General features: G+C 69.0%; 56 protein-coding genes, 1 tRNA gene and 1 riboswitch (2 of these 58 running past the window's edge). Of the genes, 22 read left to right on the forward strand and 35 right to left on the reverse strand.

Translation table 11 applies throughout. The annotated features are described in order from the left end of the window. Positions 1–442: the 5' portion of a hypothetical protein gene (locus ACN20J_RS19300; protein WP_419666407.1), read on the reverse strand. Its footprint begins 380 nt before the window's first position; the window shows 442 of its 822 coding nt (coding positions 1–442); it begins with the start codon at positions 440–442; its stop codon lies off the left edge, out of view. Positions 443–607: 165 nt separating this feature from the next. Here ACN20J_RS19300 and ACN20J_RS19305 point away from each other — a divergent pair, with 165 nt between their 5' ends. Next, on the forward strand, positions 608–2,365 hold the full coding sequence (locus tag ACN20J_RS19305; RefSeq protein ID WP_419666408.1) for a DUF262 domain-containing protein: 1,758 nt from the start codon (positions 608–610) through the stop codon (positions 2,363–2,365). 382 nt (positions 2,366–2,747) lie between these two features. On the opposite strand, the gene ACN20J_RS19310 is transcribed toward ACN20J_RS19305, so the two are convergent. Next, a complete protein-coding gene (locus tag ACN20J_RS19310) occupies positions 2,748–3,407 on the reverse strand; it encodes an ATP-binding protein (RefSeq protein ID WP_419666409.1) in 660 nt (219 codons plus the stop codon). Between the two features lie 203 nt (positions 3,408–3,610). Between ACN20J_RS19310 and ACN20J_RS19315 the strand changes: the two genes are divergently transcribed. From ACN20J_RS19315 to ACN20J_RS19325, 3 genes are all read left to right on the forward strand, one after another. Further along, on the forward strand, positions 3,611–4,456 hold the full coding sequence (locus ACN20J_RS19315; protein ID WP_419666410.1) for a helix-turn-helix domain-containing protein: 846 nt from the start codon (positions 3,611–3,613) through the stop codon (positions 4,454–4,456). Further along, positions 4,456–4,656, forward strand: coding sequence for a DUF397 domain-containing protein (locus ACN20J_RS19320; RefSeq protein WP_419666411.1), 201 nt, complete (start codon positions 4,456–4,458; stop codon positions 4,654–4,656). The genes ACN20J_RS19315 and ACN20J_RS19320 overlap by 1 nt, the downstream gene beginning before the upstream one ends. Before the next feature lie 772 nt (positions 4,657–5,428). Next, positions 5,429–6,790: a DUF222 domain-containing protein gene (locus ACN20J_RS19325; protein ID WP_419666412.1), complete on the forward strand. Its 1,362-nt coding sequence runs from the start codon at positions 5,429–5,431 to the stop codon at positions 6,788–6,790. 54 nt (positions 6,791–6,844) lie between these two features. Here ACN20J_RS19325 and ACN20J_RS19330 read toward each other — a convergent pair whose 3' ends face one another. Then, positions 6,845–7,117: a DUF1876 domain-containing protein gene (locus tag ACN20J_RS19330; RefSeq protein ID WP_189843526.1), complete on the reverse strand. Its 273-nt coding sequence runs from the start codon at positions 7,115–7,117 to the stop codon at positions 6,845–6,847. 144 nt (positions 7,118–7,261) lie between these two features. Continuing rightward, positions 7,262–7,993: a maleylpyruvate isomerase family mycothiol-dependent enzyme gene (locus tag ACN20J_RS19335; RefSeq protein ID WP_419666413.1), complete on the reverse strand. Its 732-nt coding sequence runs from the start codon at positions 7,991–7,993 to the stop codon at positions 7,262–7,264. A 267-nt stretch (positions 7,994–8,260) separates the two neighbouring features. Between ACN20J_RS19335 and ACN20J_RS19340 the strand changes: the two genes are divergently transcribed. Next, positions 8,261–8,977, forward strand: coding sequence for a hypothetical protein (locus tag ACN20J_RS19340; protein ID WP_189843410.1), 717 nt, complete (start codon positions 8,261–8,263; stop codon positions 8,975–8,977). A gap of 28 nt (positions 8,978–9,005) precedes the next feature. Here ACN20J_RS19340 and ACN20J_RS19345 read toward each other — a convergent pair whose 3' ends face one another. Next, on the reverse strand, positions 9,006–9,902 hold the full coding sequence (locus ACN20J_RS19345) for an alpha/beta fold hydrolase (protein WP_419666414.1): 897 nt from the start codon (positions 9,900–9,902) through the stop codon (positions 9,006–9,008). 133 nt (positions 9,903–10,035) lie between these two features. Between ACN20J_RS19345 and ACN20J_RS19350 the strand changes: the two genes are divergently transcribed. Together ACN20J_RS19350 and ACN20J_RS19355 are read left to right on the forward strand one after the other, a co-directional pair. Beyond that, on the forward strand, positions 10,036–10,872 hold the full coding sequence (locus ACN20J_RS19350) for a rhamnogalacturonan acetylesterase (RefSeq protein WP_419666415.1): 837 nt from the start codon (positions 10,036–10,038) through the stop codon (positions 10,870–10,872). Between the two features lie 64 nt (positions 10,873–10,936). Then, complete coding sequence (locus tag ACN20J_RS19355) at positions 10,937–11,239, forward strand: hypothetical protein (protein ID WP_189843413.1); 303 nt, start codon at positions 10,937–10,939, stop codon at positions 11,237–11,239. A 75-nt stretch (positions 11,240–11,314) separates the two neighbouring features. Here ACN20J_RS19355 and ACN20J_RS19360 read toward each other — a convergent pair whose 3' ends face one another. Continuing rightward, positions 11,315–12,268 carry a GlxA family transcriptional regulator gene (locus ACN20J_RS19360; protein WP_189843414.1) on the reverse strand — a complete coding sequence of 318 codons (954 nt, stop codon included), beginning with the start codon at positions 12,266–12,268 and terminating at the stop codon, positions 11,315–11,317. Between the two features lie 162 nt (positions 12,269–12,430). Between ACN20J_RS19360 and ACN20J_RS19365 the strand changes: the two genes are divergently transcribed. Continuing rightward, on the forward strand, positions 12,431–12,982 hold the full coding sequence (locus ACN20J_RS19365; RefSeq protein ID WP_419666416.1) for a protease: 552 nt from the start codon (positions 12,431–12,433) through the stop codon (positions 12,980–12,982). On the opposite strand, the gene ACN20J_RS19370 is transcribed toward ACN20J_RS19365, so the two are convergent. Beyond that, positions 12,945–13,502, reverse strand: coding sequence for a hypothetical protein (locus ACN20J_RS19370; protein WP_361887549.1), 558 nt, complete (start codon positions 13,500–13,502; stop codon positions 12,945–12,947). The two genes, ACN20J_RS19365 and ACN20J_RS19370, sit on opposite strands and share 38 nt — an antisense overlap. Before the next feature lie 156 nt (positions 13,503–13,658). Here ACN20J_RS19370 and ACN20J_RS19375 point away from each other — a divergent pair, with 156 nt between their 5' ends. Then, a complete protein-coding gene (locus ACN20J_RS19375; RefSeq protein ID WP_419666417.1) occupies positions 13,659–14,747 on the forward strand; it encodes a helix-turn-helix domain-containing protein in 1,089 nt (362 codons plus the stop codon). Between the two features lie 173 nt (positions 14,748–14,920). Here the strand turns inward: ACN20J_RS19375 and ACN20J_RS19380 are convergent, their stop codons facing one another. The 3 genes from ACN20J_RS19380 to ACN20J_RS19390 form a co-directional block, all read right to left on the reverse strand. Then, entirely contained in the window at positions 14,921–15,871 is a 951-nt protein-coding gene (locus ACN20J_RS19380) for an alpha/beta hydrolase (RefSeq protein ID WP_419666418.1), read from the reverse strand. 247 nt (positions 15,872–16,118) lie between these two features. Further along, positions 16,119–17,639, reverse strand: coding sequence for an MFS transporter (locus ACN20J_RS19385; protein ID WP_419666419.1), 1,521 nt, complete (start codon positions 17,637–17,639; stop codon positions 16,119–16,121). A gap of 149 nt (positions 17,640–17,788) precedes the next feature. Beyond that, the gene (locus ACN20J_RS19390; protein WP_419666420.1) at positions 17,789–19,150 is read right to left on the reverse strand and encodes a DUF445 domain-containing protein; all 1,362 of its coding nucleotides are present in this window, start codon (positions 19,148–19,150) and stop codon (positions 17,789–17,791) included. 221 nt (positions 19,151–19,371) lie between these two features. On the opposite strand from ACN20J_RS19390, the gene ACN20J_RS19395 reads away from it, so the two are divergent. Then, positions 19,372–20,688: an SGNH/GDSL hydrolase family protein gene (locus tag ACN20J_RS19395; RefSeq protein ID WP_419666421.1), complete on the forward strand. Its 1,317-nt coding sequence runs from the start codon at positions 19,372–19,374 to the stop codon at positions 20,686–20,688. A 97-nt stretch (positions 20,689–20,785) separates the two neighbouring features. Here ACN20J_RS19395 and ACN20J_RS19400 read toward each other — a convergent pair whose 3' ends face one another. The 4 genes from ACN20J_RS19400 to ACN20J_RS19415 are packed head-to-tail and all read right to left on the reverse strand — an operon-like array spanning position 20,786 to position 24,387. Then, positions 20,786–21,700, reverse strand: coding sequence for a DUF1707 SHOCT-like domain-containing protein (locus ACN20J_RS19400; RefSeq protein WP_419666422.1), 915 nt, complete (start codon positions 21,698–21,700; stop codon positions 20,786–20,788). Positions 21,701–21,710: 10 nt separating this feature from the next. Next, positions 21,711–22,712 carry an ABC transporter ATP-binding protein gene (locus ACN20J_RS19405; RefSeq protein ID WP_419666423.1) on the reverse strand — a complete coding sequence of 334 codons (1,002 nt, stop codon included), beginning with the start codon at positions 22,710–22,712 and terminating at the stop codon, positions 21,711–21,713. A gap of 6 nt (positions 22,713–22,718) precedes the next feature. Then, positions 22,719–23,585: an ABC transporter permease gene (locus tag ACN20J_RS19410; protein WP_419666424.1), complete on the reverse strand. Its 867-nt coding sequence runs from the start codon at positions 23,583–23,585 to the stop codon at positions 22,719–22,721. Beyond that, the gene (locus ACN20J_RS19415; RefSeq protein ID WP_419666425.1) at positions 23,578–24,387 is read right to left on the reverse strand and encodes an ABC transporter permease; all 810 of its coding nucleotides are present in this window, start codon (positions 24,385–24,387) and stop codon (positions 23,578–23,580) included. Before ACN20J_RS19415 ends, ACN20J_RS19410 begins: the two co-directional genes overlap by 8 nt. A gap of 199 nt (positions 24,388–24,586) precedes the next feature. On the opposite strand from ACN20J_RS19415, the gene ACN20J_RS19420 reads away from it, so the two are divergent. Then, positions 24,587–27,010, forward strand: a complete 2,424-nt coding sequence (locus ACN20J_RS19420; RefSeq protein ID WP_419666426.1) for a transglycosylase domain-containing protein — start codon at positions 24,587–24,589, stop codon at positions 27,008–27,010. Positions 27,011–27,063: 53 nt separating this feature from the next. Here ACN20J_RS19420 and sugE read toward each other — a convergent pair whose 3' ends face one another. The 3 genes from sugE to ACN20J_RS19435 form a co-directional block, all read right to left on the reverse strand. After that, entirely contained in the window at positions 27,064–27,384 is a 321-nt protein-coding gene (gene sugE / locus ACN20J_RS19425; protein ID WP_055611831.1) for a quaternary ammonium compound efflux SMR transporter SugE, read from the reverse strand. Between the two features lie 42 nt (positions 27,385–27,426). Continuing rightward, positions 27,427–27,496, reverse strand: a riboswitch (guanidine-III (ykkC-III) riboswitch). Between the two features lie 90 nt (positions 27,497–27,586). Next, on the reverse strand, positions 27,587–27,889 hold the full coding sequence (locus ACN20J_RS19430) for a GroES family chaperonin (RefSeq protein WP_055611843.1): 303 nt from the start codon (positions 27,887–27,889) through the stop codon (positions 27,587–27,589). A gap of 128 nt (positions 27,890–28,017) precedes the next feature. Then, positions 28,018–28,356 (reverse strand): DUF3618 domain-containing protein, encoded by a 339-nt coding sequence (locus ACN20J_RS19435; protein WP_055611832.1) that lies wholly within the window; start codon positions 28,354–28,356, stop codon positions 28,018–28,020. A gap of 156 nt (positions 28,357–28,512) precedes the next feature. Between ACN20J_RS19435 and bcp the strand changes: the two genes are divergently transcribed. Beyond that, entirely contained in the window at positions 28,513–28,980 is a 468-nt protein-coding gene (gene bcp / locus ACN20J_RS19440; RefSeq protein WP_189843426.1) for a thioredoxin-dependent thiol peroxidase, read from the forward strand. A gap of 225 nt (positions 28,981–29,205) precedes the next feature. Then, positions 29,206–29,290, forward strand: a tRNA-Leu gene (locus ACN20J_RS19445). Positions 29,291–29,370: 80 nt separating this feature from the next. Here ACN20J_RS19445 and ACN20J_RS19450 read toward each other — a convergent pair. After that, positions 29,371–30,024, reverse strand: a complete 654-nt coding sequence (locus tag ACN20J_RS19450; protein ID WP_419666427.1) for an ArsR/SmtB family transcription factor — start codon at positions 30,022–30,024, stop codon at positions 29,371–29,373. 105 nt (positions 30,025–30,129) lie between these two features. Here ACN20J_RS19450 and ACN20J_RS19455 point away from each other — a divergent pair, with 105 nt between their 5' ends. Continuing rightward, positions 30,130–30,930, forward strand: a complete 801-nt coding sequence (locus ACN20J_RS19455) for a hypothetical protein (protein WP_419666428.1) — start codon at positions 30,130–30,132, stop codon at positions 30,928–30,930. A 17-nt stretch (positions 30,931–30,947) separates the two neighbouring features. On the opposite strand, the gene rdgB is transcribed toward ACN20J_RS19455, so the two are convergent. The 4 genes from rdgB to ACN20J_RS19475 all read right to left on the reverse strand — a co-directional run bounded on the left by rdgB (position 30,948) and on the right by ACN20J_RS19475 (position 33,469). Further along, positions 30,948–31,550, reverse strand: coding sequence for an RdgB/HAM1 family non-canonical purine NTP pyrophosphatase (gene rdgB, locus ACN20J_RS19460; protein WP_189843427.1), 603 nt, complete (start codon positions 31,548–31,550; stop codon positions 30,948–30,950). A 268-nt stretch (positions 31,551–31,818) separates the two neighbouring features. Continuing rightward, entirely contained in the window at positions 31,819–32,223 is a 405-nt protein-coding gene (locus ACN20J_RS19465) for a hypothetical protein (protein ID WP_055611835.1), read from the reverse strand. Between the two features lie 168 nt (positions 32,224–32,391). After that, a complete protein-coding gene (rph, locus tag ACN20J_RS19470) occupies positions 32,392–33,129 on the reverse strand; it encodes a ribonuclease PH (RefSeq protein WP_189843429.1) in 738 nt (245 codons plus the stop codon). A 106-nt stretch (positions 33,130–33,235) separates the two neighbouring features. Continuing rightward, positions 33,236–33,469, reverse strand: a complete 234-nt coding sequence (locus ACN20J_RS19475) for a glucose PTS transporter subunit EIIB (protein ID WP_018517946.1) — start codon at positions 33,467–33,469, stop codon at positions 33,236–33,238. 228 nt (positions 33,470–33,697) lie between these two features. Between ACN20J_RS19475 and ACN20J_RS19480 the strand changes: the two genes are divergently transcribed. Continuing rightward, positions 33,698–34,984 carry a PTS transporter subunit EIIC gene (locus ACN20J_RS19480; RefSeq protein ID WP_190227726.1) on the forward strand — a complete coding sequence of 429 codons (1,287 nt, stop codon included), beginning with the start codon at positions 33,698–33,700 and terminating at the stop codon, positions 34,982–34,984. A 286-nt stretch (positions 34,985–35,270) separates the two neighbouring features. Beyond that, positions 35,271–36,521: a PTS transporter subunit EIIC gene (locus ACN20J_RS19485; RefSeq protein ID WP_189843431.1), complete on the forward strand. Its 1,251-nt coding sequence runs from the start codon at positions 35,271–35,273 to the stop codon at positions 36,519–36,521. 179 nt (positions 36,522–36,700) lie between these two features. Here the strand turns inward: ACN20J_RS19485 and ACN20J_RS19490 are convergent, their stop codons facing one another. Next, a complete protein-coding gene (locus ACN20J_RS19490; RefSeq protein WP_189843432.1) occupies positions 36,701–37,453 on the reverse strand; it encodes an MBL fold metallo-hydrolase in 753 nt (250 codons plus the stop codon). A gap of 187 nt (positions 37,454–37,640) precedes the next feature. Between ACN20J_RS19490 and ACN20J_RS19495 the strand changes: the two genes are divergently transcribed. Continuing rightward, positions 37,641–38,123, forward strand: coding sequence for a type II toxin-antitoxin system PemK/MazF family toxin (locus ACN20J_RS19495; protein WP_189843433.1), 483 nt, complete (start codon positions 37,641–37,643; stop codon positions 38,121–38,123). Positions 38,124–38,348: 225 nt separating this feature from the next. Here ACN20J_RS19495 and ACN20J_RS19500 read toward each other — a convergent pair whose 3' ends face one another. The 7 genes from ACN20J_RS19500 to clpS all read right to left on the reverse strand — a co-directional run bounded on the left by ACN20J_RS19500 (position 38,349) and on the right by clpS (position 43,241). Continuing rightward, entirely contained in the window at positions 38,349–39,299 is a 951-nt protein-coding gene (locus ACN20J_RS19500) for a PLP-dependent cysteine synthase family protein (protein ID WP_189843434.1), read from the reverse strand. Positions 39,300–39,321: 22 nt separating this feature from the next. Continuing rightward, positions 39,322–39,600, reverse strand: coding sequence for a MoaD/ThiS family protein (locus tag ACN20J_RS19505; RefSeq protein ID WP_143632625.1), 279 nt, complete (start codon positions 39,598–39,600; stop codon positions 39,322–39,324). A gap of 104 nt (positions 39,601–39,704) precedes the next feature. Beyond that, a complete protein-coding gene (locus ACN20J_RS19510; RefSeq protein ID WP_313904860.1) occupies positions 39,705–39,806 on the reverse strand; it encodes a putative leader peptide in 102 nt (33 codons plus the stop codon). A 93-nt stretch (positions 39,807–39,899) separates the two neighbouring features. Beyond that, positions 39,900–40,322, reverse strand: a complete 423-nt coding sequence (locus ACN20J_RS19515) for a Mov34/MPN/PAD-1 family protein (protein WP_055617035.1) — start codon at positions 40,320–40,322, stop codon at positions 39,900–39,902. A gap of 99 nt (positions 40,323–40,421) precedes the next feature. Then, a complete protein-coding gene (locus ACN20J_RS19520) occupies positions 40,422–41,900 on the reverse strand; it encodes an amino acid permease (RefSeq protein ID WP_189843436.1) in 1,479 nt (492 codons plus the stop codon). A 333-nt stretch (positions 41,901–42,233) separates the two neighbouring features. Further along, on the reverse strand, positions 42,234–42,839 hold the full coding sequence (locus tag ACN20J_RS19525) for a DUF2017 domain-containing protein (RefSeq protein ID WP_055617034.1): 606 nt from the start codon (positions 42,837–42,839) through the stop codon (positions 42,234–42,236). Positions 42,840–42,923: 84 nt separating this feature from the next. Then, on the reverse strand, positions 42,924–43,241 hold the full coding sequence (gene clpS / locus ACN20J_RS19530) for an ATP-dependent Clp protease adapter ClpS (protein ID WP_189843437.1): 318 nt from the start codon (positions 43,239–43,241) through the stop codon (positions 42,924–42,926). A 79-nt stretch (positions 43,242–43,320) separates the two neighbouring features. Between clpS and ACN20J_RS19535 the strand changes: the two genes are divergently transcribed. Then, complete coding sequence (locus ACN20J_RS19535) at positions 43,321–44,649, forward strand: nicotinate phosphoribosyltransferase (RefSeq protein WP_189843438.1); 1,329 nt, start codon at positions 43,321–43,323, stop codon at positions 44,647–44,649. Between the two features lie 178 nt (positions 44,650–44,827). Beyond that, positions 44,828–45,412, forward strand: a complete 585-nt coding sequence (locus ACN20J_RS19540; RefSeq protein ID WP_055617031.1) for a nicotinamidase — start codon at positions 44,828–44,830, stop codon at positions 45,410–45,412. Between the two features lie 70 nt (positions 45,413–45,482). On the opposite strand, the gene ACN20J_RS19545 is transcribed toward ACN20J_RS19540, so the two are convergent. Further along, complete coding sequence (locus ACN20J_RS19545; RefSeq protein WP_189843439.1) at positions 45,483–45,818, reverse strand: hypothetical protein; 336 nt, start codon at positions 45,816–45,818, stop codon at positions 45,483–45,485. Positions 45,819–45,939: 121 nt separating this feature from the next. Further along, entirely contained in the window at positions 45,940–48,306 is a 2,367-nt protein-coding gene (locus tag ACN20J_RS19550) for an immune inhibitor A domain-containing protein (protein ID WP_189843440.1), read from the reverse strand. Between the two features lie 472 nt (positions 48,307–48,778). On the opposite strand from ACN20J_RS19550, the gene ACN20J_RS19555 reads away from it, so the two are divergent. Further along, the gene (locus tag ACN20J_RS19555) at positions 48,779–49,075 is read left to right on the forward strand and encodes a hypothetical protein (RefSeq protein ID WP_189843441.1); all 297 of its coding nucleotides are present in this window, start codon (positions 48,779–48,781) and stop codon (positions 49,073–49,075) included. 101 nt (positions 49,076–49,176) lie between these two features. Here ACN20J_RS19555 and ACN20J_RS19560 read toward each other — a convergent pair whose 3' ends face one another. Further along, positions 49,177–49,887 (reverse strand): RDD family protein, encoded by a 711-nt coding sequence (locus ACN20J_RS19560; RefSeq protein ID WP_190227724.1) that lies wholly within the window; start codon positions 49,885–49,887, stop codon positions 49,177–49,179. A gap of 61 nt (positions 49,888–49,948) precedes the next feature. Then, positions 49,949–51,565 carry an RDD family protein gene (locus ACN20J_RS19565; RefSeq protein ID WP_419666429.1) on the reverse strand — a complete coding sequence of 539 codons (1,617 nt, stop codon included), beginning with the start codon at positions 51,563–51,565 and terminating at the stop codon, positions 49,949–49,951. Between the two features lie 335 nt (positions 51,566–51,900). Between ACN20J_RS19565 and ACN20J_RS19570 the strand changes: the two genes are divergently transcribed. Then, positions 51,901–52,374, forward strand: a complete 474-nt coding sequence (locus ACN20J_RS19570) for an SsgA family sporulation/cell division regulator (protein WP_189843444.1) — start codon at positions 51,901–51,903, stop codon at positions 52,372–52,374. 32 nt (positions 52,375–52,406) lie between these two features. Here the strand turns inward: ACN20J_RS19570 and ACN20J_RS19575 are convergent, their stop codons facing one another. After that, positions 52,407–53,822, reverse strand: coding sequence for an FAD-binding oxidoreductase (locus ACN20J_RS19575; RefSeq protein WP_189843445.1), 1,416 nt, complete (start codon positions 53,820–53,822; stop codon positions 52,407–52,409). Positions 53,823–53,937: 115 nt separating this feature from the next. On the opposite strand from ACN20J_RS19575, the gene ACN20J_RS19580 reads away from it, so the two are divergent. Further along, on the forward strand, positions 53,938–54,382 hold the 5' portion of the coding sequence (locus tag ACN20J_RS19580; RefSeq protein WP_419666430.1) for a tetratricopeptide repeat protein. Its footprint extends 1,001 nt past the window's final position; only the first 445 of its 1,446 coding nucleotides appear in the window; the start codon lies at positions 53,938–53,940; its stop codon lies off the right edge, out of view.

Below are 54,382 nucleotides of genomic sequence, written 5' to 3' on the forward strand. Positions count from 1 at the left end.
TCTCATCGAGATCAGCGCTTCGCGGCGCCGCGCCGGATCCCACAAGATTACCCGAGATTAGTTCCGCAGTGGATTCCAGGTGGTCAAGCTTATCTTCGTCAATAATTCCATGGGCAGGTCGAGCCGTATCCGACCAATTGATAATTGGCTGCATTACCGCCGTCCACCATGCGCCCACGTACCGCTCACATCTCAGACGAGACCTCTCAGGCAAGGCGTCCAATTGCCGAATCGTCATCTGCAGGAGTGCCACGACCTCGGAGTGGCGTCGCGCAAATTCAATGTTGCCCCAATCAACACCAAGCACACTGCACCAGCCCGCCACATGATTATCCTCCCCGGAATCACGAACTCCCTGCAGGATCATGTAGAGGTGATGCGCTGCCGTATTCTCATTCGAAAAACTCATATCCCCCACCAGTTCTGGCAGCCGCTGAAGCATCGGTATGTGATCGTCAAATGTACCAGCGGGCTGCTGGATCGCGACTCGCTCTCAGGAAAAGAAGCGGGCGACGGTGGAGATCCTTCGCAAATCATCCCTCGCAACCACACTGCCCGGGCCTGAGCGGTACGCTCAACTTTCACGAATCGAGCAGGAGGTCCAGACGTGGCCATCATCAAGCAGGCAGCACGCCAAACCCTCGGTCAGCTCATAGGTGCTAACAACCCAGTGGTCACTGTCCCTGACGATAGCCAACGTCAGTACGCATGGACAAAAAAGGAGGTAGATGTCTTCTGGGCAGACATCGAGAAATTCAAAGAGGCTCGAGAAAGCGGCCGAGAGTCGGCATCTGAGTACTTCATAGGCCCCGTAGTGACTATAACCGCAGACTCAGTCCAGGGGCGCTCGCTTCTCGATGGCCAGCAGCGATTGACAACCTCAACCATCCTGATCTCCGTAATCAGAGACATCCTTTGGGGAATGAAATCCCCGGAGGGCATGTCCAGCGCGAATAACATCCAACGAGACTACATTGCCCGCAAGTCAGGCCGAAAAGAGCCCATGGAATATTTCCTGGTGCTGTCATTGTTCGACCGAGATTTCTTCCGCGACAACATTCAGGATTGGAGTGAGATTACCGGAGAGTGCCCGAGAGTTGAGAACCCCACTCGGCCTTCTCATAAGCTGATCCTGGACGCCTACACCAACTTCCGATCAAAGATCACAAGCCGCCTACAGGTACACGCCGATAACGAGGCACGCTTGGACTATTTGGACTCCTTGCGCGAGTGCCTGATTAACGGCCTAGTTTTTGTGGAAATTCAAACACCCTCCTCCAGTGACGCAAACGAGGTATTCGAGACAATAAATTCGCGAGGCAAGGATCTTTCCACTGTAGACCTCGTTCGAAACTTCCTGATGGAAAAGAGTAGGAGTGACTATGAGAAGTCTCGCGTGAACGATGCGTGGAGGTCTCTCCTTGACGGGTTTGATCGACGAGAAGAGATTGAGAAATTCCTGCGACACTTCTGGGTGTCAAAGCACGGCGATGTGAAATCGCACAGCCTGTATGCAACTATCCGAAAGGACCTCAGCGGGCACTTCGATAAGCGCCCGCAAGAATATGGTGTCGCCGCATTCTCTGCCGAACTCGAAGGAGCGGCCGTTCGGTATGCTGAACTCATAACCGCGGACACCGGAGACGCGAATTTCGACACGTCTCTTGGTGAAATAAAGGCGATGAGCGCAGACGCCCTCTATCCACTTCTGCTGTCCGCGTCCGGAAACTACGCATATTCCGATCTGCAAACTCTAGTAGATGCATCAATTAGCTACTACGTGCGCTGGACAGTAGTAGGCCGAAGGGAGTCGACGCTTCTGGAGGAGAACATATTCGGTGCCGCCAAGGAGCTTTCGAGAGGGACCTCCCTGGATACAGTAATTCAGAAACTTCTTGGCTGGATACCGGATGATGAGACCTTTGCGTCAGACTTCCGGGACGCGTCCATTCCAAAGCCTTCTCAATCCCGATACCTTCTGGCTAAGATCGAGCAGAGCTTGCGTATCCAGAATGATGTACGCGAAGAGGTGGTCCTGGGTGACGGTAAAGTACACGTGGAGAATGTATATCCACAGAAACCTGCAGATCACTTGCGGCTAGAGGATCACGACTCCTGGGTCAGCCGTTTGGGAAACTTGACTCTCCTGGCGGGGAAGCGGAATCAAGCTCTCTCCATGGTCTCTTTCCCAGAAAAGGCGCATCTCTATTCGGGATCGGCACTGCTGGTCTCCTCTCAAACAAACATCGAGGAACTATGGGACAAGCAGGGTAGTAAATGGCGAGTGGCGGGAATCGAGGCGCGGCAGACCGCGCTCGCAGAAATTGCCCTCGAGGTGTGGCCTAGCGGGATCCGTATACCGTAGGGCGGATGAACGATTCCGCGAAAGGCCAAGATGCAGAGCAGTGGATGTCGGCTTGGCGTGCGCCAGCTGATCCGGAGCCGGTTGAAGTCGTCGAGCGCGGCAGAGCCCCACTCGACGACCGAGCAGTAGCCGCCCAAGCCGTGCAGCGTCAGGCGGAGGCAGGCCCGACACTGCCGTCAAAGATTTAGTCCCGGCCAAGGTGATGGTCAAAGCCACGGTCAGCGAATGCCGAACCTGGCTCACGCTAGGGATGGCGGGCGCGGCCTGTACCGGCGGGATGGCACTGACCGGCCGCGGCAACTGAGCGACGTCGTTGCGTTGTGAGGTTCAACGAACTCCGTCGCAGCCATCGGTGATCAGGTGGCGTTCTGGGCTTCACGTGTTAGTTCCGATTGGCGATCTCTGCTTCGAAGTGGGTCTGTGCGCGATCGAGCGCATCATCCGCGTCGCATCCGTGCGCTCTGAGCCAGTGGAGAACGTCGGCGATCACGTCAATCGCCGCTTCCTCAGCGATGGCCACACTCAGGATGCGTGAGCTTGCCGCGTGCGTCAGCGCACCTACGCTCTTCCTGTGCAACCGGAGCATCATCTCGACCCGAGTAACGCGACCCCCTCCGCAGTGTCCATTCGTGGAATCCAGCCCGGTCCCCAGCTCACACCAAGTCACCTTCCGGTCGGGGGAGAGTTGGACACCCCATCGGTCGGCGACGGCATCGATGATCGCTACTCCTCGTCCGGCCTCGGCTTCGGAGCCTGCGTCGAGGAGGGTGGGGAGGGCTCGCGTGTCGGGGTCGTGGACTTCGATGCGCAGGTACGTGCCGTTCATTGAGACGGCGAGCGTCGTCGGCGTGCCGAGGCCGACGTGCCTGATGACGTTGGACACGAGCTCGCTGACACAGAGTTGGGCTGCGTCGGTGACCTCGTGCAACCCCCAAAGCTCCAGGTGCAACCTGAGGATGCGACGGAGCCCCGAGACTTCCTCGGGCTCGGCCACGAAGGGCAGATCCCACGGCTTCCTCAGCAAACCGGCGGTGCAGTCCATCGTTCAACTCCTCTGACATCATGTCGCGTTGCTGTACGCAATCGACTACACACTGAGAGTTGCATTGGAACTCTCAAAATGGAACTCTCACCTTGTGTTTGCGGGAGCGCGACCGTGATCCGCGCGCCCCCGGCGCGTGCCCTCTTGCCGGTGCGGTTGAGCAACCTCGACGATCTGACAGATCAACATGAAGGGCCTTGGACATGGCAGCCGGACCTACCACTCGTAGGCGCCAGTTGGGCGCCGACTTGCGTCGCCTCCGCGAGCTCAAGGGCCTGACCCTTGAAGATGCAGGCGGGCTCGTCGGCATCTCGAAGGCGACACTGAGCCGCTACGAGACCAAGGAAGGCTCGGTCAAGTGGCCGGCCGTGGACGCCCTTTGTCGCGAGTACGGCGCCTCCGACGAAGAGCGTCTCGCTCTGGTCGATCTGGCGAAGGGCGCCAAGATTCGGGGCTGGTGGCGGTCGCTCGCCGACCCCATCCCCGAGTCGATGAACCTCATGCTCACGCTAGAAGACGAGGTGGTACGGGAGGACCACTACGCCTGCATGTACATCCCAGGGCTCCTCCAGACGCGCGCCTACGCCGAGGCCGTTCACCGCGCCTCGGAAATGCGGTGCGCTGAAAGGGAGGTACAGCACATGGTGGACATCCGCATGAAGCGACAGGAACTCCTCCAGCGCGAGGAACCGCCGCACATCTGGTGCGTCATCGACGAGGCCGCGATCCGGCGCAGCGTTGGCGGGCGGACGGTGATGCACGAGCAACTGCGGCACCTTCTCACCACGTCCGAACTCCCGCACGTGACCATCCAAGTCCTCCCGTTCTCAACAGGAGCTCACGCAGCGGCAGTTGGGAGCTTCGCCGTCTTGGGAGGTCAGACTCCCGAGCTGGACGTGGTGTACGTGGACATCCTCGGCGGCGGGCTCTTCATGGAGAAGCCGGAGGAACTGGAGCGCTATAGGTTGGCGTTCCAATACCTTCGCGCACAGGCCCTCGACCTTGAGGCTTCTGCGGCGCTGATCCAACGCATAAGCGAGGAGTCCTGATGGCCGTACGGTCCGAGCCCCGCTGGTTCAAGTCCTCGTACAGCGGCGGTAGTGGCACTGAGTGTGTCGAGTGTGCCCACGCTGACGGTCGCTTGCACGTGCGCGACTCCAAGTGTGTCGACGGCCCGGTTGTGGCCGTCCGGGCGCATGCTTGGCGGGCATTCATACGGGCTCTGGAGAGCGACTCTCTGGTGGGATGAGCTGGTACATCACTTACTTTCGCCGCCCCGTTGACTCCGCTCTCGTCACGTCCAGGCTCTATGCGCCGTTGGACGCGGCACGTGCGCATGAGACGGCCGCGGTGGGTGAGGTGCGGGCCAGGCGAAGGACCGGTATCGGCGCCACGCCCGCGGGCCCGCGGGCGGCGGAGGCAGCCACCGTCGGTCCGGCGAGCCGCGCGTTCTGGAGGCGTGCGGCGGCGCGGGAATGGGTGAATGAATTCCAAGTCGGCGATTGGCCTGCCACGTGATGCCCTTGGGCGGTTGGCCTCGGTGGACCTGAACTTCGAAGGTGCCGTGGGGCCGCCCGCTTCTTTTTCAGTGTCGTGATTCCGTGGGCCGTGTAAAGGGCGGCCTTCGGCCGTCGCCTGCGGCGATTTCGCTTCGCTTCACCCTTGACTCGGCCCACGGAATCACGAGGTAGAAGCGAGCGGGCGGCTCGGAAAAGTGGGGTCCCCGGGTTGGGGGGGCGCGCCGGTCGGTTTGGGGGTGGGCCGGGACCTTCGGGCGCCACTGCTTCTCGCCAGCACGCCGGGTGGCATTGCGGCTATCGGATAGTGGGGAGTTCTGGACCTGCCGGGGCGGCGGCTCCGGGGGTTCCCTGCCGGGTGTCCTTTCTTTCACCCTTTCGATTACGTTACTGACCTGGCCATATAACGCTGGGTGAGGAATCATTGAAGGAGTCAACTCGCCTGGTGAGGAGGGTGAGTTGGTGTGGTCTCGGGGCTCGGTGGGGGGGGTGAGTGCGTTGACTATGGGCGAAGTCGTTCCGGACGGAGTGCCCGTCTCCGTTGGGGTGGTCTCGGAGTCGTTGGATGCCTGGGCCGCCCTCCTGCGCGAGCAGGCTCCCAGTGCTGAAACCGCTGCCTCTCTTGATGATTTGAAAGGTGAGTGGCTTTCTCCTCGGGGGCGGATTGATGCGCTTGCCGTTGTGGAGCGGCACCTGGGTTGGTTGCAGGCCAAGCAGGTTGAGTTGTTGGCCGCTATTTCCGATCACGCCGAGGGGACACCGCCGTTGGCCGATGGTCCGGCTGTTGGTGCGGATATGGATGCCGTTTTTCTGGGTGAGTGGGACTGTGCCGTTGAAGAAGTTGCCTGTGCCCTGAAATTGGCCAATTCCACTGCTGCTCAGCGGTTGGAGACTGCTCGGCTTCTGACCGGGCGGCATCCGGCGACCCTGGGGCTGCTCGCCGACGGGGAGATCTCTTATCAGCAGGCCAGGGTCGTGGCCGAGCAGTGTGCTGTGTTGGCGGTGGACTTGGCTGGGGAGGTCGAGAGAGCGCTTGTCGAGCGGATGCCTCAGCAGGCCGCTGGGCAGACTCGGGCTGCTGTGCGGCGGCAGGTTCAGCGCGTTGATCCCGCTGGGGCCGAAGCCCGGCATCAAGAGCGGGTGCGGGAGCGGAAGTTGTTGTCCTATCCGCAGGAGGACGGGATGGCGTTGTTCGGGGCCGTGTTGCCCGCCCAGCGCGCCGCCGTGATGGAGCAGGTCGTGGAGGCGTACGCCGTTGGGTACGGGGATGACGGGCGCACGCTTGATCAGAAGCGGGCCGATGCGTTGTACGACCTGGTGGTCGAGCCGCGGGCTGGAGCGGCGCTTGAGGTCCCCTCCAGGGCCGTCACCGCCGTTGTTCACGTCACCGTGCCGCTTGATGTGCTCATGGGCGTTGATGATGGGCCGGGGGAGCTCAAGGGGTACGGGCCCGTCACCGCCGAGCAGGTTCGGGAGATTGCCTTCGCCGGCGGGACCGTATGGCGGCGGCTTCTTGTTCAGCCTGTGAGTGGGCTGCTCGTGAAGACCGATCCCCTTACCTACAAGCCGACCGCGGAGACTGCGCGGCATGTGGTTGCTCGGGATCAGTACTGTGCGTTTCCCAGTTGTCGGATGCCTGCCTCGCGGTGCGATCTCGATCATGTGCGGCCTTTTGACCATGCTCGTCCTGAGCGGGGCGGGCCCACCACTCCCGAGAATCTTCAGCCGCTGTGTCGGCGGCATCATCGGCTCAAGACTCATCATCCGGGGTGGAGCGTCGGCAGAGATGCCCGTACCGGGGGCGCCGTCTGGACCGCTCCGACCGGGCATACGTATATCAACACCCCGCCCCTCTATCGGGAGTGAGCGAGTGGGGTGCCTGTGGCCTGCCCGTGGTCCTGCCGGTCAGGTGGGGTCAGGTCACGTCAGCGGGTATGACGTGCGGCCCGAGGCCTCGTCTATTTCGTCGTGGGCCTTGGTCAGGAGTTTCATCGCCAGTTCGTTGAGGGCCCTGGCGCCGGCGACCTCCTCGCCCACCCTCGGCTGGTTGGAGTCGGAGGGGTGGCGGCTCGCGTAGCCGTGAGCCCGTACCTCGCTTCCGTCGGGGAGGCGTACGAGGGCGGCTGCGCGGGTGCGGTTGTCGTCCTCGTCGAATTCCAGCTCTATGTGCCATCCGACAGCGGTCTTCATCATCATCACAATCACCTCCGGAGCCGCTGTTTCCAGCTGCCTCCAGCTGTCTTCAGCCGCTTCCACCTTCCGCTTTCCACCTTCCTCCAGAGTGCGCCTGCTCGGCCGCGATTGCACGGCGTACCCAATGACAGAAGCTCCCTCGCGTCACGCCGTATCGCAGCGGTCCCGGAGGAGGTCCACTCCGTCGCCCTCCAGGTCGTCGCAGTACGTCGCACGTCCTGTCATCGCCATCACCAGAGCCAGGGTGGTGCCGGAGACCAGCGGGCCGACGCCTGTCGTGAAAGGGCCGTCCGTCGCGGTGAGGCTCAGGCCGTCGATGCGTCCCTTGGCCAGGACCACCAGGTCCGAGCCCTGGTAGTACTCCGCCACCTGCGTGACCGTCTCGATCGGGTGGTCCCGGACGATGCCCAGCGGGCGTCGGATGTCCTCTCCGTGCACGATCGTCTCGCCCAGCATGGCCAGGGCCGGGAGAGGGGGCTTGGTCGTGCTGGGGACCACTCGTCGGAATCTCTCCAGGGTTTCGGACGGAGTGGCGCCCAGTTGTTCGGCCAGCCTCATGGCCACCTGTTTGTCGAAGTCGAACCGGCAGCGGATCACGCCCGCCAGCCAGCGTACGGAGTTGAGGCTCGCTCCCGCGGTGAGGTGCGCCAGCACCTCGCGCACCGTCAGCCCGGTGCACAGCGAGGGCGTCGCCCACTGTTCGTCGGTCAGGTCCGCGAGATCGGCCGCCAGGGCCGTTCGCTCGGCGCGGATCAGGGGCCAGGCTCCGGTCGTTCCTCGGGGCGCCTCGCCGGTCGGCCCTCCGGTTGTCCCTCGGGTCGGCCTTCCGGTCGGCCCTCGGTTGCTGTGGGCTGCTCTCGGTTCCGGATCAGTCATACGGGGGCGTCTCCTGTCAGGGGGCGTCGGGTGTGGGCGTACGCGTAGGCATGGTCTCCTGCTGCCCGTTCCGCCTGTGACCCAGGTCTCATCATCGTCGTGCAGCAGAAAACACAGGCTCCTCGTCGAGGGGGTGACAGGAATGGAGGGAGGGAGGGAGGAGCGTATGGATCTGTAACCGATCCGAAGGCCCTGTTCGCGCCCCGATTCTCCCGGTACCGGTGCCCGGAGGAGCGGGGCGCGGCGCGCTCAGGGATGATCTGTCCCATGGGGCATGGGAAAGGGCACGGGGCGGACATGGACGACGCCCGGGCGTGGGACAAGCGGCTGGCATGGGCGTACGGCCTGATCGCGAACGACCCGGCCGAACGGGCCGCGGCGCTCGACCACTTGGCCTCCGCGCGGAGGAGGACCGAGGAGGCTCAGCATCGGTTCAACGAGACGTTGCGGGAGCTGCAGGGGCAGGGGGTGATGTATCCGTACCAGGATCCGGCCCTGCGGTCGGCCAACGAGGAGTACCTGTGGGCCCGGAGCCATTCGCTGCCCAGTGGCATGTGGGACAGAGGGCACGGTGAGGATCTCTCCGAATGGCCCGGGCTGCCCTACGCGCTCCTCTTCCTGGAGTGGGAGGCCCGGTATCCCGAGGAGTGGACCCGGCATGCCAAGGCGTGGGGCACCAAGGAAGGGCTCATCCGGGACCTCGCCACCGACGCCGTCGGGCAGGATCCGGTCGCCCGGACCAAGCTGATCGACCTGGTGGAGATCGTCGTACGGCGTGCCTACCGCTGCAAGGACCGCGAGTACGTACGCATCGCCCGGGTCGTCGACGGCGACCCGCTGCGCGTACGGCTGGAGGGCGCCCGGCGCTCGGAGAACCCCTGGGCCCAGCTGCACGCCGGGTACGTACTGTGGATTCTGGACCGCCCCGAAGTACCCAACAGCCGCCATGTCTGGCGCACTTGGCTGGCGGACGCGCGTCAGTAGGCCCGGCCCTGCGGGGACCGGGGCCCGGTCAGGGGGTGTTCCTCGCCGCGAGGAACGTCCGTACCGCCGCGTGCAAGCGGCGCGGTTGGTCCAGGTGTACGTCGTGGCCCGCGTCCTCGATGACCGCGGTCCGGGTCTGGGGCTGGGGCGGGGACTGGGACTGGAGTGGGCGGCCGGTCCGTATCTGTGCCCTCCGCGCCATCTCCGCCATCTCCGCCATCTCCGCCTCCCGCATCGTGCCCCTCGCGCCGCGTACTACGAGGGTGGGGCAGGCGACTCGGGCCCACTCGGGCCAGTACGCGCGGGCGGCCAGGTCGGCGACGGCCGCGAGCATCTCTTCGCGGTCCCAGCGGGGGTGGTGGCCGTCCTCCCGTTCCTCCAGGCCTCTCGCCCAGGCCTCGTGGCCGAGGAAAGCGGCGGCGGAGGAGAAGGACTCGAAGGGCGTGGGCCAGCTGTCCAGCCAGGCGGCGATCTCGGCGGGGAGGTCCGGGCTCGGGCCGGCCGGGCCCGCCTCGACCAGGATCAGGGAGTCGACCAGGTGCGGGTGGGCCGCCGCGGTGAGGAACGCCGTGTGGCCGCCCAGGGACTGGCCGAGGAGGGTCACCGGGGTGGGGAGGGACAGTTCCTCGATGAGGGTGGTCACGTCCCGTACCGCCGACGCCCGCGTCATGTCCGGCGGGCGACGCGTGCTCGCGCCATGGCCTCTGGCGTCGTACGTGATCACGCGGTGGCCGTCCGCCAGGAGGAGCGGGAGCATGTCGTCCCACTCCCCCATGTGACCCGCCAGGCCGTGCAGGAGTAGCAGCGAGGGGTGTCGGGAGTCGGGGGTGGTCTCCGCGTCGGGGTCGGGGGCGGGTGCGTGGTGGTCCCGGTAGGCGAGGCGGATGCCGTCAGGGGTGGTGGCGTTGCCTGTTTGGGTGTCCAACTGGGGTGTCGCTCCTTGTCGTCGGGCTGGAGTTTCTCAGGCTGACGGCGCTGTGGGGCACCCCGGCAACCTTTCCCCTCCCAGCTGCCACTCCTCCCTGACAGTTCCTCAACTCCTCTGCAGGGATGGTCGGATGAGCCGCAATGTCAGTGTGAGCAGTCGTAGACGGTTTCTTGTCGGGGCCGTGGGTGCGGTCGGGGGTGGGGGGCTCGGGGTGCTGGGGCTGCCCGGGGCCGCTGTTGCCGCCGCAGCGGCGGCCACCGGGACCGTGTACATCGCCAGTGACTCCACCGCCCAGACGTACAACTCCCGTTACTACCCCCAGGCCGGCTGGGGGCAGAAGCTGTCCTCGTTCCTGAGCTCGAACATCACCGTCGCCAACCATGCGATCGGCGGGCGGAGTTCGCGGTCCTTCATCGAGCAGGGGCGGCTGGCCGCGATCCATCAGGTGATCAAGGCCGGTGACTACCTCTTCGTGCAGTTCGGGCACAACGACGCGACCGTGAGCAATCCGGAGCGGTACACCTCGCCCGCCGACTACAAGGAGTACCTGCGCAACGACTACATCCGGGCGACCCGGGCGCGGGGCGCGACGCCGGTCGTCGTGACGCCGGTGTCGCGGCGTTCGTACAACGCTTCGACGGGGAAGTTCAACGTCTCCTTCCCGGCGTACGTGGATGCCGCGAAGGCGGTCGCGCGGGAGGAGGGCGCCCCGCTGGTCGACCTCGCGGCGGCCAGCCGGGTCTACCTCGACGGGGTCGGGATCGAGGGGTCCAAGGGGATCTTCCTGTGGCTGACCGCGGGGCAGTACCCGAACTTCCCGAACGGGGTCCAGGACAACACCCACTTCCAGGAACGGGGCGCGGTCGAGATGGCCCGGCTGGTCGCCCGGGCCGTGGCGGGGCTGGGGCTGCCCATCTCGGGAGAGGTGGTGCCGGGCGCCCGGCGGGGGCCGGTTAGCCTCGGTTGACCGGACAGGATTCCGGCCGGGATCCGGACTGGATTCCGGCCGGAAGCAGCACCAGGAGGCAGTGATGGCGAAGGTACCGGCCGCGGCGGTGGCCGCGGGTGGGCTCATCGGTGGGTACGGGGTCGCCCGCTGGACCGGGAAGCGGCAGCTCGGCGGGGCCGTACTCGCCGTCGCCGGGGCCACGGCCGCGCAGCAGTGGCGGCGGCAGGCCGGTGGGCGGGCGGCGGGTGCGCTGACCGTCGCGTACGTCGCCGGGTTCGCCGGATCGCATCCGCTCGCCAAGAAGGTGGGGGCGTGGCCCGCGGTGTTCGGGGTGGCCGGGGCCGTGGCGCTGGCGTCCTGGGCTGTGGCCGACCGACGCGGCTGAGGGCGTACGCCTTCCTATTCCTTCTATTCCTTCTATTCCTTCGTTTTCGGGGCATCCCCGGAGTGGGCCGGACCCCTACCCCACCGGCGCTCCCCGGAACGCCCTCCGGTAGGCCTGCGGGCTCGTTCCCACCACCCGCTTGAAGCGGTCGCGGAAGGCCGTCGGTGAGCCGAACCCCGTCTGGACCGCGATCCGTTCGACCGGGTGGGTCGTGGTCTCCAGGAGGTGCTGGGCGCGGCGCACCCGCGCCAGGTGCAGCCACTGGAGGGGCGTGGTGCCGGTCTGTTCGCGGAACCGGCGGTTGAGCGTACGGGCGCTCGTGCCCGCCCGGGCCGCGATGTCGTCCAGGGTCAGGTCGCGGTCGGAGTGCTCCTCCAGCCAGCTCAGCAGGGGTTCCATCGTCGTACCGGCGGGGGCCGGGGGCTGGGCGTGGACGATGAACTGGGCCTGCCCGCCCTCCCGTTCGAGCGGCATCACGGACATCCGGGCCGCGTGCGCGGCGACGGCCGAGCCGTAGTCCAGGCGGATCATGTGCAGGCACATGTCCATCGCCGCGGCGGCGCCGGCCGAGGTGAGGAACTGGCCGTTGTCGACGTAGAGGACGTTCGGGTCGACCGTCACCTTCGGGTACATCGCCGCCAGGTCCGCCGCCGCGATCCAGTGCGTCGTCGCCCGCTGTCCGTCCAGCAGACCGGTGGCGGCGAAGATGAACGCGCCGACGCAGATCGACGCGATGCGTGTCCCGTTCGCCGCCGCCGCGCACAGTGCCTCGGCGACGCCCGGCGGCAGCGGCACGGTCGGGTCGGCGGTGCCCGGCACGACGATCGTGTCGGCCTCGGCCAGCGCCTCAAGCCCGTACGGCGCCCGTACGGAGAACGGGCCCGCGCTCACCTCCTCCGCCACCGAGCAGACCTTGACCCGGTAGGGCGCGCGGCCGTCCGGCAGCCGGGCCCAGTTGAACGTGTCGATCGGCGCGGAGAGGTCGAACGGGATGACCTGGTCCAGTACCAGTACGGCCACTGTGTGCATGGCGAAAGGGTAGGGGTGGCGCGGGTTCTGGCCAACAGGGGTGTCGGCCTGGTGCACGGGAGTCACGGCAATGGGGGCTGGCGGTGGGGCTGGCGAGAATCCGTTGAACCCTGGCAATAGCGCCACTTCCACAAGATCCGGTACGCCGCCTACCGTCCCCTCGTGACCAAGTTCTTCCTCGTTCTCCATGTCCTGGCCGCGATCGTCGCCGTCGGGCCCGTCACCGTGGCGGCCAGCATGTTCCCGCCCGGCGCGCGGCGCGCCCTCGCCGATCCGGGTGACCAGCGGGCGGCGGAGACGCTACGGCTGCTGCACCGGATCTGCCGGGTGTACGCGGGCCTCGGCATCGCCGTTCCCGTACTCGGTTTCGCCACGGCCATGAGCATGGGCGTCCTCAGCGACGCCTGGCTGATCGCCTCGATGGCCCTGACCGGGATCGCGGCGGCGGTCCTGCTGGCGCTGGTGCTGCCGCGTCAGGAGGAACTCCTCGAAGCGGTGGAGGCGGGGGCCGGGACGGACGCGACCACCGAGGTCGCCGCCACCACCGACACCATCGGAACCACCGGCACCACTGGCGCTGCGGCCACCACCGGCATCGCCGCGAACCCCCGCGCCACCGTCCGGCTCGCCATGTTCACGGGCATCTTCAATCTGCTCTGGGCCACGGTCACGATCCTCATGATCGTGCGCCCGGGTTCAACGACGGGCGCCTGACGGCCGAGGAACCGCCGCCCGTTCCCGAGGACGCTCCCGACGAGGAGTGGGAGGAGTGGGCGAACACCAGCCCGTCCGTCGAGTCTCCCGTGTCCTCCCTGAACTGCCGGGCGACGGATGTGGCGACAAGTACCCCCGCCGCCATCACGAGCGTGGAGAACGCCCAGGTCAGAGGCCACAGGGACGCGTCCGGCGGCTCGGGGTTCGTGCGGAACGAGAGGTACATGAGGGTCGCCGGGGGCGCCGCCACCAGCAGCAGTGGCCAGGCGAGGGCGTCGCGGTGGCCGAAGTACAGGGCCAGGAGGAGCAGGGTCACGGCCAGGGCCGCGACGCCGAGGACGGACACCGGGGTCGTCTCGGTCGTCGAACCGGGTGACTCGGGGCGGTTGCGCAGATCCCAGGGCAGGCAGAGAAGGTACGCCGCCGAGGACAGAGCGGCACCCAGCAGGCGGGTCAGCCAGCGTTCCGTCCAGGGGCGCTTCGACAGCAGGCCCAGCAGCTTCTCGGTCATGGGGGTCATGGGAACGAGAGTTCCTCAGACGCACACGGGGCCGACAGAGTACGCGTACTCAGATCGCCGGGGCCTTCCTCCGAGCCGACCGCACAGCCGTACAGCTGTGGACCGGGGGCGCACGACCGGCCCGTACGCCCCGCCCGCGGCCTAGACTCCCAGGTCATGAAGGGACTGCTGCTACGGCTGTCGGCCCTCGACGCGGACGCTGCGGCGGCGCTGCGGGTCATCGCGCACTTCGAGGCGCTGCTCGGGGCCGGGCGGCTCGACACCGAGTCGCTCGTACGGTCCACGGCGGGGCTGGCCGAATGTCCGGCGGGCCTTGAGGTGGGCGGGCGTGTGGTGCGGTTCGGGCCGGCCGGGACCGTACCGGCGGGGCCTGTCGGCACGGTCTCCGGGAGCGCCGAGTTCACGCCGGGCGGCCGGGTGTGGCTGGAGCGGGCGGGGGCGCCGGGGCCCTTCGACGAGCTGGTGCTGGAGTGGATGGCCATCGCCGCGGGCGTCGTACACGGCAGCCGTGAGCAGGACAGCGCGCCCCATCAGGTGGCGGACCCGGCGCTGGTCGAGCGGGTGCTGTCGGAGCGCGAGGCCGTCGAGGACCGGGCGCGGGCACTGCGCCTGCTGGGTCTGGTGCCCGAGCAGCCGCTGCGGGTGATCGCCGTCGCCGGGGCCTCCTCGGTGGCTGTGCTCGGGCGGCGCGAACTGCGTCCGGGTGTGCGGGTCGCCGCGGTCGGTCCGCTCGCCGTGGCGCTGGTGCCGGGTGCCGCGTCGGCCGCCGACGAGTTGCGGGCGTTCCTGCGTGAGCAGGGCACCGAGGGCGGCGTACGGATCGGGGTCGGCGGCAGTGCTCCCGCCCTGGACGCCGGGGTCTCCTGGGCGCAGGCCCGGCTCGCGCTGCGGTTCGCCGTCGATGTGGCGGGGCTGCCCGACGAGGCCGTCGTGGACCACGACACCCTCGGGCCGGTGGCGTTGCTCGCCGACATCCCCGTGGACCGGCTGCGGGCCCAGCCCGACGTACGCGCCCTGGCCGAACTGGCGGAGGGCAAGGGCGGCCCCGCGGCGCTGGCCGCCCTGACCGCCTTCCTCCGCACCGGCTCCCTCCGCCACGCCGCCACCGACCTCCACCTCCACCACAGCTCGGTCGCCGCCCGCCTGGCAGGCGTGGAAACCGCACTCGGCTACCGCCTGAGCGACCCACAGGACCGCTTCAGAGCCCAACTGGCGTTGTACGCGCTGCGATTGGCGCCCCTTTAGGGGCGGGAAACTGCGCAAGAGCCACGGCGCCACCAGCGCTTTTTTTGGGGGCGCGGGAAACTGCGCAAGAGCCACGGCGAAACCGGCGCTTTTCAGGGGCGCGGGGAACTGCGCGGCCAGCCACAACCCACCCGCACCCGGCAACCAACAAGTCCCCCGGCGCTTCGGACGGGCTACCGCAACGCCTTCCGCAGCACAGCAACCGCCTCCGCCGCATCCCTCTGGGAGACCTCCGCATGCGTGACCAGAGCCGAGCCATGGAACGTCCCCGGGAACAGATGCAACTCCACACTCACCCCGGCCGCGAGCAACGCACGCGCATAGTCGATGCCCTCGTCCCGCAGCGGATCGAACTCCATCACCGAGATGTAGGCGGGCGGCAGCCCCGCGAGCTGCTCTGCGGTGGCCCGGGCGGGAGCCGCGTATATCGGGACGTCGGGGCCACCCGGCACCCCGCTGCCGAGGTAGGCGTCCCAACTGACGATCGCGTTGGGCCTGTTCCACAGAGGCGTGTCGGTGAAGTCCCGCATGCTGGGCGTGTCGAGGCGGTCGTCGAGTTCGGGTATGCCGAGGTACTGGAAGACGATCGCGGGCCCGCCCCGGTCACGGGCGAGCAGCGCCAGACCGGCCGCGAGACCGCCGCCAGCGCTGACGCCGAAGAGGGCGATCCTGGTGGGGTCGACACCGAGTTCGGCGGCGTTCTTGGCGACGTGGACGAGTCCTGCGTACGCGTCTTCGAGGCCGGCCGGGTACGGGTTCTCGGGGGCGAGCCGGTACTCCACGGAGAAGACGGCGACGCCCAACTCTCGGGCGAGCGCCACGTTGACGCCGTGGTCGAATTCGACGCTGCCCAGCATGAAGCCGCCGCCGTGGATGTCGTAGATCACCGGGAGCGGGCCCTCGACGCCCTGTGGGCGGTAGCCGCGCAGGAGGACGTCCGGGGCGCCCTCCGGCCCGGGCGCCACCACGTCGAAGACGTCCACGCCGGTGGCGTCCACTTCCTCCAGGGCCGCGGTGATGGCGACGAGCATCTCGGCCCGGGCGCCTTCGAGGTCCGAGGTGTCGGCCCTGGGCAGCATGGGCAGGACCGCGGCAAGCTCCGGGTCCAGCGGATAGGTCGTCATCTCGTCCTCCGATTCGACGCGCGTTCCCGTCGTCGTCGCGGCTCTGCGTCGTCACGTCGCTGCGTCGTTCCGGAAACGGTGACACGGCGTATCCTCGCAGGTCACCCGACGGGCGTCGGGGAATCGGGGAGGGCTGCCCGACAGCCGTACGGGCGTCGGGGAATCCGGCAGGACGACCCGACAGCCGTACGGGCCGGAAGCTCGCGAACCCGGAGGGGGCCCAGGTCGTCGTCGCCCCGGAGGGTGCCTACGCCGTCGCCCCGGAAGCAGCCGGACCGGAAGTCCCCGGCCCGGAAGGCTTCGCCCCCGGAGACCGTGAAGCCGCCTCCGACAACGGCCTGGCAATGTCCTCCAGCGACCGCCGTTCCGCCCGTACCGCGAGTGCCGCCGCGACCAGCCCCGCCGCGCACATGAGCCCGGCGCCGATCTGGAAGGCGAGCACCGTGTCGCCGACCACGCCCGTGCTGGTCAGGTCGGCGAAGAGCAGCGGTCCGCTGATGCCGCCGGCCGCGGTGCCGATGGCGTAGAAGAAGGCGATGGCCATCGCGCGGGTCTCCATGGGGAAGATCTCGGAGACCGTGAGGTACGCGCTGCTGGCGCCCGCGGAGGCGAAGAACAGGACCACGCACCAGCAGGCGGTCATCGTCGTCGCGCTCAGCGAGCCCCGGTCGAAGAGCCAGGCGGTGGCGAAGAGCAGGATGCCGGAGAGCAGGTAGGTGGACGAGATCATGATCCGGCGGCCCACGGTGTCGAAGAGCTTGCCGAGCAGCAGCGGGCCGAGGAAGTTGCCGGCCGCGATGACGGCGAAGTAGTAGCCGGTCGAGGCGGTCGGCACGTCGAAGAACGTGGTGAGGATCGCGCCAAAGCCGAAGGTGATCGCGTTGTAGAGGAACGCCTGCCCGATGAAGAGGGAGAGGCCGAGCACGGCGCGTTTGCGGTACGTGGAGAAGACCGTGCGCCCGATGGTGAGGAACCCGATGCTCTTGCGCTGGTGGATGGTGATCTCGCCCGCGGGCGGCGGGAGTTCGCGTCCGGTCTCCTCCTCGATCTGCCGCTCCACGGAGGCGACGAGGCGCTCGGCCTCCTCTCCCCTGCCGTGGATGAACAGCCACCTGGGACTCTCGGGGACGCTGCGGCGTACGAGCAGGATCACCAGGCCGAGGACGACGCCGAGGAGGAAGGTGAGCCGCCAGCCGACGTTGATCGCGAACAGGTCGGTGTTCAGCGCGACGATCGACAGGAGCGAGCCGCCGATCGCGCCGAGCCAGAAGCTGCCGTTGATGATCAGGTCGACGCGGCCTCGGTAGTGGGAGGGGATCAGCTCGTCGATCGCCGAGTTGATGGCCGCGTACTCGCCGCCGATGCCGAAGCCAGTGAGGAAGCGGAAGAGGAAGAACCACCAGGTGGAGAAGGAGAACGCCGTCATGGCGGTGGCCGCGAGATAGACGGCGAGGGTGATCATGAACAGCTTTTTACGGCCGAAGATGTCCGTGAGACGGCCGAAGAACAGCGCTCCCGCGCAGGCCCCGGCCACATAGAGCGCTGCCGCGATCCCGGTGACCTGGGCGGCCGAGATGGGCAGCCCGCTGCCGGACTCGGAGAGCCGGCCGGCGATGTTGCCGACGACGGTGACCTCGAGACCGTCGAGGATCCACACCGTGCCGAGCCCGATGACGATGGTCCAGTGCCAGCGCGACCAGGGCAGCCGGTCCAGCCGGGCAGGGACGGCTGTGGTGACAGTGCCGGTATCGGCCTCGGTGACGGCCATGGCTCGCCTCCTCCGCCCCCGGGCACGTGCGGCTCCGGGGCACATCCCCGAGTCCCCAGATCCGCGGCCCTCTCACACCGCCCGACGCGTGGCGCCCCTTGAGGGGCGCGGGGAACCGCGCGAGCGCCCACTCCCCCCGGAGGGGAAGGTCACGCTCCCAGCGCCCGAGACACCGCATAGATCAGAAGCCCCGCCAGCGAGCCGACCACCGTGCCGTTGATCCGGATGAACTGCAGGTCACGGCCGATGTGCGCCTCGATCTTCTTCGAGGTGTGCTCGGCGTCCCAGCCCGCGACCGTGTCCGTGATGAGCGAGGTGATCTCGTCGCGGTAGGTCGTCACGACGTACACCGCGGCCCCCTCGACCCAGCCGTCGACCTTGGCCTGGAGCTTCGCGTCGGTGGCCATGCGCGCGCCGAGCGAGAGCAGCGAGGCACGAACACGCAGCCGCAGTTCACTCCGCTCGTCCTCCGCCGCGGACACGATCATCTGCCGTACGGAGGACCAGGCGGACGCGATCAGGTCCTGGACCTCGCCGCGGCCGAGGACCTCCCGCTTGAGGTTCTCCACCCGGGCGCGGGTGTCGGTGTCGGACTGGAGGTCGGAGGCGAAGTCGGTGAGGAAGCGGTCGAGGGCGCCGCGCGCCGGGTGGGCGGGCATGTCGCGCATCTCGGTGATGAAGCGCAGCAGTTCCTTGTAGACGCGCTCGCCGACCCGCTTGTCGACGAACCGCGGGGTCCAACCGGGGGCGCCGCCCTGTACGGCGTCCATCACCTGGTCGTTGTGGAGGACCAGCCAGTCGTGGGCGCGTACGCAGATCAGGTCGACGACCCGCCGGTGGCCGCCGTCCGCGACGACCTTCTCCAGCATCTTTCCTATGCCGGGGGCGATCTCCTGGGCGTCGGCCCGCCGGTTGATGGCCTCGCCGACGACGGCCTGCACGTCCGAGTCGCGCAGCACGGCGAGGGCGCCGCGCAGGGCGGTGGCCAGCTCCGCGGTCACCCGGTCGGCGTGGTCCGGATCGGCCAGCCAGGTGCCGAGGCGGCTGCCGATGCCGACGGCGCGCAGCCGCTGCCGTACGACGTCCCGCGAGAGGAAGTTCTCCCCGACGAACTCGCCCAGGGAGACGCCGAGCTGGTCCTTCTTGGTGGGGATGATCGCGGTGTGCGGGATGGGGATCCCGAGGGGGTGCCGGAACAGCGCGGTGACGGCGAACCAGTCGGCGAGCGCGCCGACCATGCCGGCCTCGGCGGCAGCCGCGACATAGCCCGTCCAGGCGCCCGCGCCGGAGTTCCCGGCCCACTTGGCCAGTACGTAGACGACGGCGACGAACAGCAGGAGGCCCGTCGCCGTGAGTTTCATCCGGCGCACCCCGCGGAACTTCTCCTCGTCCGCGGGGCTGAACGAGTTCATCGCGCGCCCGGGCACCGTGCGGTTCGCCACACCGCCGGGCCGGGCATGCTGCCCTTCGGGCCCCGCTCCATCCGTTTGATCCGCTTTCGCGCTTTCCATCCGCTCCACCCGTTCCCTGTCCCCCGCACACATTGTCCCAACCTGACCGACTACTGGAACGGAACAGGAGTTCCCGGCGTCTTGCCGGGCGGGGCCAGAAAAAATGGATACGGGCGGCGGGGGCAATGGGGGCCCTGTCTGCTTCCCCCCACGCCATGCCTCATCATGGGGTCATCACATCGGAGCCTCGGGCTCCCACTGCCCGAGGAGACTTGCACCGCATGACCAAGCGTCACGGTTATGCCTTGCTGGCCGCGATCGTCGCCGTAGTCGTGGTCATCTCAGCCGCCATATACGTCGGGGTCGCCGCCGACGACGGCGAGGAGAAGCCGCTCGTGGGCGGCGGCACGCCACACAACTCGGCGGCCCCCGCGTCCGTCGGCACCTGGGTCGGCGCCTGGTCGGCGTCCCCGTCCGGGGCCGAGCCCGGCACCGAGACCAACGGGATGGCGGGCCGTTCGGTCCGCAACGTGGTGCACGTCGGCGTCGGCGGCTCCGCGGCCCGCATCACCCTGTCCAACCTCTACGGGCAGCAGCCGCTCAGCATCACGCACGCCTCGGTCGCCGTCGCGGCCGGCGCGAACAACCCCGCCGCCGCTGCCGGCACCATGCGCCGCCTCACCTTCCGCGGCAGCCCGTCGGTGATCGTGCCGGCCGGCCAGCAGGTGGTCAGCGACGCCGTACGCCTGCTCGTCCCGCACGACACGGACGTGCTGGTGACGACGTACTCGCCAACCCCGTCCGGGCCGGTCACCATCCACCCGCAGGCACGGCAGATCTCGTACACCGCCGAGGGCGACCTCACGGAGGACGTGACCGGCACGGCGTACACCGGGCAGACGCCGTACTGGCGTTACGTGACCGCGCTGGACGTGCTGAGCAACGAGTCGGACGGCACGGTCGTCGTCATCGGCGACTCGCTCACCGACGGCTCGACCTCGTCCGTGGGCGAGAACCGGCGCTGGACGGACGTCCTCGCGGACCGGCTGCGCGACGACTCGAACGGGCCCCGCTACAGCGTGGTCAACCAGGGCATCAGCGGAAACCGCGTCCTCGGCAGCGGCCTCGGCCGGCCCGCCGAGAACCCGAGCGGTCTGATCCGCTTCAACCGTGACGTGCTCGGCCGCACGAACGTCAGGGCGGTCGTGGTCGCCCTCGGCGTCAACGACATCCTCCGTACGCCCCAGCAGACCGACGCGAACAAGATCACCGCCGGGCTGCGCGAACTGAGGCGCCTGGCCCACGCCCGGGGCCTGCGGGTCGTCGGCGCCACCCTCATGCCCTTCCAGGGCCACCGCGGCTACCGCCCGCACCTGGAGGACACCCGCCAGGCCGTCAACGCCCAGATCCGCGCCGGCAAGGTCTACGACGCCTACGTCGACTTCGACAAGGCACTCCGCGACCCCTACAACCCCCGCCGCCTCCGCTCCGACTACGACTCCGGCGACCACCTCCACCCCAGCGACAAGGGCTACAAGCGCATGGCAGAAGTCTTCGACCTGAACGACCTGAAGGGCTCAGCTCCGGCCGAGCTGTGATCTTTTAGGGGCGCGGGGAACTGCGCACCCAGCCGCAGCGGGCCCGCACCCCACGACCCACCCGCGGGAGCCCTCGGGCCAGGGCTCAGGCTCGGGATCAGTCCCGGTCCCGGTCCCGGCCCCGCCGGTCATCCCGCCGCTCACGACGTTCCTCCCGCCGAGCCTCCCGATGCTCCCGCCTCAGCTCTCGATGCTGGTCCATCGCGGCCCGGTGGATGGACCGCGCCTCATCCAGCGAGTCCCGGTGATCCAGGTCGCCGGAGCCGGAGCCCTCAAGGGCCCGGCGCCGGGACTCCTCCAACTCCTCCTGCCGCGCGGCCTTCCGCTCCAGCTTCTCCAGCCGCCGCTCCTCCTTCTGCCGGAGCCGCTCGGCCTTGGTCACCTTGCGTTCGACACCGACTCCGCCCCAGAAGGCGAACCCGGTGACGACGACACGCGGGGCGCCGGGGTCACCCTGCACGCCCTCCTCGCGGTGGTCGAAGCCGCCCATGACGCCGATGCCGCGGACGACGACCTCGACACCGGGCGGCACGATCACGCTCATCCCGCCCATGATCGCGACGCAGTTGACGATGACCTCGCCGTTGGCGAAGTTCGCCTCGCGCAGGTCGATGACACCGCCGCCCCAGAACGCGAAGGCGTTGAACTTCCTCGGCACGGTCCAGCGCCCCTTGCGCTCGAACCCCGACATGATCGCGACGCCCCACTGGGACGTGCAGCTCTCACTGCCGACGATGCGGTCCGCCCAGCTCCCCGTCTCGGCGGCGGGCCCCTTCACCATCGACACCGTGGGAACGGGCGGCGGAGTCACCCCGGGCGCGGGCAGATCCCGCGTGATGGGCGCCAACTCCTTGTACGTACGGGCCTTGTACGTGGCCTCCAGACGCTCCTCGAACTCCTCCATGTCGAGGCGGCCCTCCGCGAGGGCGTCCCGCAGGACTTCGGAGACCTGCTCGCGGTCGGCGTCGGAGGCTCGCAGCTCGGGAAGCCCGTCGGGGAGTTCGTCCGTCATGGACAGAAGCCTACGAGGTTGCCTTCTCCGCGTACATGCGGCTGATGACCGCCTCGATGTCCGGCTCGCGCACCGACAGGTCCACCAGCGGATACGCGGCGGCGATCCGCGCCACGAGCGGCGCAGCCGACTCCGCCGCCGGGAACGCGAGCCACTGCCGCGGCCCCTCGACCTTCACGACCCGCGCCGACTCGACCTCGATGGGCGGGAGTTCACGCTCCAGGTCCACCACCAGCGTCCGCTCGCTCTCGCCGATCTCGTGCAGCCCGGTCAGCGGCCCGTCGTACATCAGACGCCCGTGGTCGATGACCATCACGCGCCGGCACAGCTGCTCGATGTCGGTCAGGTCGTGGGTGGTGAGCAGGACGGTGGTGCCCTGCTCGGCGTTGAGGTGCCGCAGGAACTCCCGCACCTTCGCCTTGCTGATCACGTCGAGCCCGATCGTCGGCTCGTCCAGGTACAGCACCTCCGGATCGTGCAGCAGCGCCGCCGCGATGTCCCCGCGCATCCGCTGCCCGAGCGAGAGCTGCCGTACGGGCACGTCCAACAGCTCGCCCAGCTCGAGGAGTTCCACACACCGGTCGAGGTTCTCGGCGTACCGCGCGTCCGGGATCCGGTACATGCGGTGCATCAGCCGGTACGAGTCGATCAGCGGGAGGTCCCACCACAGGGTCGTACGCTGCCCGAACACCACCCCGATGCGGTGCGCGAGCCGGGTGCGCTCGCGGGACGGATCGATACCCGCCACCCGGAGCCGGCCGCCGCTCGGAGTCAGGATCCCCGTGAGCATCTTGATGGTGGTGGACTTGCCCGCGCCGTTCGGCCCGATGTAGCCGACCATCTCGCCGCGCGCCACGGCGAAGGAGATCGAGTCGACCGCCCGCACCTGCCGCCGCTCACTGCGCATGAAGCCGGTCTTCTTGCGTACGTCGAAGACCTTCTCCACGCGGTCGAGGCGAATGAAGTCGTCGGCGTGGTCGAAGTCCCCCTGTGTGCCCGTCTGCGTGTCCATGTGCGGCTAACTCCCCGTGCTCCGGTACGAACGAAGACCCGCGCGCCAGGCGAACCCCGAGAGCGCGCAGCAGACGACCGCCACCAACGGCGGCAGGAACGCGACCCACTCGGGCAGGTCGAGCGGGTACGGCAGGTCCAGCACGTACAGCGCGGGCAGCCAGTTGACGAAGGCCAGCGGCACCACGAACGTCACCCCGCGCACCAGGTCCTTCGCGAAGACCGTCGGCGGATACTGCAGCAGCGTGGTGCCGCCGTACGTGAAGGAGTTCTGCACCTGGGACGCGTCCTGCGCCACGAACTGGAAGGCCGCGCCCGCCACGAACACCGACGCGAAGATGGCGGCCCCGCTGACCACCATCACCGGCATCATCAGCACCTTCAGCGGCGTCCAGGAGATGTCGACCACGAAGAGCGCGTACCCGAGGACCAGCAGCCCCTGTGTGATCCGGCCCAGCCGGCGCAGCGCGAACCGGTCCGCGGCGACCTGCGCGAGCACCGGCGCGGGCCGCACCAGCAGCGTGTCGAGCGTGCCGTCGCGCACCCGCTGCCCGAGCCGGTCCACCGAGCCGAGCGCCAGATCGGTGAGCCCGAACGCGGCGCTGGACAGCCCGTACAGGAACGCCACCTCGCCCAGCGAGTACCCGCCGAGCTCGTCGACCCGCGAGAACATCAGCAGGATCGCCACGAAGTCGAGCGCGGTCCCCGCGAAGTTGCCGAAGACCGTCATCGCGAAGGACGCGCGGTACGCCATCGTCGAGCGGATCCACATCCAGGCGATCAGCCGGTAGGCCCGCAGCCCGTCCACCACACGCGAGCGACCGGCCGGCGGGAAGCCCCGGTGCACGTCGTGCCTCTCCCGAAGATCAGCCACCCTGGACCACCACCCTGCGCGTCGCCGCCGACTGGACCATGCGCCCCACTCCGAGCAGCCCGACGGCCCACGCGGCCTGGAAGGCGTACGTACGCCACAGCGCGAGGCCGGTGCGCTCGCCGAGCAGCACATCCGCCGGGGCCTGCAGCAGCGCCGACCAGGGCAGCGCCCGGGCCAGCTCGCCGAGGGCGCCCGGGAAGACGTTCAGCGGCAGCGTCATCCCGGAGAAGAAGAGCCCCGCGAGCACCGCCAGCTGCTGCACACCCGCCCCGTCCATGAACCAGAACGCCATGAGCGCCACGAGATAGCGGATCGCGAAACTCACCAGGAGACCGAGGGCGACGGCGACGAGGAACGCCAGCCAGGTCCCGACATCCGTCGGGAGCGCGAGATGGAACACGAGCCCCCCGAACGCCATCGGCACCACACCGCGCCCCGCCAACTGGAACGCGGCCCGCCCCGAGTCGGCCGCCAGCCACCACATCTGGAGGTCCGCGGGCCGGTACAGGTCGATCGCGATGTCACCCGTACGGATTCTCTCGATCAGCTCGTCCTCGAAACCGCCGCCCATCACCGCGACCGCCGCGAGCAGCCCCTGCCCGAGCCACACGTACGTCACCGCCTGGGACTGGTCGTACCCGCCGAGGCCAGGCCTTTCGTCCCACAGCGCGATGTACGTGTACGCCAGGATCAGCCCGAAGACGGTGTTGGTGAACACGCCCGCGGCGGTGGCCACCCGATAGGTCGCGTACCGCCGGAACGCGCCCGTCGCGACGGCCGCGTACAACCGCCATGTCCCCACGTGGGGCCCCCTTCGACCGATCCGAGCCAAAGCGCAGGAGCCTAGCCCCGGGGCCGTACCGCGTGCCACGCATTTTCCCGGCAGGACGCGTGCCACGTGCGGGGAACGAATCGCCGGGTGCGACAGTCTTCAAGGAGGGGCGCACAAGGCGTACGAGGGCGTACGAGACGTATGACGCGAAACGGGAGTCCGGCACAACATGAACGACCAGCCGCAGCCGCAGCAGCCGAGCGAGGGCTGGGCACCGAGGGAACCAGGACCCGCCACCGCGGCGGCTCCGGACGCACCCGGCACACCCGGCACACCCGGCAAGAAGCCCAAGCGCCAGAAGCGCACCGGATGGGGACGGCTCATCCCGACCTGGCGGATGGTGCTCGGCACGGTCCTCACCGGGCTCCTGCTGCTCATCGGCCTGTTCGCACTCGGCTACTACCTGGTGAAGATCCCGGCCGCGAACTCGGCGGCGATGAAGCAGAGCAACGTCTATCTGTACTCGGACGGCAGCCAGCTCGCCCGTGACGGCGAGGTCAACCGGGAGAACGTGACGCTGGCACTGATCTCCAAGGACGCCCAGCACGCGGTGCTGGCCGCCGAGGACCGCGACTTCTACAGCGAGTCGGCGATCGACCCGAAGGCGATGATCCGCGCCGGCTGGAACACCGCGACCGGCAAGGGCAAGCAGTCCGGCTCGACGATCACCCAGCAGTACGTGAAGAACTACTACCTGGCCCAGGAGCAGACGGTCACCCGGAAGGCGAAGGAGTTCTTCATCGCGATCAAGCTGGACCGCGAGAAGAGCAAGGACGACATCCTGGAGGGCTACCTCAACACCAGCTACTTCGGCCGCAACGCCTACGGCATCCAGGCCGCCGCCCAGGCCTACTACGGCGTCGACGCCAAGGACCTGACGGTCGGCCAGGGCGCCTACCTGGCGTCGCTGCTGAACGCGCCGAGCGAGTTCGACGTCGTGGCCCACCCCGAGAACAAGCCCGCGGCGCTGGCCCGATGGAACTACGTCCTCGACGGCATGGTCAAGAAGAAGTGGATCACCGCTTCGGAGCGCTCGGGCATCAAGTTCCCCGAGCCCAAGCAGACGGTGATCGCGGCCGGCATGTCCGGACAGCGCGGCTACATCGTGAAGGCCGTCAACGACTACCTGACCGACAACAAGATCCTCGACGAGGACGAGCTCAACGCCGGCGGCTACCGCATCACGACCACCTTGCAGAAGCCCAAGCAGGACGCCTTCGTGAAGGCCGTGAACGACCAGGTGATGGAGAAGCTCGACAAGAAGGACCGCAAGGTCGACAACTACGTCCGCGCGGGCGGCGCCTCCATCGACCCGAAGACCGGCAGGGTCCTCGCGATGTACGGCGGCATCGACTACACGAAGCAGTACTACAACAACGCGACCCGCCGGGACTACCAGGTCGGCTCCACCTTCAAGCCGTTCGTGTTCACCGCCGCCGTGCAGAACGACTCGACCACGCAGGACGGCCGCACGATCACCCCGAACACCGTCTACGACGGCACCAACAAGCGCCCCGTACAGGGCTGGGAGGGCGGCACGTACGCCCCGGAGAACGAGGACCAGGTCTCGTACGGGCAGATCTCGGTCCGCACCGCCACGGACAAGTCCGTGAACTCCGTGTACGCGCAGATGGCGGTGGACGTCGATCCGGAGAAGGTCGAGAAGACGGCCGTCGGCCTCGGCATCCCGTCCGACACCCCCGACCTGACGGCGTCCCCGTCGATCGCGCTCGGCCCGGCCACGGCCAGCGTCCTCGACATGGCGGAGGCGTACGCGACCCTCGCCAACCACGGCAAGCGCGGTACGTACACGATGATCGACAAGATCACCAAGGACGGCTCGGACGTGGTGGACCTGCCCGGGCGCAAGACCTGGCAGGCGGTGAGCCGCGAGGCCGCCGACACCACGACCTCGGTCCTGCAGAGCGTCGTCGACGGCGGCACCGGCACGGCCGCGCAGGCCGCCGGACGGCCCTCCGCGGGCAAGACCGGCACGGCGGAGGAGGACCAGGCGGCCTGGTTCGCGGGCTACACCCCGAACCTCTCCACGGTCGTCGCCATCATGGGCCAGGACCCCGACACGGGCGCGCACAAGTCGCTGTACGGGGCGCTCGGGCAGCCCCGCATCAACGGCGGTGGCTACCCGGCGCAGATCTGGGCCCAGTACACGAAGGCCGCTCTGAAGGGCACCTCCGCCCAGGAGTTCGACCTGCGGCTCCAGGACGGCGCGGAGGAGCAGCAACTCCCGCCCGCCGACCCCGACGAGGACCAGCCGGGCACGGACGCCGGCCAGGACAACGGCGGCACCACCGGCGGCGAGGAGACCCCCGCGACCGAGGGCCAGACCGGCGGCACCACCACGGACGGCGGCACCACCGGCGACGGCGGCACGACGACCGACGGCGGCACCACGGGCGACGGCGGCACGACCACCGGAGGCGCGACGACGGGTGGCGGCACCGGCTTCCCCACGGGTGGTACCGACGGCGCGGGCGGCACCACCGGCGACGGCGGCACGACGACCGACGGCGGAACGACGGACGGCGGGGGCGAGGACGGGAGCGCGGGGACGACGTTCGGCGCGTTCCCGTAGCGCCCATCCGGGGGCGTTCCCGTAGCGCCCTTCCGGGGGGGCTGTCTGCGGTTCTAGTGACCGGAGGTCGCCTTCAGCCCCACCACGGCAACCAGCAGCAGACAGACGAAGAAAATCCGGGCGGCGGTGGTGGGTTCACCCAGCACCGCCATACCGAACACCGCCGCCCCGGCCGCGCCGATGCCGACCCAGACGCCGTAGGCGGTACCGATGGGCAGCGTCTTCGCCGCGTACGACAGCAGGAACATGCTGGCGACGATGCCCGCACCGGTGAGAACGCTCGGCACGAGCCGCGTGAAACCGTCGGTGTACTTCATACCGATCGACCAGCCGACTTCGAGCAGACCGGCGACGACAAGCAGGACCCAGGCCATGAGGCACCTCCGTGAACGGACCAACAGGCGTTGATCAACAGGGGTGCGTCGTCTTTGCGAGTCCCGGTACGGCGCGTCTCGTCGGGGTCCTTCCAAGGTAGCAAAGGCCAAGCAAAAGGGGCTGGTGACGGTAGTCACCAGCCCCTTTCTCTGTTTTCGGCCTCTGTTTCAGAAGTACGGGTGTTTCAGAGGCACGGGTGTTTCAGAGGTACAGGCCGGTCGAGTCCTCGGAACCCTCGAACCGGTCCGCGGCCACGGCGTGCAGGTCCCGCTCACGCATCAGCACGTACGCGGTGCCGCGCACCTCGACCTCGGCGAGGTCCTCCGGGTCGTACAGGACGCGGTCGCCCGGCTCCACGGTCCGTACGTTCTGCCCGACCGCGACGACCTCGGCCCAGGCGAGCCGCCGGCCCACGGCCGCCGTCGCGGGAATCAGGATGCCGCCGCCGGACCTGCGTTCACCCTCGGCGGTGTCCTGCCGCACGAGCACACGGTCGTGGAGCATCCGGATGGGCAACTTGTCGTGATGGTTCTTCTCGCTCACGTCTCGAACCTACCTGCCTTCACACGGTTCGTACGTACGTGGGGTGCGACCGGGGACGGGCTCGCGGGTGCGGGCGGGGTGACGGCGGGTCAGCCCCTGCGGCGCCTGGTGCTCAGGGTGAGCAGTCCGACGACTCCGACCACGACGAGGGCGACGGGCACGATGCGGTCAAGACGCGGCGCCCCCTCCTCCGTCACGAACTGGCCCTTCACATCGCCGACGACGCGGTTGACGCCGACGTAGGCGCGCCCGAGCGTGTGGTCGACGCTGGACGCCACCTTGGCCTTGGCGTCCCCGACGATGGTCTTCGGGTGCACCCGCACACCGATCTCGTCGAGCGTCTCGGCGAGAGTTTCGCGACGGCGCTTGATGTCCGCCTCGATCTGCGCCGGAGTCCTGGTGTCCGGCGTGCTCGACGTGTCCGACACGCGCTGCCTCCGTGGTCGTGGTCGTTTCTTCCCGTGGCCTGTTCTCTTCGGCCTTTTCTCTGGTCGACAGTCTGTCAGCTCCGCACGCCGCGCACCGCCCGGCACCCCCATTACGCTCGGGTGCGTATCCACCACCTCGCAAGGAGACCGAACGAGATGAGCGAGCGACTCCAGCCCGGCGACACCGCCCCCGCCTTCACCCTGCCGGACGCCGACGGCAAGGAGGTCTCGCTGGCCGACCACAAGGGCCGCAAGGTCATCGTCTACTTCTACCCGGCCGCCCTGACCCCCGGCTGCACCAAGCAGGCCTGCGACTTCACGGACAACCTCGAGCTCCTCGCCGGCGCGGGCTACGACGTCATCGGCGTCTCCCCCGACAAGCCCGAGAAGCTCGCCAAGTTCCGCGACAAGGAAAACCTGAAGATCACCCTCCTCGCCGACCCCGACAAGACGGTCACCGAGTCGTACGCCGCCTACGGCGAAAAGAAGAACTACGGCAAGACCTACATGGGCGTAATCCGCTCCACGATCGTGGTGGACGAGGAGGGCAAGGTGGAGCGGGCACTGTACAACGTCCGGGCTACGGGGCACGTGGCGAAGATCATCAAGGATTTGGGGATCTGAGGGCCTGGGGGTCCGGGGATCCAGTGGTCCGGGGATCCGGGATCCGGGGACCTGAGGGCCTGAGGCTGCCCTGAAGCCTGCGCGAGAACCTGCACCCGTTGCGCCCCAACTGTCATGCGTCCACCGGCATCTGATGCGGAGGAGGCGGCTGAAGCCGGGGAGCAGAGCGAGACGCAAACCCCCGCTCATCGGCGCCCGCCTGACCGGTACGATGGCAGGCGGCTGGCGGCGGTGGCGCAACGGCTGACGCAGCAGACTTAGGATCTGTGGCCCGTGAAACGGCTTGAGGGTTCGAATCCCTTCCGCCGCACAGTGAATGGCCTGCGAATCGAATGATCGATTCGCAGGCCATTTCTTTGCGTCGAGCCCTGCACCCGAACGGCAGGACCGCTACTCAGCCGGCAGCGCGAACCACCGCAGCAGTACCGGCTTGGCGTCCGGTGGGGCGTCCTCGGGACCCCGGGCGAAGCGGGTCAGGAGGTCGAGGTAGGCGTCATGGAAGGCGGTCACCTCTTCCTTGGTGAGGTGGCTGAGGCTGCGGGAGCCGCGCATCCAGCCGTCCGACTCGGCCTGTTCCTCGGTGAAGCGCCGGGCCAGCTCGATGTCCTCGTCGAGCCGCATCCGGTCGAGGGCCCCCGCGACGGCCCGCTCGCCGTCGGTCATCTCGTCCTGCGCCGGCCTGCGTACGTCGAGTCCGCGCACCGCCCGCCACCAGCGCTCGCGGCTGTTGGGCCGTTCCGGCACGTCCTCGATGAAGCCGCCGCGTTCCAGGCGGCGCAGGTGGTAGCTGAGGGTGCCGGTGTTCTCCCCGAGGGCGGCGGCGAGGGTCGTGGAGGTCGCCGGGCCCGAGACGGCCAGGTGGCGGAGGACCTTCAGGCGCAGCGGGTGGGCGAGGGCTTTGAGGGCCGCCGGGTCACTGACCGTGCGCCGCTCGCCGCCCGGGTCGGCACCCGCTTCCGCGCCCATTTCGGCACCCGCTTCGGCCTCTGGTGCGGCCTCTGGTGCGGCCTCCGGCCCGGGCTTCCGCTCGCCTTCATCACTCATGGGGGCAGCCTACCGCCAGACACAGCCGAATCTCTGCAGAGTGAAGTCTGCAGAATTTTCTCTGCAGATCTTCCATTGCAGAGGAATGGCTGCAATCCTTGAGGCGTGGACATCGACATCGCGGGACCCTCCCGCCCGTCCGCCATTCACCTGGAGGTCTTCATGCTTCGCGCCCGACGTCTCGTCATGACGCTGTCCGCCCTGGCCCTGGCCGTCGGCACGGGCGCGGCGGCTGCGGGTCCCTCGCAAGCCGCCCCCGCCCCCGGTGCGGGTGCCGTCGCGGACGCCGACGCCCGCGCGGACACGCGGCAGCTCGGCTTCGCGGACTGTCCGAGCCTCTCCGAGCTTCCCGAAGGCGCGGATCCGGCGAAGTGGCGGTGCGAGGCGATGACCGCCACCGGGCATCTGACTCTCGGTCGCGCCGATATGCCGATCGACCGGCCCCTGGCGATCACCTTCGCGGAGGGCAGGGTCGACGGCGAGTTCCGTCAGGTGTTCGGGGCGATGGTCGCCACTCCCCTACGAGTTCGGGGCACACCGCTGTCGATCACGCCTCGGTACGGCGGCTATTCGGACTTCGAGTCCAACGACGAGCGGCGGGGCGAGCTGGATCTGACGTTCCGTATATCCGGGCCGGGGGTGCCGCGCGGTTGTTCCATAGGCACCGACGCGGCCCCGGTCCATCTGGTGCTGAAGGAGACGGATCCGTCGAGGGCCGTCTCGCCGGATCCGCTGGTCGTCGCCTTCGGGGTGGCCGACAACCGCTTTACGGTGCCGGGCACTTCGGGCTGCGGCCGGCTGGGCCGCGTGCTCGACAAGGTGCTGGGGCTGCCGGCGCCGGCGGGCGTGAACGGCATCGACCTGGACGCGCGGGTGGCGCTGCGGTCGTACGGCGAGGTGGGGTAGCCCAGGCGCCGGGGTGATCAGCCCAGCAACTCCCGTACGACCGGTACGAGTCCGCGGAACGCCTTGCCCCGGTGGCTGATCGCGTTCTTCTCCTCGGGGGTGAGTTCCGCGCAGGTGCGGGTGTCGCCCTCGGGCTGGAGGATCGGGTCGTAGCCGAAGCCGTGGGTGCCGGTGGGCTCGTGGCGCAGGGTGCCGAGGAGGCGGCCCTCGACCACGCGTTCCGTTCCGTCGGGGAGAGCGAGTGCGGCGGCGCAGGCGAAGTGGGCGGCGCGGTGTTCGTCGGAGATGTCGCCGAGTTGGGCGAGGAGGAGCCTGAGGTTGGCGCCGTCGTCGCCGTGGGTGCCGGACCAGCGGGCGGAGAAGATGCCGGGGGCGCCGCCGAGGACGTCGACGCACAGGCCCGAGTCGTCGGCGACGGCCGGGAGGCCGGTGGCCTGCGCGAGGGCGTGTGCCTTGAGGAGGGCGTTCTCGGCGAAGGTGACGCCGGTTTCCTTGACGTCGGGGATCTCCGGGTAGGCGTCCGCGCCGACGAGGTCGTGGTGGAGACCTGCGGCGGCGAGGATCGCCCTCAGCTCGGTGATCTTTCCGGGGTTGCGGGTGGCGAGGATCAGGCGGGTCATGGTGCTCACCCTAGCCAGGCGGGCGGTGCCGCTCGTGCGATGCCTGTGATCGCCCGCCCACCGCTGCCCGCGGTCTGATCGCCTGCCACCCGCGGCGGAGCAGGTCGTTCACGCGCGAATGGGCGCCCCGGTCGTCCACCCGTGGCAGGAACGGCCGCCCACCCGCGGCGGGACGGCCGTTGCCGTCACGCCCATCCGCGGCAGGACAGCCGTCGCCGCTACGGGCGACGTCTACCGGCTACGGGCGACGCCACGGCCGCGGCCACGTCTACGGCGTGCAGACCTTGGTGAGTTCGCCGGCCGCGTCCGTGACGGGGCTGATGTCCGGGGTCTCGTCGCCGTTCTTGATGGAGTCGCGGACGTTGGTGACCGCCTTCTGGAGGTCGTCCACGGCCTTGTTGATGTCAGTGTCGTCGGTCTTGTCGCCGATGGTGTCGAGGTTCTTGTCGATGGAGTCGAGTGCCTCGTCGGCCTGCGTCGGGTCGTTCGCCGCGTTCTCCACGGCCTGCTGGAGGTCGGTGACGCTGTCGGCGATCGTGTCGGCGGTCTGGACGCAGTCCAGGGCCTTGTTGACGGCGTCGCAGCCGGTGGTCAGCCCGGCCGTCAGCGCGACGGCTGCCACGGCGGCGGCGATGGCAGTGGTGCGGCGTACTCGGCGGCGACTCGCGGCCATGGAACGGTCCTCCCGTTGCGTCAGGCCCGAGGGCCCCGTTGCGTAGGCCACAAGGCCCCCGTGTGGTGCTGGCCGGGCGTACAGCGGTGTGCCGTACGCCCGTACTCGTAGGGACGCGACGGCCGGTGCCGTGGTTGCCCGTGGCAGGAGGCCGTCTTGGTGTGTCCTTTACCTTTCCAGGACCGTATCAAGTGCCGTGCGCTGGGCGACAGCGAGTTCCGTGCAGCCCAGAACGGCCAGGTCGAGAAGGGAGTTGAGCTCCTCGCGGGCGAACGGTTCGGCCTCGGCGGTGCCCTGGACCTCGACGAAGCGGCCGTCGCCGGTGCAGACGACGTTCATGTCGGTGTCGGCGCGGACGTCCTCCTCGTAGCAGAGGTCGAGGAGGGGTACGCCGCCGACGATGCCGACGGAGACGGCGCTGACCGTTCCGGTCAGGGGCTGGCGGCCGGCGCGGATGATCTTCTTGCCCTGGGCCCAGGTGATGGCGTCCGCGAGGGCGACGTACGCGCCGGTGATGGCGGCGGTGCGGGTGCCGCCGTCGGCCTGGAGGACGTCGCAGTCGAGGACGATGGTGTTCTCGCCGAGCGCCTTGTAGTCGATGACGGCGCGCAGGGACCGGCCGATGAGGCGGCTGATCTCGTGCGTGCGGCCGCCGATCTTGCCGCGGACGGATTCGCGGTCGCCGCGGGTGTTGGTGGCCCGCGGGAGCATGGAGTACTCGGCGGTGACCCAGCCCTCGCCGCTGCCCTTGCGCCAGCGCGGGACGCCCTCGGTCACGGAGGCGGTGCAGAAGACCTTCGTGTCACCGAAGGAGACGAGGACGGAGCCCTCGGCGTGCTTGCTCCAGCCGCGTTCGATGGTGATCGGGCGGAGCTGTTCGGGCGCGCGGCCGTCGATTCGAGACATGGCGTCGAGCCTAGTCGTATACGGGTGAGGGGCCGCCCCGGGTAACGGAAGCGGCCCCTCAGGAGTGAGTCTCAGGTCCCCGGGCCTGGGCCCGGAGTCCGGGGGTTCACATCATGTCTTCGATGTCCGCGGCGATCGGGTCCGCGTCGGTGCCGATGACGACCTGGATGGCGGTGCCCATCTTGACGACGCCGTGGGCGCCCGCGGCCTTCAGGGCGGCCTCGTCGACCTTGCTCGGGTCGATGACCTCGGTGCGGAGGCGGGTGATGCAGCCCTCGACCTCTTCGATGTTCTCGATGCCGCCGAGCCCGGCGACGATCTTCTCAGCCTTGCTGGCCATGTCCTACTCCCTGATCCGAACCGCTTTGTCGCAGTAACCCACAGTTGGCCCATCTTCGCGAGCGGTCACGTCACCCGTACCGAATGATGGCGAACACGACAGCGCGACCGTTCGCCGACTGGTCTACACCAGTTTTCAACGGCCGCCAAACCCGGTCCCGTTCCAGGGGGTGCGGGCGGGCGGCGGGAGACGTGTGGAGGGGCGCGGGAGGATGCAGGAGGACCGCCGATGAGTGCCGACAGCGCCGCCGCGCCCGCGCGCGCCCGCTGGAACAACCTGTTCCAGGGCCTGCAGAAGATGGGCCGCAGCCTCCAACTGCCCATCGCCGTGCTGCCGGCCGCCGGCATTCTCAACCGCCTGGGCCAGCCGGATGTGTTCGGTGCCGACGGTCTCGGCTGGACGGATGTCTCCAAGGTGATGGCGGGCGCGGGCGGCGCCCTGCTGGACGGTTCGCTCGGTCTGCCGCTGCTGTTCTGCGTCGGTGTGGCGATCGGCATGGCGAAGAAGGCCGACGGTTCGACGGCGCTCGCGGCGGTGGCCGGGTTCCTCGTCTACTACAACGTGCTGCGGCAGTTCCCGGAGGACTGTGCGGAGCAGGCGAAGGTGGTGGCGGCCGGCTGTCAGGCGGACGACGGCTCGGTGGTGGTGTTCACGTACCAGAATCCGGGCGTCTTCGGCGGCATCATCATGGGGCTGATGGCGGCCTACTTCTGGCAGCGCTACCACCGCACCAAGCTGGTGGACTGGCTCGGCTTCTTCAACGGCCGCCGTCTCGTGCCGATCATCATGGCGTTCGTGGCGATCGCGTTCGCGGCGCTGTGTCTGTGGGTGTGGCCGCCGGTCGGCCGGGGTCTTGAGGACTTCAGCGACTGGCTGGTGAGCCTGGGTTCGTGGGGTGCGGGCCTCTTCGGTCTCGCCAACCGCGCGCTGCTGGTGATCGGGCTGCACCAGTTCCTGAACGTGCCCATGTGGTTCCAGTTCGGCAGTTACACCAAGCCGGACGGCACGGTCGTGCACGGCGACATCAACATGTTCCTGGCGGGCGACCCGGACGCGGGCCAGTTCACGTCGGGCTTCTTCCCCATCATGATGTTCGCGCTCCCGGCCGCGTGCCTGGCGATGACGCACTGCGCAAAACCCCAGCGCCGCAAGGAAATTGGCGGCCTGATGATGTCGATCGCCCTGACGTCGTTCGTCACGGGCATCACGGAACCGATCGAGTACTCCTTCGTGTTCATCGCGCCCGCGCTGTACGCGGTGCACGCGATCCTCACGGGCGTCTCGATGGCGGTGACCTGGGGTCTGGGCGTGCACGACGGGTTCAGTTTCTCGGCGGGCCTGATCGACTACGTCATCAACTGGAACCTGGCCACGAAACCCTGGGCGATCATTCCGATCGGCCTGTGCTTCGCCGCCGTCTACTACGTGGTCTTCCGGTTCGCGATCACGAAGTTCAACCTGCCGACGCCCGGCCGGGAGCCGGAGGACGAGGTCGAGGACGTGACGAAGGCGTAAGCGCTCCGCTCTTCCTGGGGCCCCGAGGCCGTTCGTAGTCTGCGGACCATCGTGGCCGTTTCGCGCAGTTCCCCGCGCCCCTTATGGGGCGCTTTTTCATGCTTACGGGCACTTGATTCCGTATGGTCCAGGCCACAAAAACTGCGGGTTCCTTATCTCACCTTCACCGTGCTACAACAGGTCTACACCACTGAGTGGTGTAGACCACGTGGATGCTGTCCATCCCCCGTGCAATTCCCTTCCGTTCACTTCCCGTCCCCGGCAGCACCCTGCACATGGAGGAACCATGACCACCGCCACAGCTCCGGCGGCCCCCGCGAAGAAGTGGGGATCCGGCCTGCTCCAGGGCCTGCAGAAGGTCGGCCGCAGCCTGCAGCTCCCCATCGCCGTGCTGCCGGCCGCCGGCATCCTGCTCCGTCTCGGCCAGCCCGATGTGTTCGGCGCGGACGGACTCGGCTGGGACAAGGTCGCGTCGGTGTTCGCCACCGCCGGCGACGCGGTCTTCGCCAACCTGCCGCTGCTGTTCTGCGTCGGCATCGCCATCGGCTTCGCCAAGAAGTCGGACGGCTCCACCGCGCTCGCGGCGCTCGTCGGGTTCCTCGTCTACAAGAACGTCCTCACCGCGTTCCCGATCAGCGAGGCCAAGGTCCAGAAGGGCGCGGACGTCGCCGCGACCTACAACGACCCCAAGGTCCTCGGCGGCATCGTGATGGGCCTGATAGCCGCCGTCACCTGGCAGCGCTTCCACCGCACCAAGCTCCCCGACTGGCTCGGCTTCTTCAACGGCCGCCGTCTCGTACCGATCCTGATGGCCTTCATCGGCACCGCCGTCGGCGTCTTCTTCGGCCTCGTCTGGGAGCCCATCGGCGACGTCATCACCAACTTCGGCGAGTGGATGACCGGCCTCGGCGCGGTCGGCGCGGGCATCTTCGGCGCCATCAACCGCGCGCTGCTCCCGGTCGGCATGCACCAGTTCGTGAACACCGTCGCCTGGCAGGAGATCGGTACCTACACGGACTCCGCCGGTGCCGTCTGGCACGGTGACCTGCCGCGCTTCTTCCACGGCGACCCGACCGCCGGTCAGTTCATGACGGGCTTCTTCCCCATCATGATGTTCGCGCTCCCGGCCGCCGCCCTGGCGATCACGCACTGCGCCCGCCCCGAACGCCGCAAGGCCGTCGGCGGCATGATGGTCTCCCTCGCGCTGACCTCGTTCGTCACGGGTATCACCGAGCCGATCGAGTTCGCGTTCATGTTCATCGCGCCGGTGCTGTACGTGATCCACGCGGTCCTGACCGCCATCTCGATGGCCGTCACCTGGGCGCTGGGCGTCCACCACGGCTTCAGCTTCTCCGCGGGTGCCATCGACTACTTCCTGAACTGGAACCTCGCCACCAAGCCATGGATGATCATCCCGATCGGCCTGGTCTTCGCGGCGATCTACTACGTGACCTTCCGCTTCGCGATCATCAGGTTCAACCTCGCGACGCCGGGCCGCGAGCCCGACGAGGAGGTCGAGGACCTCACCAAGGCGTGAGGACCAAGACTTGAGCACCAAGGCCTGAGCACCAAGGCCTGAGGCATGACAAAGGCCCCCGGAGCCGATCGGCTCCGGGGGCCTTGTGCTGCGTAGCCTGATCAGGCGCTGCGCGCGCAGTGCCACGTACGGACGACGCCAGATCTCGTACGGACGACGTCAGATCTCGTACGTGACCTTCAGATCTCGTACGTGACTCGCGGTGTGGCGAGTTCCACCGGTCCTCCGAACGCCGCTCGGGCGTCGGCGAGGTTCGCCTGGGGGTCCGTCCACGGCGGGATGTGGGTCAGGACCAGGCGGCGGGCCGCGGCGCGGGTCGCGGTCTCGCCGGCCTCGCGGCCGTTGAGGTGGAGATCCGGGATGTTCTCCTTGCCGTGGGTGAACGCGGCCTCGCAGAGGAACAGGTCGGTGTCCCGGGCGAGTTCGTCCAGTGTGTCGCACACGCCGGTGTCCCCGGAGTACGTGAGCGACCGGCCGCCGTGCTCGACACGGATGCCGTACGCCTCCACGGGGTGGCTCACCTTCTCGGTGTGCACCGAGAACGGGCCGATCTCGAACGAGCCCGGCTTGACCGTGTGGAAGTCGAAGACCTCGCTCATCGAGGAGGCGGAGGGGGTGTCCGCGTACGCGGTGGTCAGGCGCTGCTCCGTGCCCTCCGGTCCGTAGACGGGGATCGGATCGCAGCGGCCGCCGTCATGGCGGTAGTAGCGCGCGACGAAGTACGCGCACATGTCGATGCAGTGGTCGGCGTGCAGGTGGCTGAGGAAGATCGCGTCAAGGTCGTAGAGACCGCAGTGGCGCTGCAGCTCGCCAAGGGCACCGTTGCCCATGTCGAGAAGCAGCCGGAAGCCGTCGGCCTCGACGAGGTAGCTCGAGCAGGCCGATTCCGCGGACGGGAACGACCCCGAGCAGCCGACGACGGTGAGCTTCATAAAGCAGAAACCTCCGCTGGCGGGGAGTGAAGACGGGGGTCGTGCGGTCCGTCGAGCGTAAGGCGCAAAAGGTCCTGTCGCTCCTCCGTCGAGGGCCGTTGTGGGGGAACTCACCTGCGGTGTCACCGGTTCGGGGGCCAGCGGGGTGGCCGGACGTGGGCCCCGTCACGCCGGTACCGTCATATCCATGGATACGTCGTGGTGGCTCGCGTTGGCGGCCGTGGTGCTGTTGGCGGGTGTCGCGACGCTGGTGGACGGGTGGGGGCGGCGGGGGCGACGGGGGTCTTCCGGCGGGCGGGGTCGACCTCCGGGGAGGCCCCCGGCCCGGGGTGGGATCCGTCGGCCTTCTCGTGCTTCTCGGCCGCGGCCGGCCGAGATCTGGTGGGCGAATGTTCCGTTCGAGGACGGGCCCGGGGCGAAGGACCGGCCCTGCCTGGTCCTGTCCGTGCGGGGCCGCACGGCTGTCGTCGCCAAGATCACCAGCAAGAGCCCCGATGAGCGGCGGGCCGGGGTGATTCCGCTTCCGCCCGGGTCCGTCGGGGACGCGCGGGGGCGGGCCAGCTTCCTCGAAACGGGTGAGCTGCGCGGGCTGCCGGTGCGGGACTTCCGCCGACGGGTGGGCCCGGTGGACCCCTCGATCTGGGACCAGGTCCGCAACCTCACCCGCTAGGGCTTCTCCTCGCCCCCGCCGCCCCTACCCATTCCCGTCCCTTTCGGGGGCCAGCCCCCGAACCCCCGCTCCTCAAACGCCGGAGGGGCTGGATTGTTCGCGGCCCGGGCCGACACCATCAGCCCGTCCGGCGTTTGAGGACGAGGCCGTTCAGGCCGAAAGCGGGGGTCTGGGGGCGCAGCCCCCAGGGACGGGACGGGTAGGGGCGGCGGGGGCGAAAACCCCCTACGCCCAGAGCTGACCCTGCAACGTCTCGATGGCCTCTTCCGTCGTGGCGGCGGTGTAGACGCCCGTGGAAAGGTACTTCCAGCCGCCGTCGGCCACGACGAAGACGATGTCGGCGGGCTCGCCCGACTTCACGGCCTTGTTGCCGACGCCGATCGCCGCGTGCAGCGCGGCCCCCGTGGAGACACCCGCGAAGATCCCCTCCTGCTGCAACAGCTCCCGGGTACGGGTAACGGCGTCGGCGGAGCCGACCGAGAAACGGGTCGTCAGGACGGACGCGTCGTACAGCTCGGGCACGAACCCCTCGTCGAGGTTCCGAAGCCCGTACACGAGATCGTCGTACCGCGGCTCGGCCGCGACGATCTTGACGTCGGGCTTGTGCTCGCGGAGGAAACGCCCGACCCCCATCAGCGTGCCGGTGGTCCCGAGCCCGGCGACGAAGTGGGTGACGGACGGCAGGTCGGCCAGGATCTCCGGACCCGTCGTCGCGTAGTGGGCGCCCGCGTTGTCGGGGTTGCCGTACTGGTAGAGCATCACCCAGTCGGGATGCTCGGCGGCCAGCTCCTTGGCCACCCGAACTGCCGTGTTCGATCCCCCCGCCGCCGGCGACGGGATGATCTCGGCGCCCCACATGCCGAGCAGCTCCCGCCGCTCCTGGGAGGTGTTCTCGGGCATGACGCAGACCATGCGGTAGCCCTTGAGCTTCGCCGCCATGGCGAGCGAGATGCCGGTGTTGCCGGAGGTGGGCTCCAGGATCGTGCAGCCGGGCGTCAACCGGCCGTCCTTCTCCGCCTGTTCGATCATGTGGAGCGCGGGCCGGTCCTTGACCGAACCGGTCGGATTGCGGTCCTCGAGCTTCGCCCAGATGCGGACGTCGGCGGACGGCGAGAGCCGCGGCAGGCGCACCAGAGGGGTGTTGCCCACCGCGGCCAGCGGGGAGTCGTAACGCATCAGCGATCAGAGCCCGGGCCGGTCAGACCATGCCGCCGGCGACGGCCGGCAGGATCGTGACGTTGTCGCCGTCGGTCAGCTTGGTGTTGATGCCGTCGAGGAAGCGCACGTCCTCGTCGTTCAGGTACACGTTCACGAAGCGGCGCAGCTCGCCGCCGTCCACGATGCGGGCCTGGATGCCCGCATGACGGGTCTCCAGGTCGGCGAAGAGTGCGGCGAGGGTCTCCCCGCCGCCCTCGACGGCCTTCTGGCCGTCGGTGTAGGTGCGGAGGATGGTGGGGATGCGGACCTCGATGGCCATGGCTGTGGGCTCCTGTCGGGAGTGAGTCGGTGGGCGCGCGGCAGCGCAGAGAAACAGGTGAGCTTTGTGAGGCGCCGCGGCTCACGGCCGTACGGCGGCAGGATTCAGCGCGTACAGATGGCGCTCTGCAGCCTGCACAGGTCGACGTGCAACCGTGCCACGAGCAGCATGCCCGGGGTCTTGTCGCTCACGTCGTGGGAAACCATGGGGTCATCGTATCGATTCCCGGTCCGGGTCCTGGAATGTGATCTCAGATACTGGATGAATTCTGACCGAAGTGCGGGATCGGTACCTCGGGATCAGTACGTCTCCACGACCGTGACCTCCTCCTCCGTCACCTCGCCCTCCAGGATCCGGAAGGACCGGAACTGGAAGGGTCCGGCGTCGTCGGCGTCCGCCGTGGAGACCAGGACGTAGTGCGCGCCGGGCTCGTTCGCGTACGAGATGTCGGTGCGGGACGGGTACGCCTCGGTGGCCGTGTGGGAGTGGTAGATGACTACCGGTTCCTCGTCGCGGTCGTCCAGCTCGCGGTAGAGCTTGAGGAGGTCGCCGGAGTCGAACTCGTAGAACGTGGGCGAGCGCGCGGCGTTGAGCATCGGGATGAACCGCTCGGGGCGGCCGGTGCCCTCCGGGCCGGCGACCACGCCGCACGCCTCGTCGGGGTGGTCCTGGCGCGCGTGCGCGACGATCTGGTCGACGAGGGCCTGGGTGATGGTCAGCATGGTCGTCAGGATAAGCAGAAGGGCCGCCGCGTACCGAGGGGTGGTACGGGGCGGCCCACATGCTGGGCCACGAGCCCCACATGTTCTGTGCGAGGTCCGTCAGCCGATCTTCTCGAACTCCGGGTCGCGGCGCTCGGTGACCTCAGGGTTCCGCGACTTCAGCACGGCCCAGCCGATGCCCAGTGCCGCCGCCCAGCCGGCCATCACGTAGAGGCAGACGCGGGAGTCGGCGTCGTACGCGATGAGGCAGGTGACGAAGAGCAGGAACACGACCGCGACCCAGCTGAGCTTCGCGCCGCCCGGGGCCGGGAAGGACGAGGCGGGCAGGCGTCCGGCGTCGACCGCGCGGCGGTACAGGATGTGGCTGACCAGGATCATCAACCAGGTCCAGATGCCGGCCGCGGTGGCCACCGAGGTGACGTAGCCGAAGGCCTTCTCCGGGACGATGTAGTTCAGGATCACGCCGATGCCCATGAAGAGCATGGAGACGGTGATGCCGAGCGCGGGCGTCTTCGTGGAGGACAGCTTGTTGAAGATCCTGGGGGCCTCGCCGTTGTCCGCCAGGGTGCGCAGCATGCGGCCGGTGGAGTACATGCCGGAGTTGCAGGAGGACAGGGCCGCCGTCAGGACGACGAAGTTCACGATGCCCGCGCCCGCCGGGATGCCGATCTTCGCGAACGCCTCCACGAAGGGGCTGACTCCTGGTGCGAACTCGGTCCACTTCACGACGCAGAGGATGACGGTGAGGGCGCCGACGTAGAAGAGGGCGATGCGCCAGGGCAGGGTGTTGATCGCCTTGGGGAGGGTCTTCTCCGGGTTCTCGGACTCGCCCGCGGTGACGCCGACGAGTTCGACGGCGAGGTAGGCGAACATCACGCCCTGGAGGGTCATCAGGGACGAGCCGATGCCCTTGGGGAAGAAGCCGTCGAAGGCCCAGAGGTTGGAGACGGCGGCCGAGTCGCCCGCGGAGCTGAAGCCGAAGGTGAGGACGCCCAGGCCGATCACGATCATGCCGATGAGGGCGGTGACCTTGACCATCGAGAACCAGAACTCGATCTCGCCGAAGAGCTTCACCGAGATCAGGTTGGCCGCGAAGAGAACCACCAGGAAGACCAGGGCCGTGACCCACTGCGGGATCTGCGGGAACCAGTAGTTGACATAGATCGCGGCGGCGGTGAGTTCCGCCATGCCGGTGACGACCCACATCAGCCAGTACGTCCAGCCGGTGAAGTAGCCGAAGAACGGGCCGAGGAACTCGCGGGAGTACTCCGCGAAGGAGCCCGAGACGGGACGGTAGAGCAGGAGCTCTCCGAGGGCCCGCATGATGAAGAAGATGATGACGCCCGCGAGGGCGTACATGAGGATGAGACTGGGGCCCGCCTTGGCGATGTTCGCCCCGGCCCCCAGGAAGAGGCCGACGCCGATGGCGCCGCCGATCGCGATCATCTGGACCTGACGGCTGTTGAGGCCGCGTTCGTAGCCCTCTTCGGGGGCGTGACCCCCTTCGGGGCCTTCGCTGCCCACGACGCCTTTGCGGTCGTGCCCGTCGTCGTTCTTGCCGACCTGCACCGAGGTCATGTCTGGTGCGCCTTTCTCCATGCCGATCCGAGCCGTCGTCGGCTCCGGATCGGGTCCCGATCCCCCCGGATTGAATGGAGCTGAGTGGGCTCCCCGTGCCCGCTCGTGCCTGGTCGGCGATCCGCCGACCGGTGGCGCACCCGGCCGGACATGGGTGGCGTCCTGCCGGGCGGTCGTGAAGATTTATCACGGCCGCAACACTGATCACCTGAGGCGCGTGTAGCGCACACCACAGGGAGAACCGGACAAAAGTCGGACCGCGCCCCATAGGGCGCGGTCACGGTGACGCGATCGTTATTCGGATTTGAGCGTCCGCTGAGCGAACGGAATATGTCAGGACATCAACGTTTCAACCAACGTCTCCTGAAGGCCGCCCAGCCACAGATACGCCATCACCATCGGCTTGCGCGGGTCCTCGTCCGGCAGCCGGTAGAGGAGGTCGGTGTCCTCCTCGTCGACGACGTCGAGGCGCGATCCGATGGCCAGGCGCAGGTCGTTGAGGGCGCGCAGCCACTGCTCGGACTCCTCGGCGGAGAGCTTGAGGACCGCGCCGCCCTCCCCCACGGCCGAGAGCGTGTCCAGGGAGCGGATCACCGTGAGCGCGTTCTCGCGCTTGGCCGCGCGCAGGTCGTTCTCGGTGAAGCGGCGGAACTCGGCGGAGTACGCGCGCTGCTCCTCGGCCTGCTCGGGCGAGTTGGCCTCGACGTCGGGCCCGCTGTACGCGTCGGGGAAGAGCCTCTTCAGCACGGGATCGGAGGGCGGTTCGCTCGGGCCCTCCGCGAACAGCTCGGCGAGCGGGTCGTCGGAGGCGTCCTCGCCCGGTCCCGGTCCGATGAGCTCCAGGAGCTGTACGGCGAGGGAGCGGATGATGGAGATCTCGACCTCGTCGAGCGCGACGGCCGCGCCGCCGCCGGGGAGCGGTTCGAAGTGTCCTGGCATCAGGTGCGTCGCTACTTCCAGTACTGCGCGGGCGTCGGGCAACTGCCGGTCGGGCCGGGTTCCACCGGCCCGACTCCGGTCGTGCTATTTCCGGTCGTGCTGGAGGGTGGCCCACAGACCGTAGCCGTGCATGGCCTGCACATCGCGTTCCATCTCCTCGCGCGTGCCGCTGGAGACCACGGCCCGGCCCTTGTGGTGGACGTCGAGCATCAGCTTGGTGGCCTTGTCCTTCGGATAGCCGAAGTACGTCTGGAAGACGTAGGTCACGTAGCTCATCAGGTTGACCGGGTCGTTGTGGACGATGGTCACCCAGGGGACGTCGGGCTCGGGTACGGCGAAGACCTCCTCCGCCGACTCGGTTTTTTCGGTCTCTAGGGGTGCGGGAGCCGTCACACGGCCCATGCTGCCACCACAGGTGGGTGCCCGGCCAAACGAACCCACAAATCGTCAGAGTGACGAGATAGGGGTACCATCCTTTGCCATGAACACTGCGGACCTAGGGCTGCCGGTTGATGTTCCCTCCACCGCGCTCTTCACGGACCACTACGAGCTGACCATGCTGCAGGCCGCCCTCAAGGGCGGGGCCGCCGACCGGCGCTCGGTCTTCGAGGTCTTCACACGCCGGCTGCCCGAGGGCCGCCGCTACGGCGTCGTGGCCGGGACCGGACGCGTACTGGACGCGATCGAGAACTTCCGCTTCGACGCGGACGTCCTCGGCTTCCTGCGCGAGCGCCGCGTCGTCGACGAGCCGACCCTGGAGTGGCTGGCCTCCTACCGCTTCAGCGGCGCCGTCTGGGGCTACCCCGAGGGCGAGGTCTACTTCCCCGGATCACCGATCCTGCGGGTCGAGGGCTCCTTCGCGGAGTGCGTGCTCCTGGAGACCGTGATCCTCTCCATCCTCAACCACGACTCGGCGATCGCGGCCGCCGCCTCCCGGATGGCCTCGGCCGCCGGGGAGCGCCCGCTGATCGAGATGGGCGCCCGCCGCACCCACGAACTGGCCGCGGTCGCGGCGTCCCGGGCGGCGTACGTCGGCGGCTTCACGACCACCTCCGACCTGGCCGCGGGCTTCCGTTACGGCATCCCGACCGTCGGCACCAGCGCCCACGCCTTCACGCTTCTCCACGACAACGAGCGGGACGCCTTCCAGGCCCAGGTCGACTCGCTCGGCCGGGGCACGACGCTGCTCGTCGACACGTACGACGTCACCGAGGCCGTCCGGCTGGCCGTCGAGGTGGCCGGACCCGAGCTCGGAGCGGTCCGCATCGACTCCGGTGACCTGCTGCTCGTGGCGCACCGGGTGCGCCAGCAGCTGGACGAGCTGGGCGCCACGAACACCCGGATCATCGTGACCTCGGACCTGGACGAGTACGCGATCGCCTCGCTGGCCGCGGCGCCCGTGGACGCGTACGGCGTGGGCACGCAGCTGGTGACGGGATCCGGCCATCCGACCTGTTCGATGGTCTACAAGCTCGTCGCCCGTGCCGAGTCCGCGGACCCGAAGGCTCCGCTCGTTCCGGTGGCCAAGAAGTCGACGGGCGGCAAGACGTCCATCGGCGGCCGTAAGTGGGCCGCGCGGCGGCTCGACGCGTACGGGGTCGCCGAGGCCGAGGTCATCGGCCTCGGGGCGGTCCCGGCCGAGCTCAGCGACCGTCAGCTCCTGGTGGAGCTCGTCAAGGGCGGCCAGGTCCTCGCCCGCGAGCCCCTGGACGTCGTACGCGACCGGCACGCGGCGGCCCGCGCGAACCTGCCCCTCTCGGCGACCCAGCTCTCCCGCGGGGAAGCCGTCATTCCGACCGAGTACGTATGAGCCACGTGGGACGGGATCCGGGCAGCGCCCGGGGACCCACCTCAGGCCACCCCGAGCCCGAACGGGCATGAACGGACGAGGAGCGGGAATGCAACGGCCACAATCGCATCCCTCCCGCCATGCCCACCCGCAGACTACGAACCGCTCCCTGTGGAGCGCCTCGCAGAAGGACACCGACATGCGCCGCGCCTTGATCGTCGTAGACGTGCAGAACGACTTCTGCGAAGGCGGCAGCCTCGCCGTGTCCGGCGGAGCCGACGTCGCCGCCGCGATCACGGAGCTGATCGGGCAGGCCCCCGCCGGCTACCGCCATGTCGTGGCGACCCGCGACCACCACATCGCCCCCGGCGGCCACTTCGCCGACAACCCCGACTACGTCCACTCCTGGCCCGCGCACTGCGTGGCGGGCACCGAGGGCGTCGGCTTCCACCCGAACTTCGCCCCGGTGGTCGCCTCCGGCGCGATCGACGCGGTCTTCGACAAGGGGGCGTACGCGGCGGCGTACAGCGGCTTCGAGGGCGCCGACGAGAACGGCGTGACGCTGGGCGACTGGCTGCGCGCCCGCGAGATCACCGAGGTCGACGTGGTGGGCATCGCCACCGACCACTGCGTCCGCGCCACCGCCCTGGACGCGGCCCGCGAGGGCTTCCGTACGCAGGTCCTGCTCGACCTCACGGCCGGCGTGGCCGAGGAGACCACCGAGCGGGCCCTGGAGGAGCTGAGCGCCGCGGGCGTGGAACTGAGCGGCAAGCCGGTCGTCTGAACCGGAAGCGGCCCACGCACCCCTGCCCGATCCGAGGGCTCGCGCGCCCCTGCCCGGTCCGGGGCCCGGCCTAGAACCCCTGCGGTGTCGCCGTCCGCCGCATCAGCGCCCGGATCGGGTGCCACAGCTCGGCCGCGCAGGCGTCCGCGCCGGGTGCCGTGCGCCATATGAGGCCGTCGGGATGGTGCAGGACCGCGGTGATCTCGTCCGGGGTCGGGGGCTCCGCGTTGCCGCGCAGGTACACCGCCCGCATGCCCAGGTTCCGCAGCCGCGTCAGGGCGCGGGCGCGGTTCTGGGCGTGCACGAGCACGCGTACCGAGCCGCTGCCCGCGGCGGGCGGTCGGGGCAGGTTCAACGCCACCACCACCGTGCCGTTCGGCAGCTTGCAGAAACCTCCTGCGGCCATGCAGTCACACCCCCGTGAGAACCAGTGTCAATAAGAGAGTCACAGCACGCACCTAAACACGATCGGCCGCAACCCGCCAGGGGGTTGCGGCCGATCATGGTTTGACCTGCGGAAATGCCTTTTACTTCGTCGCGGCAGAGACCTTCACCGTGATCGTCGAGCCGTCGCGCGGCTCCTTCACGATCGCGATCTTGGTGTTGGTGTCAGTGACGCGGACACCCGAGGTCGGGTTGGTCTCGTCGTAGTAGGTGTTCGTGTGGTCGTTGAAGATCCGGTTGCCCGGGAGCGACGGGATCTTCGTGGCGACGTCCGCCTTGTGCAGCCTGAGGGCGTCCGTCCGGTAGGTGCTGAAGGGCGAGTCGTACGACTGGATGCGGGTGCGCATCAGCGTGCCGTCGGACCACTTCAGCGGCTTCGGGTGAGCGTCCACCGGCAGCAGCAGACCGGAGCCCGCGTGCTGGCTGACGTTGTTGTCGTTCTGGGAGGTGTCCCACTTCCAGATCAGCAGACCGTTCTGGTAGGGGAAGTGCTCCACCCAGGACGGGCGCGTGGTCGAGAAGCCGAAGTTGTACGGGCCCGACTTGAGGGTCTTGTCGTACGACACGTACTGGCGGTTCTCGGCGATGTAGTACTGCGCGTAGTCGTCCGTGACGGCCGCGCCGATGCGGGAGAAGCCGGTGGCCTTCCAGGCGGCGTCGGCGGTCTCGGCGTTGTCCGAGAAGACCGGCGAACCGTCGGCCGTCACCGTGATCACGTCGGCCGCGAAGCCCTTCTGGGCCACCCCGCCGTCGGTCTGGTAGCGGAAGCGGAGGTCGAACTTCTTGCCCGCGTAGGCGTCGAGCGGGAACGAGAGCTTCTTGTACGCGTCCACCGTGCCGGTCAGCGCGGGCTTGCCGCTGCCGTCGCGCGGGAGGGCAGCGCCGTCGACCGTGCCGTCCAGCGGCGTCCAGTTGGCGCCGTCGGTCGAGACCTCGGTGTAGAGGTAGTCGAAGTCGGTCTCGATGTCGTACCAGCCGTCGAGGGTCAGCGTGGCCGAGGACTTGCCGGTGAGGTCGACGGAACGGGTCAGCGTGTTCTTGAGGTCGTCACCGCTGCCGCTCCACCACTGGGTCGCGCCCTGAGCCGGGGTGACCACCGGGTTGGTGACCTCCTTCTCCGGCAGTTCGACGACCAGCGCCTGGGCGTTCTTGGTGTTGTACTCCGCCACGCCCAGCTTGTGGGTGGAGCGCGTCGCTGCCTTGGCCGTGTCGTACTTCAGCCAGCCGAGCTGGAGTTTGTCCCAGGCGGTCATGTCGCCGGGCAGGTCACCGATGGTGTTCTTGCCCTCGCCGAGCCAGGAGCCGGACGACATCAGCGTCCAGAACCCGGTGGAGTTCTCGGCGGTGTTGGTGGTGTCGTAGTGGTCCGGCAGACCGAGGTCGTGGCCGTACTCGTGGGCGAAGACGCCGAGTCCGCCGTTCTCCGGCTGGATGGTGTAGTCGCCGACCCAGATGCCGGAGCTGCCGATCTGCGCCCCGCCCATCTTGTTGCCCGTGGGGCCGGTGGCGCCGGCGTCCGTGCCGAACGCGTACCAGCGGTGGGCCCAGATGGCGTCCTCGCCCTGTGCGCCGCCGCCCGCGGACTCGTCCTCGCCGGCGTGCACGATCTGGAAGTGGTCGATGTAGCCGTCGGGCTCGTTGAAGTTGCCGTCGCCGTCGAAGTCGTTGCGGTCCCACTTGTCGTAGGCGGCCAGCTCGGACTTGATGTCGGCGTCGGACTTGCCGGCCGCCTTCTGTGCGTCTGCCCAGGCGGTGACACCGTCGGCGACGGCGTTCCACGCGCAGGTGTCGGGGTCGCACTTGTTGGAGCCGTAACGGGCCTCGTTGTAGGGCACCTTGACCCAGTCGGAGACCGCGCCGCCGATGGAGTAGCGGCCCGAGGACTGCTTCTCGTAGTACTTCTTCATCGACTCGACACCCTTGCCGGTGCCGAAGTAGAGCTCTTCGAAGTGCTTCTTGTTGTAGTCCGCCTGCCAGGCCGTGCTGTTGTCCTCGGCACGGTCCGGCTGGGCTATCTGGTTGTGCAGGGGACCCGGGGTGCCGCCGTAGCGGGGGTCCGTCTTGTCGCCGAACTCCACGAGGATCGTGAAGATCTGGTCGGTCTTCTCCCGGCCGAGCTCCACGTACTTGCCGTCCTGGAGCTTCACGACCTGCGAGCCGCCGCGGTTCTTGACGGTGGCGTCGCCGGATATGACCTGCTTGAGCGCTTCCTCGCGCTGGGCCTCCTGACGTTCGGTCAGCGGGCCCTTCAGGTCGTGCTCGCGATCGGTGTTGTTCTCGGCGCGCGCCGGGTCCTGCCGGTTCGCGGCCGGATCCTGACGGCCCGCCGCCGCGGCCGGCTTGTCGCCGGCAGCGGCCTGCGCCACCGCGAAGGTCGAGAACGTGGCAGCGGCCGCTGCGAGCGACACACCCACCGCGGCTGCTCTGAACGTCCATGGTCTGCTGGTCACTTGATGCAGTCCTCCCCCGCGCCCGGGCGCGCGGAATGGAGGGGTGTCCAGGTCATGGAGTCCGCGCGCGCTCTATGCGCGTCACAAGTGACGACATTCGATCGGAGTTGCGGGAGAAAAGACAGACCTTGACTTGAACAGGTCAAGTGGGCTATGCACCGGCGGTCGTGCGCCGCGCGCGGACATCCGTCCGCTCACGGAGGAACGGTGTACGACTCAACAGGCGCGTTCGAACGTCCACTTGATGGACGCCATGACTCCGTGCGCCCCCTGTGCACCGGCACCGTGGGTTAGGTCACGCTTACTGCTCGTTCCGCTCGGGCAGACAGCCGATTAGAGTCGGTTGGCGGCTCGCCGGATTTCCGGTGGTTTGCCAACCGGACACCGTTGTCGAACCCCAGATTCTTATCCGCACCCTCCCCCATCGCGAGAGGCACGGGGGGAGACCCCCACCCCGAGGATCGGAATAGCCATGCCTCGTCCGACCGCCGCACAGCTCGCCTACGGTTCCTGCACCGTGATCTTCTCCACGCTCGCCATGCTGCTGCTGTCACAGACGAGTTCGGGCCTGGGAGTCGTGGTGATAGCGCTCTCCGCCCTCGTGCTCGGCCTCCTCGTGGCCATGACGGTTCCCGTACCGAAGCCCGCCGCGCCGACGGCGTCCGTTGCCCGGCCCGCGTCCGTCACCCTCTCGGAACACCGAGTTCCGGTGCAGCGCGAGACCGTCGCGGTCGCCGGCGCGTCCGAGCCGGTCCGCGAGCGCGCCTGAGCCGACCCGAACGACCACACGAACCGGCGGGCCCGTTGACCACGGACCCGCCGGTCGTCTGCGCCGCCTGTGGACTCAGCCCGCGCTGACTCCTGTGGAACTCAGCCCGTGCTGACCACCACCGTCTTGGCCGCCTTGTCGTGCAGGCCCTGCTTGTAGGGCTTGTCGAAGAAGCTCCAGCCGCCCGCGATCGCGGTCCAGATGCACGCGCAGCAGAACGCGAACGGCAGCCACAGGACCAGCGCGCGGACCAGCGAGGTCTGCACGGAGGGCGTGGAGCCGTTGTCGAGGTTCGCCACCCGCAGATGCAGCCACTTCTTGCCGAGGGTCTGCCCCGCCCTGGCGGTCATGACGGTGTCGTAGCCGACGTAGAGCACCGCGGCGATCAGCGACTGGCCGAACGACCTGCCGTAGTCGATCTTGTCCGTGTCCACGTCGTACTCGTTGACGTTGAACGCCCACGTCACCAGCCACACCACGATGACGACGAGGATCATGTCGATGATCCGCGCGAGCGTGCGCTTGCCGCTGTCGGCCAGCGGAGGCATCCCGGCCAGCGGGTCGTTGCCGTACGGACCGCCGCCGTACGGGTCGCCACCACCGCTGCCGTACGGGTCACCGCCGCCGTAGGGCGGGGGCGGCGGAGTGGCCCCGTACGGCGAACCGGTGCCCGGCGGGGGCTCGTTGCCGTACGACGGGTCGAACGGCGGGCCCTCGCCGGGCGGTGGCGGCTGCTGTCCGGGCGAGCCCTCGTCCGGCGGCTTCTTCTTGAACGGATCGTCATCCGGCGGGGGCGGCGGCTCGGTGGTCATATCCCGAGTCGACCGCGAACCCCCCGACTGTGCAATGGGGGGCGGCCGTCCGGGGGACCGGTCAGCCCGCGACGAACGTGTGGGCCGCCTTGTCGTGCCAGCACTGGCGCCACGGGCGGTCGAACGCGCCCCACAGGACACCCACGACACCGATGGCGAGAAGACCGGGAACGCTGTAGACGAGCCAGCGGCGCAGGGCCAGACCGAACGACGGCGGGTCGCCGCCCTCGATGTCCCGCACCTGGAGGCCGCACAGCTTCTTGCCGAGGGTGCGGCCCCACTTGGCGGTGGGCAGCGCCTCGTAGAGGACACCGAAGAGGAGCAGTACGGCCAGGATGATGCCGAGGTAGACCGCGGTGGTGCCGTCGAGGAGCCAGACCGTGACGGTCTCACCCGACAGCTTGGCCGCGTCGATCTTCTCGTTGACGTGGTCGAGCGCCTTGGTGCCCAGCGGAACGGCCGCCGCGCCGGTGACGGCGGCCAGCACGATCGTGTCCACGAGCCTGGCCGCGAAGCGCTTGCCGAGTCCCGCCGGGCGCGCGTTCGCCTGCGAGCGGGCCACCGCCTGGAACGGGTCCTCCCGCACCGGCTTCCACGGCACGACCGGCTGGTCCTCGTCCGGCCCGGCCAGGCGGTGCACCTGCTGGGCCCAGGAGGGCTGCCCACCGCCCACACCCGCGGCCATGGGCGCGCCGGAGCCGGACTGCGGAGGGGTGCCGGAGGCGGCCTGCTGAGGGGCGGACTGCTGCGGAGTTACGGGGGCCGCCGGGAAGGCGGCTGCGGGGCCCTGGGGGGCCGCCTGGGCCGGGCCCGCCTGGGCCTGGGCCTGGGCCGCGGCTGCCTGAGCCGCCGCCGAGGACTGGGCTGCGGAGGCCTGCGCCCCGCGCTGCCGGTCCCCACGAGGTACGGCCCTGAACGTCATCGTGCCCTCGGAGGCGAGGGGTTCACGGGAGCCGGGCACACCGCCCGGACGGTCGCCGCCCGAGACATGCGCGCGCCCGGCGCCCATGGCTCCCGCCGCGCCCGCTCCCCCGGCCGGCCCGGCGGCCCCGGGTCCGGCGGAGCCCGCCGCTCCGGTCGGCTGTACCGGTCCGGTGGGCCTGCGGAACACCACCGAGCCGCCGGAGCCCGGCGGCTTGAGGGCCCCCGAGCCCCCGTCGGACCCGGAACCGGCACCGGCATCGGCATCGGCCCGGCCCTCGGACTCGTACGAGTGGAACGTGGCCATGCCGTCCGTGTGGTCCGACCTGCCGTCGGGCTGGGACGGCAGGGCGGGTCCGGCGGAGTCGGCCGGCTGGTCGGTGGGTACGCGCGGATCGGGCTTGCCCCAGCGGATCCGGCGGTCCGGGTCGCCGCCGAAGCCGGTCTGCCGTGAGCGGTCGGCGCCCCACGCGGTCGCGGGCTCGGGCCGACTGCCGTGCTGGGCGTCGGCGGGCGACGGGTTCGCGGCCGGCGGGTCCTCGTCGAAGAAGTGCGGCCCCGTCTCCTCCGTGGAGGCGGGCACGGACCGTTCGTCCGCGGGCGACGAGAGCGGCTCGCCGCCGGACGGCGCCGGCCGGCTGGTGCCCGGCACCCACGAGGCACCGTTCCAGTACCGGACATATCCGGGAATGGAAGGGTCCGGGTAATACCCTTCGCGGGGCCTGTCGTCGCCTGGGGCCGGGGTTGGGGCGCTCATGTCCGTCGTCCCGTATCTGCTCGGGGGTCGTGTTGAGCGTCCACATCTATCAGACCGGCGCAAGGGTCACTGCCGCTCCTGGCGTACCTACCCCCTTCGAGCAAGGTTCCGCCACGTTTTCCGGCCTCTTCCGGTCGGGTGACGACCGTCTGGCGGCCGTGTGCTGATCGGGTCTGCCGGTCGGGGCTACCGGCCGGGTCCGACGGTCATGTGCCGGTCGGGTGCCGGTGCCTTCGGAAAAAGTTCGGCGAACCCGCGTAATGCTTCGCGGCCCGCGCCCTCTCCACTCGTACGGGCCCACCCACAGGGCCACTGGACGAGAGGAAACGCACGACATGTACACCGTGGTGGAGCGCGAGCTCGAACTGAAACTGGTCCTGTCCCCCGAGCGCAGCATCCCGGTCCCGGCCCGGCTGAACTACCGCACCGACGATCCGTACGCCGTCCACATCGCCTTCCACATCGGCTCGGATCACCCCGTGAACTGGACGTTCGCGCGCGAGCTGCTCGTGGAGGGGGTGTTCCGGCCGTGCGGGCACGGGGATGTGCGGGTGTGGCCGACGAAGGTCGCCGGGCGGAGCGTGGTCCTGATGGCGCTGAGCTCACCCGACGGGGACGCCCTGCTGGAGGCGCCCGCCGCCCAGGTGTCGGCCTGGCTGGAGCGCACCCTGCGGGCGGTCCCGCCGGGCACCGAGGCCGACCAGCTCGGCATCGACGACGGCCTCGCCGAACTCCTCGCGCCCACCCCGGCCGACGACCTCTGGCTGCGCGACCCCTGGCCCTCGGACGAGTCCAAGGACGGGGAGTGAGACGGCGGGCCGCGAGCAGCCGAGGAGGTGACTCAGAAAAGCTTGCCGGGGTTGAGGATGCCCAGCGGGTCGAACGCCGTCTTGATCGCCCGCTGCATCTCCACGCCCACCGGGCCGATCTCGCGCGCCAGCCACTCCTTCTTGAGGACGCCCACGCCGTGCTCGCCGGTGATCGTGCCGCCGAGTTCCAGGCCGAGGGCCATGATCTCGTCGAAGGACTCGCGGGCGCGCCGGGACTCGTCGGGGTCGCCCGCGTCGAAGCAGACGGTCGGGTGGGTGTTGCCGTCGCCGGCGTGCGCGACGACCCCGATGGTCAGCTGGTACTTCTCGGCGATCCGGTCGACCCCTTCGAGCATCTCGGCGAGCTTGGAGCGCGGTACGCACACGTCGTCGATCATCGTCGTGCCCTTGACCGCTTCGAGGCCGGTGAGGGACAACCGGCGGGCCTGGAGCAGCAGTTCGGACTCGGCCGCGTCGTCCGCCGGTACGACCTGTGTGGCGCCCGCCGCCTCGCAGAGCGCGCCCACGGCCGTCAGGTCGGCGGCAGGGTCGAGCGTGTCGAAGGCGGCGAGGAGCAGTGCCTCGGTGGACTCCGGCAGGCCCATGTTCGCCATGTCGTTGACGGCCTTCACCGTCGTACGGTCCATGAGTTCGAGGAGCGACGGCACATGGCCGCCCTCCATGATCCGGCAGACCGCGTCGCAGGCGGCCGCGGCGGACGCGAACTCGGCGGCCAGCACGAGCTGTTGGGGCGGCTGCGGCTTCAGGGCGAGCGTGGCCCGTACGACGATGCCGAGCGAGCCCTCGGATCCGACGAAGAGCCGGGTCAGGTCGTATCCGGCGACGCCCTTCGCCGTACGGCGGCCGGTGGACATCAGACGCCCGTCGGCGAGGACCACGTCCAGGCCGAGGACGTACTCGGCCGTCACCCCGTACTTCACACAGCACAGCCCGCCGGACGCGGTGCCAATGTTGCCGCCGATCGTGCACATCTCCCAGCTGGAGGGGTCCGGCGGGTAGTAGAGGCCGTGTTCGTTGACGGCGCGGGAGAGCGTGGCGTTGATGACACCCGGCTCGACCACCGCGATCCGGTCGACCGGGCTGATCTCCAGGATGCGGTCCATCTTGACGAGGGACAGCACGACGCAGCCCTCGGAGGCGTTGGCGGCGCCCGACAGACCCGTACGGGCGCCCTGCGGGACGACTGGGATCCGTAGTTCAGTGGCGACGCGCATGACGTGCTGGACCTGCTCGACGGTGCGCGGCAGCACCACCACGGCGGGGGTGCCGGCCTCGCAGAAGCTGGCCATGTCGTTGGCGTACGAGGCCGTGACGTCCGGGTCGGTGAGGACCGCCTCGGCCGGCAGGCCCGCGAGGAGACGGTCGACGAGGCTGCCCACCGCCACGCTGTCTTCATCGGGTCGGGCTTCGATACGGCTCATGATCACAGCGTCGCACCCGGGGCCATCGGTGTGAACCCCGCCCGCGCGAGGCTTTCCGTGCCGGGGTGGTGGCCGGGTGTGCTCTTCGTATTGGCGCACAGTGAGCCGCATGGAGAGCGGCATGGGAAAAGAGCTGGCCTCGGGTTCGGCGGGCGGTCCGGCGGGTGGTCCGGTGAGTCGTTCGGCGGGTCGTTCGGCCAGGAGGGGGACGCTCGTCGGCGCCGTCGTGGGATGCGCCGTGGCGGGGTGTGCCGCGCTGGGCGGTGTGCTGATGGTGGCGCCCCCGGAGCCGGACGGACGGCCGCCCGCGCCCGGTCCGGTGGCTCGGGCCGAGACCGCCGTCGGGGCCGGGGCACCCGCCTCGCTGCCCGATCTGGTCGCGCTGATCGGGGACCGCGAGGCGCATCTGCGGGCCCATCCGGGTGATGTGCGGTCGTGGGCGGTGCTCGGCGCGGCGTACGCGGAGCGGGGTGAGCGGACCGGCCAGGCGCGGTTCTACCCGAAGGCCGAGAAGGCGTTGCGTACGTCGTTGCGGGCGAAGCCGAAGAAGAACGTGGAGGCGCTCG

Source organism: Streptomyces sp. 2-1 (genome assembly GCF_048564895.1).
Classification (GTDB): Bacteria; Actinomycetota; Actinomycetes; order Streptomycetales; family Streptomycetaceae; genus Streptomyces; species Streptomyces phaeochromogenes.

Bases quoted from the DNA above. Each gene is read 5' to 3' on its own strand.
- ACN20J_RS19375 (WP_419666417.1), top strand. From the start codon at position 13,659: ATGAAGGGACTGCTGCTACGGCTGTCGGCCCTCGACGCGGACGCTGCG.
- ACN20J_RS19380 (WP_419666418.1), bottom strand. From the start codon at position 15,871: ATGACGACCTATCCGCTGGACCCGGAGCTTGCCGCGGTCCTGCCCATG.
- ACN20J_RS19325 (WP_419666412.1), top strand. From the start codon at position 5,429: ATGGGCGAAGTCGTTCCGGACGGAGTGCCCGTCTCCGTTGGGGTGGTC.
- rdgB (WP_189843427.1), bottom strand. From the start codon at position 31,550: ATGACCCGCCTGATCCTCGCCACCCGCAACCCCGGAAAGATCACCGAG.
- ACN20J_RS19420 (WP_419666426.1), top strand. From the start codon at position 24,587: ATGAACGACCAGCCGCAGCCGCAGCAGCCGAGCGAGGGCTGGGCACCG.
- rph (WP_189843429.1), bottom strand. From the start codon at position 33,129: ATGTCTCGAATCGACGGCCGCGCGCCCGAACAGCTCCGCCCGATCACC.
- ACN20J_RS19335 (WP_419666413.1), bottom strand. From the start codon at position 7,993: ATGACTGATCCGGAACCGAGAGCAGCCCACAGCAACCGAGGGCCGACC.
- ACN20J_RS19515 (WP_055617035.1), bottom strand. From the start codon at position 40,322: ATGCTGACCATCACCCAGGCCCTCGTCGACCAGATCGTCGCGCACGCG.
- ACN20J_RS19500 (WP_189843434.1), bottom strand. From the start codon at position 39,299: ATGCGTTACGACTCCCCGCTGGCCGCGGTGGGCAACACCCCTCTGGTG.
- ACN20J_RS19360 (WP_189843414.1), bottom strand. From the start codon at position 12,268: ATGCACACAGTGGCCGTACTGGTACTGGACCAGGTCATCCCGTTCGAC.
- ACN20J_RS19480 (WP_190227726.1), top strand. From the start codon at position 33,698: ATGAGTGCCGACAGCGCCGCCGCGCCCGCGCGCGCCCGCTGGAACAAC.
- ACN20J_RS19505 (WP_143632625.1), bottom strand. From the start codon at position 39,600: ATGGCCATCGAGGTCCGCATCCCCACCATCCTCCGCACCTACACCGAC.
- ACN20J_RS19390 (WP_419666420.1), bottom strand. From the start codon at position 19,150: ATGGAAAGCGCGAAAGCGGATCAAACGGATGGAGCGGGGCCCGAAGGG.
- ACN20J_RS19565 (WP_419666429.1), bottom strand. From the start codon at position 51,565: ATGAGCGCCCCAACCCCGGCCCCAGGCGACGACAGGCCCCGCGAAGGG.
- clpS (WP_189843437.1), bottom strand. From the start codon at position 43,241: ATGGGCCGTGTGACGGCTCCCGCACCCCTAGAGACCGAAAAAACCGAG.
- ACN20J_RS19520 (WP_189843436.1), bottom strand. From the start codon at position 41,900: ATGACCTCGGTGCAGGTCGGCAAGAACGACGACGGGCACGACCGCAAA.
- ACN20J_RS19385 (WP_419666419.1), bottom strand. From the start codon at position 17,639: ATGGCCGTCACCGAGGCCGATACCGGCACTGTCACCACAGCCGTCCCT.
- ACN20J_RS19320 (WP_419666411.1), top strand. From the start codon at position 4,456: ATGGCCGTACGGTCCGAGCCCCGCTGGTTCAAGTCCTCGTACAGCGGC.
- ACN20J_RS19475 (WP_018517946.1), bottom strand. From the start codon at position 33,469: ATGGCCAGCAAGGCTGAGAAGATCGTCGCCGGGCTCGGCGGCATCGAG.
- ACN20J_RS19315 (WP_419666410.1), top strand. From the start codon at position 3,611: ATGGCAGCCGGACCTACCACTCGTAGGCGCCAGTTGGGCGCCGACTTG.
- ACN20J_RS19350 (WP_419666415.1), top strand. From the start codon at position 10,036: ATGAGCCGCAATGTCAGTGTGAGCAGTCGTAGACGGTTTCTTGTCGGG.
- ACN20J_RS19465 (WP_055611835.1), bottom strand. From the start codon at position 32,223: ATGGCCGCGAGTCGCCGCCGAGTACGCCGCACCACTGCCATCGCCGCC.
- ACN20J_RS19535 (WP_189843438.1), top strand. From the start codon at position 43,321: ATGAACACTGCGGACCTAGGGCTGCCGGTTGATGTTCCCTCCACCGCG.
- ACN20J_RS19430 (WP_055611843.1), bottom strand. From the start codon at position 27,889: ATGCTCCACGACCGTGTGCTCGTGCGGCAGGACACCGCCGAGGGTGAA.
- ACN20J_RS19450 (WP_419666427.1), bottom strand. From the start codon at position 30,024: ATGAGTGATGAAGGCGAGCGGAAGCCCGGGCCGGAGGCCGCACCAGAG.
- ACN20J_RS19560 (WP_190227724.1), bottom strand. From the start codon at position 49,887: ATGACCACCGAGCCGCCGCCCCCGCCGGATGACGATCCGTTCAAGAAG.
- ACN20J_RS19395 (WP_419666421.1), top strand. From the start codon at position 19,372: ATGACCAAGCGTCACGGTTATGCCTTGCTGGCCGCGATCGTCGCCGTA.
- ACN20J_RS19330 (WP_189843526.1), bottom strand. From the start codon at position 7,117: ATGATGAAGACCGCTGTCGGATGGCACATAGAGCTGGAATTCGACGAG.
- ACN20J_RS19495 (WP_189843433.1), top strand. From the start codon at position 37,641: ATGGATACGTCGTGGTGGCTCGCGTTGGCGGCCGTGGTGCTGTTGGCG.
- ACN20J_RS19490 (WP_189843432.1), bottom strand. From the start codon at position 37,453: ATGAAGCTCACCGTCGTCGGCTGCTCGGGGTCGTTCCCGTCCGCGGAA.
- ACN20J_RS19545 (WP_189843439.1), bottom strand. From the start codon at position 45,818: ATGGCCGCAGGAGGTTTCTGCAAGCTGCCGAACGGCACGGTGGTGGTG.
- ACN20J_RS19555 (WP_189843441.1), top strand. From the start codon at position 48,779: ATGCCTCGTCCGACCGCCGCACAGCTCGCCTACGGTTCCTGCACCGTG.
- ACN20J_RS19405 (WP_419666423.1), bottom strand. From the start codon at position 22,712: ATGGACACGCAGACGGGCACACAGGGGGACTTCGACCACGCCGACGAC.
- ACN20J_RS19310 (WP_419666409.1), bottom strand. From the start codon at position 3,407: ATGGACTGCACCGCCGGTTTGCTGAGGAAGCCGTGGGATCTGCCCTTC.
- ACN20J_RS19525 (WP_055617034.1), bottom strand. From the start codon at position 42,839: ATGCCAGGACACTTCGAACCGCTCCCCGGCGGCGGCGCGGCCGTCGCG.
- ACN20J_RS19370 (WP_361887549.1), bottom strand. From the start codon at position 13,502: ATGACCCCCATGACCGAGAAGCTGCTGGGCCTGCTGTCGAAGCGCCCC.
- ACN20J_RS19540 (WP_055617031.1), top strand. From the start codon at position 44,828: ATGCGCCGCGCCTTGATCGTCGTAGACGTGCAGAACGACTTCTGCGAA.
- ACN20J_RS19570 (WP_189843444.1), top strand. From the start codon at position 51,901: ATGTACACCGTGGTGGAGCGCGAGCTCGAACTGAAACTGGTCCTGTCC.
- bcp (WP_189843426.1), top strand. From the start codon at position 28,513: ATGAGCGAGCGACTCCAGCCCGGCGACACCGCCCCCGCCTTCACCCTG.
- ACN20J_RS19340 (WP_189843410.1), top strand. From the start codon at position 8,261: ATGGGGCATGGGAAAGGGCACGGGGCGGACATGGACGACGCCCGGGCG.
- ACN20J_RS19510 (WP_313904860.1), bottom strand. From the start codon at position 39,806: ATGGTTTCCCACGACGTGAGCGACAAGACCCCGGGCATGCTGCTCGTG.
- ACN20J_RS19400 (WP_419666422.1), bottom strand. From the start codon at position 21,700: ATGACGGACGAACTCCCCGACGGGCTTCCCGAGCTGCGAGCCTCCGAC.
- sugE (WP_055611831.1), bottom strand. From the start codon at position 27,384: ATGGCCTGGGTCCTGCTTGTCGTCGCCGGTCTGCTCGAAGTCGGCTGG.
- ACN20J_RS19355 (WP_189843413.1), top strand. From the start codon at position 10,937: ATGGCGAAGGTACCGGCCGCGGCGGTGGCCGCGGGTGGGCTCATCGGT.
- ACN20J_RS19485 (WP_189843431.1), top strand. From the start codon at position 35,271: ATGACCACCGCCACAGCTCCGGCGGCCCCCGCGAAGAAGTGGGGATCC.